Annotated in this window: 51 protein-coding genes and 1 other RNA gene; 26 read left to right on the forward strand and 26 right to left on the reverse strand. The window is 68.1% G+C overall.

What is annotated here, in order from left to right:
- Positions 1-55: 55 nt before the first annotated feature.
- Entirely contained in the window at positions 56-1,033 is a 978-nt protein-coding gene (locus DK254_RS19260; protein ID WP_109935053.1) for an NADPH:quinone oxidoreductase family protein, read from the reverse strand.
- Positions 1,034-1,192: 159 nt separating this feature from the next.
- Between DK254_RS19260 and DK254_RS19265 the strand changes: the two genes are divergently transcribed.
- From DK254_RS19265 to DK254_RS19280, 4 genes are all read left to right on the forward strand, one after another.
- Positions 1,193-1,600 carry a flagellar basal body-associated protein FliL gene (locus DK254_RS19265; protein ID WP_089391018.1) on the forward strand — a complete coding sequence of 136 codons (408 nt, stop codon included), beginning with the start codon at positions 1,193-1,195 and terminating at the stop codon, positions 1,598-1,600.
- 128 nt (positions 1,601-1,728) lie between these two features.
- On the forward strand, positions 1,729-2,802 hold the full coding sequence (locus DK254_RS19270; protein ID WP_109935054.1) for an HlyD family secretion protein: 1,074 nt from the start codon (positions 1,729-1,731) through the stop codon (positions 2,800-2,802).
- A complete protein-coding gene (gene rbbA / locus DK254_RS19275) occupies positions 2,799-5,537 on the forward strand; it encodes a ribosome-associated ATPase/putative transporter RbbA (protein WP_109935055.1) in 2,739 nt (912 codons plus the stop codon). The genes DK254_RS19270 and rbbA overlap by 4 nt, the downstream gene beginning before the upstream one ends.
- A gap of 1 nt (position 5,538) precedes the next feature.
- Complete coding sequence (locus DK254_RS19280; RefSeq protein ID WP_109935056.1) at positions 5,539-6,663, forward strand: ABC transporter permease; 1,125 nt, start codon at positions 5,539-5,541, stop codon at positions 6,661-6,663.
- Positions 6,664-6,988: 325 nt separating this feature from the next.
- Here the strand turns inward: DK254_RS19280 and DK254_RS19285 are convergent, their stop codons facing one another.
- Entirely contained in the window at positions 6,989-7,444 is a 456-nt protein-coding gene (locus tag DK254_RS19285) for an EVE domain-containing protein (RefSeq protein ID WP_109935057.1), read from the reverse strand.
- A gap of 187 nt (positions 7,445-7,631) precedes the next feature.
- Here DK254_RS19285 and DK254_RS34845 point away from each other — a divergent pair, with 187 nt between their 5' ends.
- On the forward strand, positions 7,632-7,763 hold the full coding sequence (locus tag DK254_RS34845) for a hypothetical protein (RefSeq protein ID WP_009615095.1): 132 nt from the start codon (positions 7,632-7,634) through the stop codon (positions 7,761-7,763).
- 1 nt (position 7,764) lies between these two features.
- On the opposite strand, the gene DK254_RS19290 is transcribed toward DK254_RS34845, so the two are convergent.
- The 4 genes from DK254_RS19290 to DK254_RS19305 all read right to left on the reverse strand — a co-directional run bounded on the left by DK254_RS19290 (position 7,765) and on the right by DK254_RS19305 (position 9,147).
- Complete coding sequence (locus DK254_RS19290; RefSeq protein WP_109935058.1) at positions 7,765-8,406, reverse strand: 5-formyltetrahydrofolate cyclo-ligase; 642 nt, start codon at positions 8,404-8,406, stop codon at positions 7,765-7,767.
- Positions 8,407-8,416: 10 nt separating this feature from the next.
- Positions 8,417-8,595, reverse strand: a non-coding RNA gene (gene ssrS, locus DK254_RS19295) — 6S RNA.
- Between the two features lie 31 nt (positions 8,596-8,626).
- Complete coding sequence (locus DK254_RS19300; protein WP_009615099.1) at positions 8,627-8,941, reverse strand: cell division protein ZapA; 315 nt, start codon at positions 8,939-8,941, stop codon at positions 8,627-8,629.
- Positions 8,938-9,147: a TIGR02449 family protein gene (locus tag DK254_RS19305; protein WP_009615100.1), complete on the reverse strand. Its 210-nt coding sequence runs from the start codon at positions 9,145-9,147 to the stop codon at positions 8,938-8,940. Before DK254_RS19305 ends, DK254_RS19300 begins: the two co-directional genes overlap by 4 nt.
- A gap of 172 nt (positions 9,148-9,319) precedes the next feature.
- Between DK254_RS19305 and DK254_RS19310 the strand changes: the two genes are divergently transcribed.
- From DK254_RS19310 to gcvP, 10 genes are all read left to right on the forward strand, one after another.
- Complete coding sequence (locus DK254_RS19310) at positions 9,320-9,874, forward strand: UPF0149 family protein (RefSeq protein ID WP_109935059.1); 555 nt, start codon at positions 9,320-9,322, stop codon at positions 9,872-9,874.
- 9 nt (positions 9,875-9,883) lie between these two features.
- Positions 9,884-11,218: a Xaa-Pro aminopeptidase gene (gene pepP, locus DK254_RS19315; RefSeq protein WP_109935060.1), complete on the forward strand. Its 1,335-nt coding sequence runs from the start codon at positions 9,884-9,886 to the stop codon at positions 11,216-11,218.
- A 1-nt stretch (position 11,219) separates the two neighbouring features.
- Complete coding sequence (gene ubiH / locus DK254_RS19320; RefSeq protein WP_109935061.1) at positions 11,220-12,404, forward strand: 2-octaprenyl-6-methoxyphenyl hydroxylase; 1,185 nt, start codon at positions 11,220-11,222, stop codon at positions 12,402-12,404.
- Between the two features lie 9 nt (positions 12,405-12,413).
- Positions 12,414-12,896 carry a DUF4442 domain-containing protein gene (locus tag DK254_RS19325; RefSeq protein ID WP_089391009.1) on the forward strand — a complete coding sequence of 161 codons (483 nt, stop codon included), beginning with the start codon at positions 12,414-12,416 and terminating at the stop codon, positions 12,894-12,896.
- Positions 12,897-12,918: 22 nt separating this feature from the next.
- The gene (locus DK254_RS19330; RefSeq protein WP_109935790.1) at positions 12,919-14,136 is read left to right on the forward strand and encodes a 2-octaprenyl-3-methyl-6-methoxy-1,4-benzoquinol hydroxylase; all 1,218 of its coding nucleotides are present in this window, start codon (positions 12,919-12,921) and stop codon (positions 14,134-14,136) included.
- A 117-nt stretch (positions 14,137-14,253) separates the two neighbouring features.
- Positions 14,254-15,255: an extracellular solute-binding protein gene (locus DK254_RS19335; RefSeq protein WP_109935062.1), complete on the forward strand. Its 1,002-nt coding sequence runs from the start codon at positions 14,254-14,256 to the stop codon at positions 15,253-15,255.
- 193 nt (positions 15,256-15,448) lie between these two features.
- On the forward strand, positions 15,449-17,095 hold the full coding sequence (locus tag DK254_RS19340) for an iron ABC transporter permease (RefSeq protein ID WP_109935063.1): 1,647 nt from the start codon (positions 15,449-15,451) through the stop codon (positions 17,093-17,095).
- Between the two features lie 73 nt (positions 17,096-17,168).
- Positions 17,169-18,251 carry a glycine cleavage system aminomethyltransferase GcvT gene (gcvT, locus tag DK254_RS19345; protein WP_109935064.1) on the forward strand — a complete coding sequence of 361 codons (1,083 nt, stop codon included), beginning with the start codon at positions 17,169-17,171 and terminating at the stop codon, positions 18,249-18,251.
- A 51-nt stretch (positions 18,252-18,302) separates the two neighbouring features.
- Positions 18,303-18,692: a glycine cleavage system protein GcvH gene (gcvH, locus tag DK254_RS19350; RefSeq protein WP_009615120.1), complete on the forward strand. Its 390-nt coding sequence runs from the start codon at positions 18,303-18,305 to the stop codon at positions 18,690-18,692.
- A 101-nt stretch (positions 18,693-18,793) separates the two neighbouring features.
- On the forward strand, positions 18,794-21,670 hold the full coding sequence (gene gcvP / locus DK254_RS19355) for an aminomethyl-transferring glycine dehydrogenase (protein ID WP_109935065.1): 2,877 nt from the start codon (positions 18,794-18,796) through the stop codon (positions 21,668-21,670).
- A gap of 198 nt (positions 21,671-21,868) precedes the next feature.
- Here gcvP and DK254_RS19360 read toward each other — a convergent pair whose 3' ends face one another.
- The 6 genes from DK254_RS19360 to DK254_RS19385 all read right to left on the reverse strand — a co-directional run bounded on the left by DK254_RS19360 (position 21,869) and on the right by DK254_RS19385 (position 28,598).
- On the reverse strand, positions 21,869-22,195 hold the full coding sequence (locus DK254_RS19360) for a DUF2388 domain-containing protein (protein WP_109935066.1): 327 nt from the start codon (positions 22,193-22,195) through the stop codon (positions 21,869-21,871).
- A 118-nt stretch (positions 22,196-22,313) separates the two neighbouring features.
- Positions 22,314-22,637 (reverse strand): DUF2388 domain-containing protein, encoded by a 324-nt coding sequence (locus tag DK254_RS19365; protein WP_109935067.1) that lies wholly within the window; start codon positions 22,635-22,637, stop codon positions 22,314-22,316.
- Positions 22,638-22,737: 100 nt separating this feature from the next.
- Entirely contained in the window at positions 22,738-25,107 is a 2,370-nt protein-coding gene (locus tag DK254_RS19370; protein ID WP_109935068.1) for a tetratricopeptide repeat protein, read from the reverse strand.
- A gap of 121 nt (positions 25,108-25,228) precedes the next feature.
- Positions 25,229-26,509, reverse strand: coding sequence for a cytochrome c (locus tag DK254_RS19375; protein ID WP_109935069.1), 1,281 nt, complete (start codon positions 26,507-26,509; stop codon positions 25,229-25,231).
- A gap of 2 nt (positions 26,510-26,511) precedes the next feature.
- Positions 26,512-28,095, reverse strand: coding sequence for a GMC family oxidoreductase (locus tag DK254_RS19380; RefSeq protein WP_109935070.1), 1,584 nt, complete (start codon positions 28,093-28,095; stop codon positions 26,512-26,514).
- 2 nt (positions 28,096-28,097) lie between these two features.
- Positions 28,098-28,598: a sugar dehydrogenase complex small subunit gene (locus tag DK254_RS19385; RefSeq protein WP_109935071.1), complete on the reverse strand. Its 501-nt coding sequence runs from the start codon at positions 28,596-28,598 to the stop codon at positions 28,098-28,100.
- 230 nt (positions 28,599-28,828) lie between these two features.
- Between DK254_RS19385 and DK254_RS19390 the strand changes: the two genes are divergently transcribed.
- Positions 28,829-29,623: a thymidylate synthase gene (locus DK254_RS19390; protein ID WP_109935072.1), complete on the forward strand. Its 795-nt coding sequence runs from the start codon at positions 28,829-28,831 to the stop codon at positions 29,621-29,623.
- 64 nt (positions 29,624-29,687) lie between these two features.
- Here the strand turns inward: DK254_RS19390 and DK254_RS19395 are convergent, their stop codons facing one another.
- The 3 genes from DK254_RS19395 to DK254_RS19405 are packed head-to-tail and all read right to left on the reverse strand — an operon-like array spanning position 29,688 to position 32,172.
- Positions 29,688-30,509, reverse strand: a complete 822-nt coding sequence (locus DK254_RS19395; RefSeq protein WP_109935073.1) for a class I SAM-dependent methyltransferase — start codon at positions 30,507-30,509, stop codon at positions 29,688-29,690.
- Between the two features lie 5 nt (positions 30,510-30,514).
- Positions 30,515-30,913 (reverse strand): CARDB domain-containing protein, encoded by a 399-nt coding sequence (locus DK254_RS35235; protein WP_109935074.1) that lies wholly within the window; start codon positions 30,911-30,913, stop codon positions 30,515-30,517.
- Entirely contained in the window at positions 30,886-32,172 is a 1,287-nt protein-coding gene (locus tag DK254_RS19405; protein WP_109935075.1) for a CARDB domain-containing protein, read from the reverse strand. The genes DK254_RS35235 and DK254_RS19405 overlap by 28 nt, the downstream gene beginning before the upstream one ends.
- A gap of 302 nt (positions 32,173-32,474) precedes the next feature.
- Between DK254_RS19405 and DK254_RS19410 the strand changes: the two genes are divergently transcribed.
- Positions 32,475-33,638 carry an iron-containing alcohol dehydrogenase gene (locus tag DK254_RS19410; protein WP_109935076.1) on the forward strand — a complete coding sequence of 388 codons (1,164 nt, stop codon included), beginning with the start codon at positions 32,475-32,477 and terminating at the stop codon, positions 33,636-33,638.
- Positions 33,639-33,645: 7 nt separating this feature from the next.
- The gene (locus DK254_RS19415; protein ID WP_109935077.1) at positions 33,646-34,077 is read left to right on the forward strand and encodes a thioesterase family protein; all 432 of its coding nucleotides are present in this window, start codon (positions 33,646-33,648) and stop codon (positions 34,075-34,077) included.
- 381 nt (positions 34,078-34,458) lie between these two features.
- Here DK254_RS19415 and DK254_RS19420 read toward each other — a convergent pair whose 3' ends face one another.
- The 4 genes from DK254_RS19420 to fdhD all read right to left on the reverse strand — a co-directional run bounded on the left by DK254_RS19420 (position 34,459) and on the right by fdhD (position 38,972).
- Positions 34,459-34,878: a glycine zipper domain-containing protein gene (locus DK254_RS19420; RefSeq protein WP_109935078.1), complete on the reverse strand. Its 420-nt coding sequence runs from the start codon at positions 34,876-34,878 to the stop codon at positions 34,459-34,461.
- Positions 34,879-34,988: 110 nt separating this feature from the next.
- Positions 34,989-35,477, reverse strand: coding sequence for a hypothetical protein (locus DK254_RS19425; protein ID WP_109935079.1), 489 nt, complete (start codon positions 35,475-35,477; stop codon positions 34,989-34,991).
- Between the two features lie 334 nt (positions 35,478-35,811).
- Positions 35,812-38,133 carry an FdhF/YdeP family oxidoreductase gene (locus DK254_RS19430; protein ID WP_109935080.1) on the reverse strand — a complete coding sequence of 774 codons (2,322 nt, stop codon included), beginning with the start codon at positions 38,131-38,133 and terminating at the stop codon, positions 35,812-35,814.
- Between the two features lie 14 nt (positions 38,134-38,147).
- Complete coding sequence (fdhD, locus tag DK254_RS19435) at positions 38,148-38,972, reverse strand: formate dehydrogenase accessory sulfurtransferase FdhD (RefSeq protein ID WP_109935081.1); 825 nt, start codon at positions 38,970-38,972, stop codon at positions 38,148-38,150.
- A 251-nt stretch (positions 38,973-39,223) separates the two neighbouring features.
- Here fdhD and lysM point away from each other — a divergent pair, with 251 nt between their 5' ends.
- On the forward strand, positions 39,224-39,661 hold the full coding sequence (lysM, locus tag DK254_RS19440; protein WP_109935082.1) for a peptidoglycan-binding protein LysM: 438 nt from the start codon (positions 39,224-39,226) through the stop codon (positions 39,659-39,661).
- Between the two features lie 96 nt (positions 39,662-39,757).
- Here lysM and yrfG read toward each other — a convergent pair whose 3' ends face one another.
- On the reverse strand, positions 39,758-40,420 hold the full coding sequence (gene yrfG, locus DK254_RS19445) for a GMP/IMP nucleotidase (protein ID WP_109935083.1): 663 nt from the start codon (positions 40,418-40,420) through the stop codon (positions 39,758-39,760).
- Between the two features lie 114 nt (positions 40,421-40,534).
- Between yrfG and nudE the strand changes: the two genes are divergently transcribed.
- The 6 genes from nudE (at position 40,535) to DK254_RS19475 (ending at position 45,999) form a co-directional block, all read left to right on the forward strand.
- On the forward strand, positions 40,535-41,101 hold the full coding sequence (nudE, locus tag DK254_RS19450) for an ADP compounds hydrolase NudE (RefSeq protein ID WP_089390989.1): 567 nt from the start codon (positions 40,535-40,537) through the stop codon (positions 41,099-41,101).
- The gene (gene cysQ, locus DK254_RS19455; RefSeq protein WP_109935084.1) at positions 41,101-41,919 is read left to right on the forward strand and encodes a 3'(2'),5'-bisphosphate nucleotidase CysQ; all 819 of its coding nucleotides are present in this window, start codon (positions 41,101-41,103) and stop codon (positions 41,917-41,919) included. The genes nudE and cysQ overlap by 1 nt, the downstream gene beginning before the upstream one ends.
- 238 nt (positions 41,920-42,157) lie before the next feature.
- The gene (mutM, locus tag DK254_RS19460; protein ID WP_109935085.1) at positions 42,158-42,970 is read left to right on the forward strand and encodes a bifunctional DNA-formamidopyrimidine glycosylase/DNA-(apurinic or apyrimidinic site) lyase; all 813 of its coding nucleotides are present in this window, start codon (positions 42,158-42,160) and stop codon (positions 42,968-42,970) included.
- Positions 42,971-43,083: 113 nt separating this feature from the next.
- Positions 43,084-43,662: a lysophospholipid acyltransferase family protein gene (locus DK254_RS19465; RefSeq protein ID WP_109935086.1), complete on the forward strand. Its 579-nt coding sequence runs from the start codon at positions 43,084-43,086 to the stop codon at positions 43,660-43,662.
- A gap of 85 nt (positions 43,663-43,747) precedes the next feature.
- Entirely contained in the window at positions 43,748-44,089 is a 342-nt protein-coding gene (locus DK254_RS19470) for a multidrug transporter (protein WP_089390985.1), read from the forward strand.
- Positions 44,090-44,133: 44 nt separating this feature from the next.
- Entirely contained in the window at positions 44,134-45,999 is a 1,866-nt protein-coding gene (locus DK254_RS19475) for a Na/Pi cotransporter family protein (protein WP_109935087.1), read from the forward strand.
- Position 46,000: 1 nt separating this feature from the next.
- Here DK254_RS19475 and ggt read toward each other — a convergent pair whose 3' ends face one another.
- The 6 genes from ggt to DK254_RS19505 all read right to left on the reverse strand — a co-directional run bounded on the left by ggt (position 46,001) and on the right by DK254_RS19505 (position 52,544).
- Entirely contained in the window at positions 46,001-47,704 is a 1,704-nt protein-coding gene (ggt, locus tag DK254_RS19480; RefSeq protein ID WP_109935088.1) for a gamma-glutamyltransferase, read from the reverse strand.
- Positions 47,705-47,848: 144 nt separating this feature from the next.
- On the reverse strand, positions 47,849-48,100 hold the full coding sequence (locus DK254_RS19485; protein ID WP_089390982.1) for a YfhL family 4Fe-4S dicluster ferredoxin: 252 nt from the start codon (positions 48,098-48,100) through the stop codon (positions 47,849-47,851).
- 131 nt (positions 48,101-48,231) lie between these two features.
- Positions 48,232-48,711, reverse strand: a complete 480-nt coding sequence (coaD, locus tag DK254_RS19490; RefSeq protein WP_109935089.1) for a pantetheine-phosphate adenylyltransferase — start codon at positions 48,709-48,711, stop codon at positions 48,232-48,234.
- A gap of 185 nt (positions 48,712-48,896) precedes the next feature.
- The gene (locus tag DK254_RS19495) at positions 48,897-50,492 is read right to left on the reverse strand and encodes a GMC family oxidoreductase (protein WP_109935090.1); all 1,596 of its coding nucleotides are present in this window, start codon (positions 50,490-50,492) and stop codon (positions 48,897-48,899) included.
- A 42-nt stretch (positions 50,493-50,534) separates the two neighbouring features.
- Complete coding sequence (locus DK254_RS19500; protein WP_109935091.1) at positions 50,535-51,080, reverse strand: twin-arginine translocation pathway signal protein; 546 nt, start codon at positions 51,078-51,080, stop codon at positions 50,535-50,537.
- A 33-nt stretch (positions 51,081-51,113) separates the two neighbouring features.
- Positions 51,114-52,544 carry a coniferyl aldehyde dehydrogenase gene (locus DK254_RS19505; protein WP_109935092.1) on the reverse strand — a complete coding sequence of 477 codons (1,431 nt, stop codon included), beginning with the start codon at positions 52,542-52,544 and terminating at the stop codon, positions 51,114-51,116.
- Between the two features lie 243 nt (positions 52,545-52,787).
- On the opposite strand from DK254_RS19505, the gene DK254_RS19510 reads away from it, so the two are divergent.
- On the forward strand, positions 52,788-53,459 hold the full coding sequence (locus tag DK254_RS19510; RefSeq protein WP_109935093.1) for a TetR/AcrR family transcriptional regulator: 672 nt from the start codon (positions 52,788-52,790) through the stop codon (positions 53,457-53,459).
- Positions 53,460-53,890 lie beyond the last annotated feature (431 nt).

A 53,890-nucleotide genomic window follows, 5' to 3' on the forward strand; every position in this document is an offset into this window, starting at 1 on the left:
TTAGGGAGAGGGAACGAGGCCCATCCCCCACACCGCTACATCAGGCCGAACACCCTCAACGCACCTGCACCACCACCTTCCCGACAGCCCTCCGCTGCCCCAGGTGATCGATCGCTTCCCCAGCCCTCTCCAACGGATAGGTCTGCGAAACCAACGGCTTCAACTTGCCCTCCGCGAACCACTGGAACAGCTGCTGGAAGTTCGCCGCGTTGTCCTGCGGCTGGCGCTGGGCGAAGGCGCCCCAGAACACGCCGACCAGGGAAGCGCCCTTGAGCAGCGGCAGGTTGGCCGGCAGCGAGGGGATGGTCCCGCTGGCGAAGCCGACCACCAGCAGGCGGCCGTTCCAGGCGATGCTGCGGAAGGCTTCCTCGAACAGCTCGCCGCCCACCGGGTCGTAGATCACGTCCACGCCCTGGCCGCCGGTGATTTCCTTGAGCTTGTCCTTCAGGCTGCCCTCGCTGTAGTTGACCAGCACGTCGGCTCCCGCTGCCTTGGCCACTTCCAGCTTGGCGTCGCTGCTGGCCGCGGCGATGACCCTGGCGCCCATCGCCTTGCCGATCTCCACCGCCGCCAGGCCCACGCCGCCGGAGGCGCCGAGCACCAGCAGGGTCTCGCCCGGCTGCAGGTTGCCGCGCTGCTTGAGCGCGTGCATCGAGGTGCCGTAGGTCATGCCGAAGGCGGCCGCGGTGGTGAAGTCCATGCCCGCCGGGATCGGCAGCACGTTGTAGGCGCCCACCGCCACCTGCTCGGCGAAACTGCCCCAGCCGGTCAGGGCGATGACGCGGTCGCCGGGCCTGACGTGGGAAACCTTCTCGCCCACCGCGGCGACCACGCCGGCGGCCTCGCCGCCCGGGGCGAAGGGGAAGGGCGGCTTGAACTGGTACTTGCCCTCGATGATCAGGGTGTCGGGGAAGTTCACCCCGGCGGCGTGGACGTCCAGCAGCACCTCGTTCTTCGCAGGCGTCGGGCTGGCGATTTCTTCCAGCACCAGGGTTTCGGCGGGGCCGAAGGCTTTGCACAGCACGGCTTTCATCGGGGGTGTACTCCTTTCGTGTAATGCCCGGCAGTGTAGGAGTGGTAGGGCGGGGGGCAAATCAGTATGGTCCCGGCTTATGCCGCTGCATAACCGCCGGGCTTGGGCCGCGCGCCCGGTATGGCTATGCTTGCCGGCATCGTGCATGGAGAAGTCGCCTTGAAAGCCCTGATCGCCCTGACCCTGATGCTGTTCCTCGCCCCCGTGATGGCCTCGGAGGAGGAAGCCAAGCCGGAAGACGCCAACAAGCCGTTGTTCGTCGACCTCACCCCGGCCCTGGTCGGCAACTACGGCAGCGGGCCGAAGCTGAAGTACTACAAGGCCGACATCGCCCTGAAGGTCACCGGCAAGGAGGCCGAGGAGAAGGTCGAGCACCACGAGCCGCTGATCCGCAACCAGTTGATCATGCTGTTCGCCCAGCAGACCGACGAGACCCTCGGCAGCGTCGAGGCCAAGGAGAAACTGCGCCAGGAGGCGCTCAAGCAGGTACAGACGGTCCTCAAAGAAGAGGAAGGGAAGCCACTGGTGGACGATCTGCTGTTCAACAACCTGATCGTGCAGCCCTGAGACGGAGCAGGTTTCGCCCGTTATCCAGGTCTTTTCGGGCGGCTCTGACCTGTATCAAGGCCTTTTCCCCTCCCTTCGCTGAAGATCCCTACAAGATCGCTCGGAATGAGCGTTGATCAGGGGGTACGATGAAGGGTAATTCGAAACGCTGGCTGTTCCGTGGCGGCGTGCTCGCCGCCTGCGCGGTGGTCGCCGCCCTGGCCTGGCAGACGCTGAAGCCGAACGGGCTGGGCGAGGGCTTCGCCAGTGGCAACGGGCGCATCGAGGCCACGGAGGTGGACGTGGCCACCAAGCTGCCCGGCCGCGTGGCCGAGATCAAGGTGGACGAGGGCGACTTCGTCAAGACCGGCGAAGTGGTCGCGCGCATGGACACCCAGGTGCTGCAAGCGCAGCTGGCCCAGGCCCAGGCCGAGGTGCGCCAGGCGCAGAACGCCAAGCTCACCGCCGAATCCGTGGTGACCCAGCGCAACAGCGAGAAGAGCACCGCCGAGGCGGTGGTGGCGCAGCGCCAGGCCGAGTTCACCGCCGCGCAGAAACGCTTCACCCGCACCGAGCAGTTGGTCAAACGCAACGCCCTGCCGCAGCAGCAACTGGACGACGACCGCGCCGTGCTGCAGAGCGCCCAGGCCGCGCTGTCCGCCGCGCGTTCCCAGGTGATCTCGGCCCAGGCCGCCATCGAGGCCGGGCGTTCCCAGGTGATCGAGGCGCAGTCGGCCATCGAGGCCGCCACCGCCAGCGTCGCCCGGCTGCAGGCCGACATCGACGACAGCCTGCTGCGCGCCCCCCGCGACGGCCGCGTGCAGTACCGCGTGGCGCAGCCCGGCGAGGTGCTGGCCGCCGGCGGCAAGCTGCTCAACATGGTCGACCTGACCGACGTCTACATGACCTTCTTCCTGCCCTCCGCCCAGGCCGGCCGCGTGGAGCTGGGCCAGGAGGTGCGCCTGGTGATAGACGCGGTGCCGCAGTACGTGATCCCGGCCAAGGTCTCCTACGTCGCCAGCGTCGCCCAGTTCACCCCCAAGACCGTGGAGACCGCCAACGAGCGCGAGAAGCTGATGTTCCGCGTCAAGGCGCGGCTGGACCCGGCGCTGCTGGAGAAATACATCACCTACGTGAAGACCGGCGTGCCGGGCATGGCCTACCTGCGCCTGGACCCTGAGGCGCAGTGGCCGGAGCACCTGCAGATCAAGGTCCCGCAATGAGCGCCCGGCACGGCGCGGTGGCCAGCCTGGCCGGCGTCTCGCTGCGCTACGGGCAGACCCGCGCGGTGGACGACGTCAGCCTGGACATCCCGGCCAACCGCATGGTCGGCCTGATCGGCCCGGACGGCGTCGGCAAGTCCAGCCTGCTGGCGCTGATCGCCGGCGCGCGCAAGCTGCAGGACGGCCAGGTGCACGTCCTCGGCGGCGACATGCGCGACGCCCGCCACCGCCGCGCGGTGTGCCCGCGCATCGCCTACATGCCCCAGGGCCTGGGCAAGAACCTCTACCCGACGCTCTCGGTGTTCGAGAACGTCGACTTCTTCGGCCGCCTGTTCGGCCACGACAAGGCCGAGCGCGAGCGGCGCATCGCCGACCTGCTGCACAGCACCGGCCTTGCGCCCTTCGCCGAGCGCCCGGCGGGCAAGCTCTCCGGCGGCATGAAGCAGAAGCTCGGGCTGTGCTGCGCGCTGATCCACGACCCCGACCTGCTGATCCTCGACGAGCCCACCACCGGCGTCGACCCGCTGTCGCGCAACCAGTTCTGGGAACTGATCGGGCGCATCCGCGCCGGCCGCGAGGGCATGAGCGTGCTGGTGGCCACCGCCTACATGGAGGAGGCCGAGCGCTTCGACACCCTGGTGGCGATGGACGAGGGCAAGGTGCTGGCCACCGGCACCCCCGCCGAGCTGCGCGAGCGGACCGGCACCCACAACCTGGAGGCGGCCTTCGTCGCCCTGCTGCCCGAGCGCAAGCGCGCCGGCCACCACGCCCTGGTGATCCCGCCGCGCCAGCACAGCGAAGGCGCGCCGCAGATCGCCATCGAGGCCGAGGGCCTGACCTGCCGCTTCGGCGACTTCGTCGCGGTGGACCACGTCAGCTTCCGCATCGAACGCGGGGAAATCTTCGGCTTCCTCGGCTCCAACGGCTGCGGCAAGTCCACCACCATGAAGATGCTCACCGGCCTGCTGCCGGCCAGCGAGGGTAGCTGCGCACTGTTCGGCCAGCCGGTGAACGCCAAGGACATGGACACTCGCCGCCGCGTCGGCTACATGTCCCAGGCCTTCTCGCTGTATGCCGAGCTGACGGTGCTGCAGAACCTGGAACTGCACGCCAGGCTGTTCCACCTGCCGGCCGAGGCGATAGGCCCGCGGGTGGAGGAGATGCTCGCGCGCTTCGACCTCGGCAAGGTCCGCGACGAGTTGCCCGACAGCCTGCCGCTGGGCATCCGCCAGCGCCTGTCGCTGGCCGTGGCGGTTATCCACAAGCCGGAGATCCTCATCCTCGACGAGCCCACCTCGGGCGTCGACCCAGTGGCCCGCGACGGCTTCTGGCAGCTGATGGTCGAGCTGTCGCGGCGCGACGGGGTGACCATCTTCATCTCCACCCACTTCATGAACGAGGCCCAGCGCTGCGACCGCATCTCGCTGATGCACGCCGGCAAGGTGCTCGACAGCGACACCCCGCAGGGCCTGATGGACAAGCGCGGGCTGCCGACCCTGGAGGCGACCTTCATCGCCTACCTGGAAGAGGCCGCCGGCAGCGCCGCGCCGCCGCCCGAGCCGCCGGCGCCGGCCAGCGTCGGGCAGGCGCCGCACAAGCCGCAGCGCCAGCGCTTCAGCCCGCTGCGCCTGTTCAGCTATGCGCGGCGCGAATCCATGGAGCTGCGCCGCGACCCCATCCGCCTGACCCTGGCGCTGCTGGGCACGGCGCTGCTGATGTTCATCATCGGCTACGGCATCAACATGGACGTCGAGGACCTCTCCTACGCCGTGCTCGACCGCGACCAGACCACCACCAGCCAGGCCTACGCGCTGAACATCGCCGGCTCGCGCTACTTCATCGAGCACCCGGCGATCCGCGACCCCGACGACCTCGACCGGCGCCTGCGCAGCGGCGAGCTGAGCCTGGCGGTGGAAATCCCGCCGCACTTCGGCCGCGACCTCAAGCGCGGCGACGACCCGGCCATCGGCGTGTGGATCGACGGCGCCATGCCCACCCGCGCCAATACCGTGCAGGGCTACGTGCAGGGCCTGCACAGCAGCTACCTGGCCGACCTGGCCCGGCAGAGCGGCAACGCCGAGGCCAGCGCGGCGGCCAGCACCGAGGTGCGCTACCGCTACAACCCCGACGTGGAGAGCCTCAAGGCCATGGTCCCGGCGGTGATCCCGCTGCTGCTGATCATGATCCCGGCGATGCTCACCGCCCTGGGCGTGGTGCGCGAGAAGGAACTGGGCTCGATCACCAACCTCTACGTCACCCCGGTGACGCGCCTGGAGTTCCTGCTCGGCAAGCAACTGCCGTACATCGGCATGGGCATGGTCAACTTCGTGCTGATGCTGGCCATGGCGGTGCTGCTGTTCCGCGTGCCGCTCAAGGGCAGCCTGCTGGCGCTGAGCCTCGGCGCGCTGCTGTACGTGATCACCAGCACCGGCCTCGGCCTGCTGCTGTCGACCTTCATGAAGAGCCAGATCGCCGCGGTGTTCGGCACCGCCATCGCCACCATGATCCCGGCCATCCAGTTCGCCGGGCTGATCCACCCGGTGTCCTCGCTGGAGGGCGCGGCGGCGCTGATCGGCAGGCTCTACCCGACCAGCCACTTCCTGGTCATCAGCCGCGGCGCCTTCTCCAAGGCCCTGGGCCTGGCCGACCTGTGGCCGTACTACCTGCCGCTGCTGGCGGCCATCGGCGTGCTGACGCTGTTCAGCGTGCTCCTGTTGAAGAAGCAGGAGGACTGAGATGCGCAAGCTGGCCAACATCTTCAACCTGGGCATCAAGGAGTTCCGCAGCCTCGGCCGCGACTACGCGATGCTGATCCTGATCGCCTGGGCCTTCACCCTGGGCGTCTACAGCTCCGCCACCGGCGTGCCGGAGACGCTGCACCACGCGCCCATCGCGGTGGTCGACGAGGACCAGTCGCAGCTCTCCTCGCGCATCGTCAACGCCTTCCAGCCCCCGTACTTCCGCCCGCCGGAAATGATCGGCCACGCGCAGATGGACCGCGGCATGGACACCGGCCTGTACACCTTCACCCTGGACATCCCGCCGGACTTCCAGCGCGACGTGCTGGCCGGCCGGCAGCCGGCGATCCAGGTCAACGTCGACGCCACCCAGACCGCCCAGGCCTTCTCCGGCGCCGGCTACATCCAGAACATCGTCGCCACCGAGGTGCGCGAGTTCGTCAGCCGCTACCGCGCCGAGCCGAGCATGCCGGCGGAGCTGGCGGTGCGCATGGAGTTCAACCCGAACCTGACCCAGGCCTGGTTCGGCGCGGTGATGGAGGTGATCAACCAGATCACCATGCTGTCGATCATCCTCACCGGCGCGGCGCTGATCCGCGAGCGCGAGCACGGCACCGTCGAGCACCTGCTGGTGATGCCGCTGACCGCCTTCGAGATCATGCTGGCCAAGGTCTGGTCCATGGGCGTGGTGGTGCTGGCGGCGGCCGCGCTGTCGCTGCAGCTGGTGGTGCGCGGCTGGCTGGACGTGCCGATCAGCGGCTCGGTGGCGCTGTTCCTGCTGGGCGCGGCGCTGCACCTGTTCGCCACCACCTCCATGGGCATCTTCCTCGGCACGGTGGCGCGCTCGATGCCGCAGCTGGGCCTGCTGGTGATCCTCACCCTGATGCCGCTGCAGATCCTCTCCGGCGGCACCACGCCGCGCGAGAGCATGCCGGAGCTGGTGCAGAACATCATGCTGTTCGCCCCGACCACCCACTTCGTCAGCCTGGCCCAGGCCATCCTGTTCCGCGGCGCCGGGCTGGCCATCGTCTGGCCGCAGTTCCTGGCGATCATCGGCATAGGCGCGGCATTTTTCTGTGGGGCGTTGTGGCGGTTCCGCAGGACTATTTCGCAGATGGCGTAGGGGGCAGGTGCCCCGGGGGCGAACCCGGAGCGCGCCGGCAGTGAAGGTCAGGCGGCGTATAACGCGGAGCGTTATACGCCCTACGCCCGGCCTGTCTTCGTAGGAGCGGACGATTGCCCCGACCCCCGCAGCGGCACGGAAACCGTAGGGCGCATAACGCCTACGGCGTTATCCGCCAATGGTCCTGGACACCGCTGTTCGGCCGGCGGCGGATAACCGCGAACGGTTATTCGCCCTACGGTCGAGCACGGACGTAGGAGCGGACTCCGTCCGCGATTTGCCGATCGCCGGCCGGTGGCCAGGAGGATTCACAGCCGAGCGCGCTTCAGCGCTTGGCCAACCCAAGAATGATCTTCCACTGCTCCTCGCTCACCGGCATCACCGACAAACGGCTGCCGCGCTGCACCAGGGCCAGTTCCTCCAGCCCGGCGGCGGCCCGGAGGGTGGCCAGCGGCAGCACTTCCCTGAACGCTTCGACGAAACTCACGTCCCGCGCGCTCCAGGGGTTCTTCTCGGTGCTGGCCTTGGCGTCGTGGTAGGGGCTCTGCGGGTCCAGCGCGGTGGGGTCGGGGTAGGCCTCGCCCTCGATCCGGCCGATGCCGGCCACGCCCGGCTGCGGGCAGCTGGAGTGGTAGAAGAAGAACAGCTCGCCGGGCTGCATGCTGCGCACGAAGTTGCGCGCCTGGTAGTTGCGCACGCCATCCCAGCGCGCCTTGCCCAGGCGCTGCAGGTCGTGGATCGACAGTTCGTCGGGTTCGGATTTCATCAACCAGTGCGGCATGATCCTTGCTCCAGTTTCGCCGTTTTTGTGGGAAGTGGCTGACTCCGACGACTGGACCAGGCATGGAATTGCGAGACGCTTTCCATTGTCGGAGAATGCCGCCGTTTTTCAGCTTGGCACGCGCCGGACGGACCAAAAACCACCGCCGGCCATCGTTGACAGTTTGCCTGGAAGGGGGAGGCAATCGATGAAGCGTAAGCCCGATCTGTTGTGGGTGCTGGTGATCCTGTTCGGCCTGGGTGTCGTCACCACCGGTTACACCCAGAGCCTGTGGGACCGCCAGGGCGAGGTTCCGGTCCAGGTGACCAAACAGCCCTGATTCACCCCGCCGGGCGCCGCAGGGAACGCGGCGCCTGTGCGAGCGCGCCGTACCAGCCGGCGTCGCTGACGATGCCCTGCAGCGGCACATCCCAGCTGGCCAGGTCCAGCCTGTCCACCTTCTGGCATTCGTGCGCCAGGCCCAAAAGTGTCGGTTTGCGCCAGATTTTGCGCCTGCCCAGGTACGCCAGGGTGCGGTCGTAGAACCCCTTGCCCATCCCCAGGCGCCCACCCCGTTCGTCGAAACCCACCAGCGGCAGCAGCACCAGGTCCAGCGCCCAGGGCTCGCGCTGGCGGCCACGGTCCGGCAGCGGCTCGGCGATGCCGTAGCGGTTGTTCCGCCAACGCTCGCCGTTGCCGACGCGCTGGAAGGTCATGTGGGTGTGCGGCCAGCGGCTGAGCACCGGCAGGTAGGTGGCCTTGCCGCGTTTCTGCGCGGCCTTGAGCAGCGGGCGCGGGTCGATCTCGCCGTCGGCGGGCAGGTACAGGGCGATGTGGCGGGCGCGGCGAAACAGCGGGTGTTGCGCCATGCGGCGCTGCAGGTCGCGGGCGGCCTGGCGTTGCTGTTGCGCGCTGAGCTGGCGGCGGGCCTGGCGCAGCAGGCGGCGCAGGGCGGCGCGGGAAAGGTCTTGGGCGTGGATCATGGCAGGAGGAAAGCTCCCCGGACATGCCGCTGTCGGGTTAGCCCTTGAACCCGAAAGTTCAAGGTGGCGGTTGCAGTAGGCTTTAAGGCTTTCCGTCGTGCGGACATGCACACCAGCCCAACTGGCAACCTCCGTTGTTGCGATTATCGGCTCAGGGACATCACCGACTGGCCAACACACCAGGGAGCGTGGCCAGTATACCCCAGGGTTTTCTCCGGGGTCAGTCTTCCCGCCCGGGCTGATCGGTGGTAAGGGCGCGGTCCACGCGTTCGAGCAACTCGCGCACGCGTTCGCGGGTGCTGCTGTGCTCGTTGTCCATGCGCTCTTGCTTGTGCAGCAGGTCGTGGGTGATGTTCAGCGCGGCCATCACGGCGACGCGGTCGGCGCCGATGACCTTCCCGCTCGAGCGGATCTCGCGCATCTTGCTGTCCAGGTAGCGCGCGGCGCTTTCCAGGTTGACGCGCTCCTCGGCGGGGCACGTGATGCAGTATTCCTTGTCGAGAATCTGCACGTTCAGGGTGTTCGTCTGGCTCATGAGTCCTGCTCCAGGGCTTTCAGGCGCAAAATCATCGCTTCGACCTTGTGGCGCGCCAATTCGTTCTTCTCGATCAGATGAGCGCGCTCCTCGCGCCAGCTCTTCTCGTTGGCCCGCAGCAGCCGGTTCTCCGCCTTGAGCTGTTCCAGGCGCTGGAGCAGGAGGTCGAATTTGGCGATCAGCGTTTGCAGGTCGGCGTCTTCCATGGGCTCTCGCTTGGGCAAGGGGATGACCGGAAACTATACAGGGTGCGGCAGCGCACCGGGCTGCCCGACACGCCGTCGCATGGTCTGAGCGCGCCCGGCGGTGCTAGGATAGCCACTCTCATTCTATGCATAGCGCCTGGTGGCGCCTAGCGTCGATATTCAGGTCCCGCGCATGTCCACAGTAAATTCCGCCTACACCGCTTTCGCCAACCTGCTCGCCGAGGCGGCCCTGCCGATCTCGCCCGCGGAACTGCACGGCCACCTGCTCGGGCGCGTCTGCGCCGGCGCCGGCTTCGACCAGGGCGAGTGGCTGCAGGCCGCCGCCGAACTGCTCGGCGGCGAACTCAGCGAACGCCTGCAGGCAGCCCTGGGCGGCCTGCTGGGCATGGTCCAGCAGGACCTGAGCGCCGGCGAGATGGCCGTGGTGCTGATGCTGCCCAACGACGACGCCCCGCTGGCCGAGCGCGCCCAGGCCCTGGGCCAGTGGTGCCAGGGCTTCCTCGCCGGTTTCGGCCTGGCGCTGCGCCAGGCCAGCCTGTCCGACGAGGCCGACGAAGTGCTCCAGGACATCGCCGCCATCGCCCAGGTCCAGGGCCAGCTGGAAGAGTCCGAGGACGGCGAGACGGACTACATGGAAGTCCAGGAATACCTGCGGGTCGCCCCGCTGCTGCTGTTCTCCGAATTCGGCAAGGTGCCGGCGCCGGCCGACAAACCCTCCCTGCACTGAGGTAGCTGCATGATCCGTATCGCCAAACCGGAATACGCCCGTCGGCGCAAGGCGCTGATGGCGCAGATGGAGCCCAACAGCATCGCCATCCTGCCGGCGGCGCCGATGTACATCCGCAACCGCGACGTCGAGCACGTCTACCGCCAGGACAGCGACTTCCAGTACCTCACCGGCTTCCCCGAGCCGGAAGCGGTGATGGTGCTGATCCCCGGCCGCGAGCATGGCGAATACGTGCTGTTCTGCCGCGAGCGCGACCCCGAGCGCGAACTCTGGGACGGCCTGCGCGCCGGCCAGGACGGCGCGGTCAGGGACTTCGGCGCCGACGACGCCTTCCCCATCGGCGACATCGACGACATCCTCCCCGGCCTGATCGAGGGCCGCGACCGCGTCTACTACGCGCTGGGCGCCAACCCCGAGTTCGACCGCCGGCTGATGGACTGGATCAACGTGATCCGCTCCAAGGCCCGCCAGGGCGCGCAGCCGCCGAACGAGTTCGTCGCCCTCGACCACCTGCTGCACGACCTGCGCCTGTACAAGAGCGCCGGCGAAGTGAAGGTGATGCGCTACGCTGCCGAGGTTTCCTGCGGCGCCCACATCCGCGCCATGCAGGCCTGTCGGCCGGGGCTCTACGAATACCACCTGGAGGCCGAGCTGGAATACGCCTTCCGCCTGGGCGGGGCGAAGATGCCGGCCTACGGCTCGATCGTCGCCACTGGGCGCAACGCCTGCATCCTGCACTACCGGGAGAACGACGCGCAGATCAGGGACGGCGACCTGATCCTGATCGACGCCGGCTGCGAGATCGACTGCTACGCCAGCGACATCACCCGCACCTTCCCGGCCAACGGCAAGTTCAGCCCCGAGCAGAAGGCCATCTACGAGCTGGTGCTGGAGGCCAACATGGCCGCCTTCGACTACATCGCCCCCGGCCGCCACTGGAACGAGGCCCACGAGGCCACCGTGCGCGTCATCACCGCCGGCCTGGTGAAGCTCGGCCTGCTCAAGGGCGACGTCGACGAACTGATCGCCAGCGAAGCATACAAGGCCTTCTACATGCACCGCGCCGGCCACTGGCTGGGCATGGACGTGCACGACGTCGGCGAGTACCGCGTCGGCGGCGAATGGCGCGTGCTGGAACCGGGCATGGCGATGACCGTCGAGCCAGGCATCTACATTTCCCCGGACAACACCAGCGTGGCCAAGAAATGGCGCGGCATCGGCGTGCGCATCGAGGACGACGTAGTGGTGACCAAGAATGGTTGCGAAGTGCTGACCAACGGCGTGCCCAAGACCGTCGCCGCGATCGAGGCGCTGATGGCCGAAGCCAAGGCCCAGGCGGCCTGAGATGCAACGCGCGAACCTGGCGATCATCGGTGGCGGCCTGGTCGGCGCCAGCCTGGCGCTGATCCTGCAGGCCGGCGCCCGCGAGCGCGGCTGGCGCATCGTGCTGGTCGAGCCCTTCGCCCCCGGCGATGCCTACCAGCCCAGCTATGACGCCCGCTCCTCGGCGCTGTCCTTCGGCAGCCGGCAGATCTACGAGCGCCTGGGGGTGTGGCAACGCATCGCCCAGCGCGGCGCGCCGATCAGCCAGATCCACGTGTCCGACCGCGGGCGCTTCGGCTCCGCGCGCCTCACCGCAATGGAGGAGGGCGTGCCGGCGCTGGGCTACGTGGTGGAGAACGCCTGGCTCGGCCAGTGCCTGTGGCAGGCCCTGGACCACGAGGTGGTGAGCTGGCGCTGCCCGGCCGAAGTGCGCCGCATGGAGGCCCTGGACGACGGCTACCGGCTGACCCTGGACGACGACTCGCTGCTGGACTGCGACCTGGCCGTGCTGGCCGACGGCGGCCGTTCCGGCCTGCGCGAACAGCTGGGCATCGGCGTGCGCGAGGCGCCCTACGGGCAGACCGCGCTGATCGCCAACGTCAGCCCCAGCGAGGAACACCGCGGCCAGGCCTTCGAACGCTTCACCGAACAGGGGCCCATGGCCCTGCTGCCGCTGCCGGACAACCGCTGCGCGCTGGTCTGGACGCGCCCGCCGCGCGACGCCGAGCGCCTGCGCGAGCTGCCCGAGCGGCAGTTCCTCGACGAGCTGCAGGCCACCTTCGGCTACCGCCTGGGCGGCTTCCGCCAGGTCGGCGCGCGCTACTGCTACCCGCTGACCCTGAGCGAGGCCGAGGAACAGGTGCGCCCGCACCTGGTGGTGCTCGGCAACGCCGCGCACAGCCTGCACCCCATCGCCGGCCAGGGCTTCAACCTGTCGCTGCGCGATGCCCAGGCCCTGGCCGACCAGCTGCTAGGCGCGGACGCCGCGCCCGGCGACTTTGCGGTGCTGCAGCGCTACCTGGACGCCCAGCGCCTGGACCAGCAGATGACCGTCGGCTTCTCCGACCGCGTCACCCGCCTGTTCTCCAACGCCCAGCCGGTGCTGGCCACCGGGCGCAACCTGGGCCTGCTCGGCCTCGACCTGCTGCCGCCGGCCAAGCGCTGGTTCGCCCGCCAGGCCATGGGCCTGGGCGCGCGGCCGGTCTAGGGAGCGGCGATGTCCTCAGGCAAGATGGCCCGCCGCGCCCGCCTGCTGCGCTTCGGCCTCAACCTCTACCCGCCGTATATCGGCGCCGGCGTGCGGGTGCGCCACATCAGCCCGGACTTCCGCGAAGTGCGGGTGAAGATGGTGCTGTCCTGGTTCAACCGCAACTACGTCGGCACCCAGTTCGGCGGCAGCCTGTACAGCATGACCGACCCCTTCTTCATGCTCATGCTGATGGAGAACCTGGGGCGCGACTACATCGTCTGGGACAAGGCCGCCAACATCGAATTCATCACCCCGGGCAAGGGGCCGGTGTACGCCGAGTTCCGCATCGACCAGCAACTGCTGGACGAGGCCCGCGAGCGCACCGCCGACGGCGGCAAGTTCCTGCCCAGGCTGCACGCCGAGGTGCGCGACGGCGAGGGCACGCTGGTCGCGCGGGTGCAGAAGACCCTCTACATCAGGCTCAAGCCGCGCCTGCGCAAGGCCGGCTGACGACATGGAAAAAGGAATGCAGATGCACGCGGATCTGGTGATTGTCGGGGCGGGGATGGTCGGCAGCGCGCTGGCCCTGGCGTTGCAGGGCAGCGGCCTGGAAATCCTGCTGCTCGACGGCTCGCCGCTGAGCGTGAAGCCCTTCGACCGCGCGGCGCGTTTCGAGCCGCGCGTCAGCGCCCTGTCCGAGGCCAGCCGGCGCATCCTCCAGCGCCTGCACGCCTGGGACGGCATAGTCGCGCGGCGCGCCGAGCCCTACCGCGAGATGCACGTGTGGGACGGCTCCGGCACCGGCCAGGTGCACTTCAGCGCGGCCAGCGTGCATGCCGAGGTGCTCGGCCACATCGTCGAGAACCGCGTGGTGCAGGACGCCCTGATGGAGCGCCTGCACGACACCACACTCGGCCTGCTGCCCGGCGCGCGCCTGGAGCAGCTGCGCCATTCCGGCGACGACTGGCTGCTGACCCTGGCCGACGGCCGGCAGATCCGCACGCCGCTGGTGGTCGCCGCCGACGGCGCCAACTCCGCCGTGCGCCGCCTGGCCGGCTGCGCCACCCGCGAGTGGGACTACCTGCACCACGCCATCGTCACCAGCGTTCGCTGCGAAAAGCCGCACCAGGCCACCGCCTGGCAGCGCTTCACCGACGACGGCCCGCTGGCCTTCCTGCCGCTGTCCCGCGGGGGCGATACGCACTGGTGCTCGATCGTCTGGTCGACCACCCCGGAGCAGGCCGAACGCCTGATGGCGCTGGACGACGACGGCTTCCGCGCCGCCCTCGGCCAGGCCTTCGAGCATTGCCTGGGCGGCATCGAGCAGGTCGACCCGCGCCTGTGCATCCCGCTGCGCCAGCGCCACGCCAAGCGCTACGTGGAGCCGGGCCTGGCGCTGATCGGCGACGCCGCGCACACCATCCACCCGCTGGCCGGGCAGGGCGTCAACCTGGGCTTCCTCGACGCCGCGGTGCTGGCCGAGGTGCTGATGCACGCCCACGCCCGTGGCGAGCGCATCGCCGACGAGCGCGTGCTGAGCCGCTTCGAGCGCCGGCGCATGCCGCACAACCTGGCGATGATGGCGGCGATGGAAGGCTTCCAGCGCCTGTTCCAGGCCGACCCGCTGGCCGTGCGCTGGCTGCGCAACGCCGGCCTGCGCCTGGTCGACCGCCACCACGAGGCCAAGGGCCTGTTCGTCCGCCAGGCGCTGGGGCTGTCCGGCGACCTGCCGGCGCTCGCTCGCGTCTGAGGCGCCGCGACCCCGTGTCGCGGGGTGGTGAAACACCCGGTCACAAAGGCCGGCTCCGGGGCTAAATGAGGTTCCTTATCATCTGGAACCTCATTCCGCTACCCAGGAGCCGCCAGCATGTCGGTACGCAAAGGCCTTCTCGCTTCCCTCGCCCTCACCGCCCTGGCCGGCACCGCCCAGGCCGCCGACGAGGTGGTGGTCTATTCGTCGCGCATCGACGAGCTGATCAAGCCGGTGTTCGACGCCTACACCCGGAAGACCGGCGTGCAGGTGAAGTTCATCACCGACAAGGAAGCGCCGCTGATGGCGCGGATCAAGGCCGAAGGCGCCAACACCCCGGCCGACCTGCTGCTCACCGTGGACGCCGGCAACCTCTGGCAGGCCGAGAAGATGGGCATCCTGCAGCCGTTCGACTCGCCGGCCCTGGACGCCAACATTCCCCCGCAGTACCGCTCCGGCACCGACAGCTGGACCGGCCTGTCGCTGCGCGCGCGGACCATCGCCTACTCCACCCAGCGGGTGAAGCCGGAGGAACTCTCGACCTACGAGGCCCTGGCCGACAAGCAGTGGGAAGGCCGCCTGTGCCTGCGCACGGCGAAGAAGGTCTACAACCAGTCGCTGACCGCCACCCTGATCGAGACCCACGGCGAGCAGAAGACCGAGCAGATCCTCAAGGGCTGGGTGGGCAACCTGGCCACCGACGTGTTCTCCGACGACACCGCGCTGCTCCAGGCCATCGCCGCCGGCCAGTGCGACGTCGGCCTCGTCAACACCTACTACTACGGGCGCCTGCACAAGCAGAAGCCGGACCTGCCGATCAAGCTGTTCTGGCCGAACCAGGCCGACCGCGGCGTGCACGTCAACCTCTCGGGCATCGGCCTGACCAAACATGCGCCGCACCCCGAGCAGGCAAAGGCCCTGGTGGAATGGATGACCGGCCCCGACGCCCAGGCCCTGTTCGCCTCGCTGAACCAGGAATTCCCGGCCAACCCCAAGGTCGCGCCCTCCGAGGAAGTGGCGGCCTGGGGCAGCTTCAAGGCCGACAGCATCCCGGTGGAAGTCGCCGGCAAGCGCCAGGCGGAAGCCATCAAGCTGATGGATCGGGCAGGGTGGAACTGATGGCTGCAGGCGGCAGGCTACAGGCTGCAGGCCAGAGCGACGGAGCCGTGGCCTGCTTCCCCTGTAGGAGCGAGCTTGCTCGCGAACCCGGGCCGCGTGCCGAGGCGTTCGCGAGCAAGCTCGCTCCTACGAAAAGCCCGCCCCCCGCTCTTTGCCTGCAGCCTGCCGCTTGTAGCCTGCAGCCCGAATAACCATGTCCCGCCGCTGGTATCCCATCACCTTCTCCATCGCCGCCCTGGTGGCGTTGCCGCTCGTCGTGCTGGCGCTGAGCTGGGGCGAGGTCGACACGGAAATCTGGGCGCACCTGTGGGACACCCAGTTGCCTCGCCTGCTGGGCAACAGCCTGGTGCTGGTGCTCGGCGTGGGCGTCGGGGTGACCGTCCTGGGCACCAGCCTGGCCTGGCTCACCGCGCTCTGCGAGTTCCCCGGGCGGCGCTGGCTGGACTGGGCGCTGATGCTGCCCTTCGCCATCCCGGCCTATGTGCTGGCGTTCGTCTTCGTCGGCCTGCTGGATTTCGCCGGGCCCTTGCAGAGCCTGCTGCGCGAGTGGTTCGGCAGCGGCCTGCGGCTGCCGCGGGTGCGTTCCACCGGCGGGGTGATCCTGGTCCTGGTGCTGGTCTTCTACCCCTACGTGTACCTGCTGGCGCGCGGCGCCTTCCTGGCCCAGGGCCGCGGCCTCACCGAGGCGGCGCGGGTGCTCGGGCTGTCGCCCTGGCGGGCCTTCTGGCGCGTGGCGCTGCCCATGGCGCGGCCGGCCATCGGCGCAGGGCTTGCGCTGGCGATCATGGAGACCCTGGCCGACTTCGGCGCCGTCTCGGTGTTCAACTTCGACACCTTCACCACCGCCATCTACAAGACCTGGTACGGCTTCTACAGCCTGTCCAGCGCCACCCAGCTGGCCAGCCTGCTGCTGCTCGGGGTGTTCCTGGTGGTGCTCGGCGAGCGCCACAGCCGTGGCCGCGTCGTGCCCAGCAGCGAGAAGCCGCGCACCGCGCCGCTGTACCGCCTGCGCGGGTTCAAGGCCTTTGCCGCCAGCGCCTGGTGCGGCCTGGTGTTCGCCTGCGCCTTTGCCATTCCCGTGGCACAGTTGCTGGTGTGGTGCTGGCAACGCGGCCGCTTCGACCTTGACGAGCGCTACTGGGGCCTGCTCTGGCACAGCCTCGGCCTGGGCGCCACGGCGGCGGCGCTGTGCGTGGCGGTCGGCCTGCTGCTGGCCTTCGCCCGCCGCCAGGCGCCGGCGAGGCCGGTGCGCGCCGCGGTGGGCCTGGCCAACCTCGGCTACGCGGTGCCCGGCTCGGTGCTGGCGGTGGCGATCATGCTGGCCTTCAGCTGGATGGACAACCACTGGGTGATCCCGCTCTCCAGCGCCCTGGGCGGCGCCGGCAAGCCGCTGCTGCTGGGCAGCCTGGGGGCGCTGCTGCTGGCCTACCTGATCCGCTTCCTGGCGGTGGCCGAGGGCCCGCTGGAAAGCACCCTGGTGCGCATCCGACCGTCCTTCGCCGAGGCTTCGCGCAGCCTCGGCGTGGCGGGGCCGGCGCTGTTCGCCCGCGTCTACCTGCCGCTGCTGGCGCCGGGGCTGATGAGCGCCGCGCTGCTGGTGTTCGTCGATGTATTGAAGGAAATGCCGGCTACCCTGCTGATGCGTCCCTTCGGCTGGGACACCCTGGCCGTGCGCGTGTTCGAGATGACCAGCGAGGGCGAATGGGCCCGGGCCGCGCTGCCGGCGCTGAGCCTGGTACTGGCCGGGCTGCTGCCGGTGGTGCTGCTGATCCGCCGTTCCGCGGCCAGCGCGGCGGGGCGCGACTCGGCCGTCGGCCGAGGTGTCCAGGCTCCCGCCTAGCGGCTACAATGCGCCGGTTTCGTGCGGGCCGCCCTCGCGCTCCGCATCCGCCATTCCCGGAAGGAGAACACCCATGGGACAGCGCACCCCGCTCTACGACCTGCATGTCGCGCTCGGCGCGAAAATCGTCGATTTCGGCGGTTGGGACATGCCTCTCCACTACGGCTCCCAGGTCGAAGAGCACCACCAGGTCCGTCGCGACTGCGGCGTGTTCGACGTCTCCCACATGACCGTGGTCGACGTCACTGGTCCGCAGTCCAAGGAATACCTGCAGCGCCTGCTGGCCAACGACGTCGAACGCCTGCAGGTGCCCGGCAAGGCGCTGTACAGCGGCATGCTCAACGAGCGTGGCGGGGTGGTCGACGACCTCATCGTCTACCTGGGCGTGTACGGCTACCGCGTGGTGGTCAACGCCGCCACCCGCGAGAAGGACCTGGCCTGGATGCAGGCCCACACCGAGGGCTTCGAGGTCCAGCTGCACGCGCGCCCGGACCTGGCCATGCTGGCCGTCCAGGGCCCCAACGCGCGGGACAAGACCGCCGAGTTGGTCAGCTCCTCCCGCGCCACCCTGATCCGCGAACTCAAGCCCTTCCAGGGCAAGGCCGATGGCGACTGGTTCATCGCCCGCACCGGCTATACCGGCGAGGATGGCCTGGAGATCATGCTGCCGGCCGCCGAGGCGCCGGGCTTCCTCAACGAACTGGTGGGCGCCGGCATCGCCCCCGCCGGCCTGGGCGCGCGCGACACCCTGCGCCTGGAAGCCGGGATGAACCTCTACGGCCAGGACATGGACGAGGACATCTCGCCCCTGGCCGCCAACATGGGCTGGACCATCGCCTGGGAGCCGGCCGATCGCGACTTCATCGGCCGCCAGGCCCTGGAGGCCCAGCGCGCCGCCGGCGACCAGCCGAAGCTGGTCGGCCTGGTGCTGGAGGAGCGCGGCGTGCTGCGCGCCCACCAGGTGGTGCGGGTGGCCGGCATCGGCGAAGGCGAGATCACCAGCGGCAGCTTCTCCCCGACCCTCGGCAAGTCCATCGCCCTGGCCCGCCTGCCGGCGGCCACCGGCGACCGCGCCGAGGTGGAAATCCGTGGCAAGTGGTACCCGGTGCGCGTCGTTCAGCCGAATTTCGTGCGTCATGGCAAGGCCCTGATCTAAATTGCATAGGCGACCCATCGTCGCCGTTGCCCCGTCCCCGAGGAAAACAAGATGAGCAATATTCCCGCCGACCTGCGTTACGCCGCCAGCCACGAGTGGGCGCGCCTGGAAGCCGACGGTACCGTCACCGTGGGCATCTCCGACCATGCCCAGGAAGCCCTGGGCGACGTGGTCTTCGTCGAGCTGCCGGAACTCGGCAAGCAACTCAACGCTGGCCAGGAAGCCGGCGTGGTGGAATCGGTCAAGGCCGCTTCGGACATCTACGCCCCGGTCGGTGGCGAGGTGATCGCCATCAACGAGGTCCTGGCCGACACCCCCGAGGAAGTCAACAACGACCCCTACGGCTCCTGGTTCTTCAAGCTCAAGCCGAGCAACCCGGCCGAGCTGGACAAGCTGCTCGACGCCGCCGGCTACCAGGCCGCCTGCGACGCAGACGCCTGATCGCCCTGCCGACCCCCACAAGGCCCCGCTCAGTCGGGGCCTTGTTCTTCCACCCTGGCCTATCCTGTGTTGATCGTGCATTCCCGATCGAGGTCCAGGCCATGTCGAAAAGCCCTTCGCTGTCCCAGCTGAACCAGCCCGATGCCTTCCTGCGCCGCCACCTCGGCCCCGACGAGGCGGAGCGACGGACGATGCTCGAGGCCCTGGGCGTCGCCAGCCTCGACGACCTGATCGTGCAGACGGTGCCCCCGGCCATCCGCCTGAACCGCCCGCTGGAGCTGCCGCCGGCGCTGGACGAGCAGGGCGCCCTGGCCAGGCTGCGCGGCTACGCCCGGCAGAACCAGCTGTGGACCAGCCTGATCGGCACCGGCTACTACGGCACCCTCACGCCCACGGTGATCCTCCGCAACGTGCTGGAGAACCCCGGCTGGTACACCGCCTACACCCCCTACCAGCCGGAGATCGCCCAGGGCCGCCTGGAGGCGCTGCTGAACTTCCAGCAGCTGACCATCGACCTCACCGGCCTGGACCTGGCCAGCGCCTCGCTGCTGGACGAGGCCACCGCCGCCGCCGAGGCCATGGCCCTGGCCAAGCGCGTGGCCAAGGCCAAGAGCAACCTGTTCTTCGTCGACGTGAACTGCCACCCGCAGACGATTTCCGTGGTGCGCACCCGCGCCCAGGCCTTCGGCTTCGACCTGGTGCTGGACGAGCTGGACAACCTGGGCCAGCACGCGGTGTTCGGGGCGCTGCTGCAGTACCCCGACAGCCGCGGCGAGGTCCGCGACCTGCGCCCGCTGATCGACGCCCTGCACGCCCGCCAGGCCATCGCCTGCGTCGCCGCCGACCTGCTCAGCCTGCTGCTGCTCACCCCGCCGGGCGAGCTGGGCGCCGACGTGGTGCTGGGCAGCGCCCAGCGCTTCGGCGTGCCCATGGGCTACGGCGGGCCCCACGCGGCCTTCTTCGCCACCCGCGACGAGTTCAAGCGGGCCATGCCCGGACGGATCATCGGCGTGTCCCGCGATGCCCGCGGCAACACCGCGCTGCGCATGGCGCTGCAGACCCGCGAGCAGCACATCCGCCGCGAGAAGGCCAACTCCAACGTCTGCACCTCGCAGGTGCTGCTGGCCAACATCGCCAGCCTGTACGCCGTCTACCACGGCCCCGAGGGCCTCAGGCGCATCGCCCAGCGCGTGCACCGGCTCACCGCGATCCTCGCCGCCGGGCTGTTCGCCAAGGGCCTCAAGCGCGTCAACGCGCATTTCTTCGACACCCTGACCCTGGAAGTGGGCGCGCAGCAGGCGGCCATCCTCGAACGCGCCCGTGCGGCGCGCTACAACCTGCGCATCGTCGGCGAGGACCGGCTGGGCGTCAGCCTGGATGAAACCTGCCGCGCCGAGACCGTCGCCACCCTGTTCGACATCTTCCTCGGCGCCGGCCACGGCCTGAGCATCGCCGTGCTGGATGCCGGCGATCTCTCCGACGGCATTCCCGGCACCCTGCAGCGCCGTTCCGGCTACCTCGGCCACCCGGTGTTCAACCGCCACCACAGCGAGACCGAGATGCTGCGCTACCTGCGCCAGCTCGAAGGCAAGGACCTGGCGCTGAACCAGGCGATGATCCCGCTGGGCTCCTGCACCATGAAGCTCAACGCCACCAGCGAGATGATCCCCATCACCTGGCCGGAGTTCGCCAACCTGCACCCCTTCGTGCCGCGCGAGCAGGCCGAGGGCTACCGCCTGATGATCGACGAGCTGGAGAGCTGGCTGCGCACCATCACCGGCTTCGACGCCATCTGCATGCAGCCCAACTCCGGGGCCCAGGGCGAGTACGCCGGGCTGCTGGCCATCCGCAGGTACCACGAGAGCCACGGCGAGGGGCACCGCAACGTCTGCCTGATCCCGTCCTCGGCCCACGGCACCAACCCGGCCTCGGCGATCATGGCGAGCATGCGCGTGGTGATAGTCGAGTGCGACAAGGGCGGCAACGTCGACCTGGAGGACCTCAAGCTGAAGGCCGCCGAGGCCGGCGCCCAGCTGGCCTGCCTGATGATCACCTACCCCTCGACCCACGGCGTGTACGAGGAGGGCATCCGCGAGATCTGCGAGGTTATCCACAGCCACGGCGGGCAGGTGTACATGGACGGCGCCAACCTCAACGCCCAGGTCGGCCTGGCGCGGCCGGCGGACATAGGCGCGGACGTCTCGCACATGAACCTGCACAAGACCTTCTGCATCCCCCACGGCGGCGGCGGGCCGGGCATGGGCCCGATCGGCGTGAAGCAGCACCTGGCGCCGTTCGTCGCCAACCACCCGGTGATCCGCATCGAGGGGCCCAACCCGCTGAACGACGCGGTCAGCGCCGCGCCCTGGGGCAGCGCCAGCATCCTGCCGATCAGTTGGATGTACATCGCCATGATGGGCCCGCAGCTGGAGGATGCCACCGAGGTGGCCATCCTCAACGCCAACTACCTGGCCCAGCGCCTGGACGGCGCCTTCCCGGTGCTCTACCGCGGGCGCAACGAGCGCGTGGCCCACGAGTGCATCCTCGACCTGCGGCCGCTCAAGGCGCAGACCGGCATCAGCGAGGAAGACGTGGCCAAGCGCCTGATGGACTATGGCTTCCACGCGCCGACCATGTCCTTCCCGGTGCCCGGCACGCTGATGGTGGAGCCCACCGAGAGCGAGTCGCTGCACGAGCTGGACCGTTTCGTCGAGGCCATGCTGAGCATCCGCGCGGAGATCGCCAAGGTCGAGACCGGCGAATGGCCGGCCGAGGACAACCCGCTCAAGCGCGCCCCCCACACCCTGGCCGACGTCACCGGCCCCTGGGAGCGCCCCTACGGCATAGCCGAGGCGGTGACGCCCAGCGAACACACCCGCGCCTTCAAGTACTGGCCGGCGGTGAACCGGGTGGACAACGTGTTCGGCGACCGCAACCTGTTCTGCGCCTGCGTACCGGTGGACGAGTACCGGGAGTGAAGGCAGCCGCCCGGGATGTGGCGGGGCATTTTCGTAGGGCGGATAACGCCTACGGCGTTATCCGCCGTTACCCTCAAGCTCCGGTGTTCCGGCCGGCGGCGGATAACGCTTCGCGTTATTCGCCCTACGGTTCGGGCGGGTTGCAGCTCCGTAGGATGGCGTTGAGCGCAGCGATACCCATCGCCACGGCACACGGCATTACTGCGCCACACCCTCCTGGCTCATCAGGATGGCATTGGCCAGCTCCATGTCGCTGCGTTGCTGCAGCTCCGGGTGATCGCTGCGCAGGCGCTGCAGCGCGGCTTCCAGGTAGGGGCCGCGGATGGCGCCGTCGCTGGCCACGTAGCTGCCGGCGTCGTCGCGGGCGGCGAGGATCAGCTTGTGGTCGTGCTTGAAGGTCAGGTAGGTCGAGGCGGTGGTGGCCCCGGAGGAGATGATGTCGCGCCAGAAGCCGTCGGCCATGGCCGGGGCCAGGGGCAGCAGGCTGAAGAGGGCGAGGATGCCGGTCAGTTTGAGCATGCGCATGGGAGTTTCTCCTCCGTAGGTCCGCATGCTTCTGTGAGCTGCAACTGCGCCGGGGAGTTCAGGGAAACTGCTCGGCGGTAAGTTCCGGGCCCGCGCCGATGGGCCCGGAGCATCTGATTCAGGGCGCCTCTCGACCGCCAAGGATGGCGCTGGCCAGCTCCAGGTCGCTGCGCTGCTGCAACTGCGGGTAGTCGCTGCGCAGGCGCTGCAGTTCGGCTTCCAGGTAAGGGCCGCGGATGGCGCCGGCGCTGGCGACGAAGCTGCCGGCGTCGTCGGCCAGCGGGCCGACCAGCTTGTGGTCGTCGCGGCTGGTCAGGTAGCTGGAGGCGGTGGTGGCGCCGGTGGACAGCACGCCGCGCCAGAAGCCGGCGTCTTCGGCCTGGGCGCCGGCGAAGGGAAGGGTGGACAGGGCGACGGCCAGGGCCGCTCCGGGGATACGCATGGGTGCTCCTTGGGTGACTGCGTTCGCGTCCCCTCAGAGTGCCTGCCCGCCGGCGAGTTCCGGAGCGCCCGGTGGAATCGGGCGCTTCCGAACGGCGCCGTCATTCGCCCTTGAGCGCCGGGTCGTCGGGGTTCTGCTGCTCCAGCTCGGCCAGTTGCATCTGCACCTTCTCCAGCTGGCCGATCTCGCGCAGGTAGGCGATCAGCGCCAGGCGTGCGTCGCGGTTCGCCGGCTGGCGCTGCAGCAGTTGCTCCAACTGGCGGCAGGCAGCGTCGGCCTGGCCGCTGTCGTGCAGGCCGATGGCCAGGATGTAGCGGAACTGCGCGCTGTCCGGGGCCAGGCGCACCGCCTCCTGCAGTTCCTTGAGCGCTGCGTCGCGCTGGCCCTGGCGGATCAGCGCCAGACCCAGGGCGTGGTGCAGCAGGCCCGACTGCGGGTGGCGCTTGAGCGCGCCGTCCAGCAGCTGGCGGGCTTCGTCGGGGCGCTGGCGGGCTTCCAGCCACTGGTAGAGGCTGACCAGCGCCGGCAGGAAGTCGGGGTCGCGCACCAGGGCCGCGCGCAGCGCCGGCTCCACTTCGGCGTCGCGGCCGGTGACCTGGTAGAGCATGGCGCGGTTGAGGTTGGACTCGGCGCGCTCGGCCAGGCTCAGCTGGACTTCCTCGTACTCCTTCAGGCCCTTGGCCAGCGGCGCCTGCAGCCCGGCGCGCACTTCCGGCGGCAGTTGCGCCAGCTGCCAGGTGGCGGAGAGGCGCACGGCGCGCAGCGGGTCGTCCAGCAGCGGCGCCAGCAGCAGCGCCTGGCGCGGCGGGCCGGCCAGGGCGGCGACCGCGCCTATGGCGGCGTTGCGCACCTGTGGGTCGGCGTCCCGCAGGCCCTGGCTGGCCAGCTCCAGGGAGCGCGAGCTGGGGTAGGCTGGCAGTTCGGCGAGCAGGGTGGCGCGGCGGATCGCCGGCAGTTCGTTGCTGGCCAGCAGCAGGTGCAGCGCCCGCGAGGCGCCGGGCTGGCCGTTGCGGGCCTTCCACAGGGTGTCGTCGTAGCGCGGCACGCTGCCGGGCTGCTTCGCGTCGCTGGCGTACCACAGGCGGAACTGCTCGGCGACCTTCGAGGCGCTGTCGCGGTGGCAGCCCATGCAGGCGTCCGGCGCGCCTATCTTCTGCGCGTGCTGCGGGTCGGGGATGCTGAAGCTGTGGTCATGCCGGTAGTGGTTGACCATGTAGTACTTGCCCGGCATGTGGCAGGCGGTGCACTGCGCGCCCGGAGTGCCGGGTTCGTGGTGATGGTGCTCGGGCGAGTCGTAGTCCTTCGCCAGCAGGCCCTTGCCGTCGATGCCCGGGCGCACCGGCTTGCCGGCCTTGTTGTGGCACTGCAGGCAGAGGCCGTTGCCGGCGATCTTCACCTGGCCGCTGTGGGGGTTGTGGCAGTCGGTGCACTTCACGCCCTTCTCGAACATCTTGCTCTGGGTGAAGGAGCCCCACTCGAAGACCTCGTCCTTGATCTTGCCGTCGATCTGGTACAGCTCGCGGGTCAGCAGGCTGGGCAGGTAGTCGTCCATGAACCGGTGGCGGTGCTGGAAGCCGTCGCCCAGCGGCGCGCGGCGGGCGTGGCAGCGCGCGCAGTTCTCCACCAGCTCGCTGGCGGCGGTGCTGGCGCCCAGCGGCTTGTCGAAGCCGCGGCTGGCGTCGCCGTCGGGCTTCTTCGCCCATTCCAGGTGGCGCGAGGCCGGGCCGTGGCAGGCCTGGCAGCCGACGCCCAGGCTCTGCCAGTGGCTGGCGAAGGCGTTCTTGTCGGCGTCGAAGTTGCGCTTGAAGTCGGTGGTGTGGCACTCGATGCACATGAAGTTGGCGTTCTGCGTCGGGCGCGTCCAGTGCAGTTCGTCCTTGAAGTCGACGTGCTGCCCGGGGTTGAGCTCGAACCAGCGGTGCTTCTGGGTATCCCAGGCCACGCCCAGGGCCTGCAGGCGGCCGCCGGGGTATTCCAGCAGGTACTGCTGCAGCGGGGCCACGCCGAAGGTGTAGGCCACCTTGAAGTCCGCCGGCTTGCCGTCGGCGCCGGGCGTGTTGACCCAGAATTCCCCGCCCTTGCGGAAGAAGCGGGTGCTTTCGGCCTCGCCCTTGAACTTCGCGTCGGCGAAGTCGCCCAGCACGTTGGCCTCGCTGGCCACCTGCATCGCCTTGTGGTGGTGCGAGCCCTGCCAGTCCTGGAACTGGCCCTGGTGGCAGCCCTGGCATTGCTGCTCGTCGACGAAGCCGGCTTTCGGTGCCTCGGCCACCACGGGCTTCGCCGGGGGCGCGGGCGGGGCCGCGATGGGCAGCGACGGGGCGCTGTGTTCCACGTACCACCAGGCGGCGGCGCTGGCCAGCAACAGCACGGCGACCAGCGCGGTGGCCAGGTTCCGCGCCAGGCGCGGGGTGGAGGGGGTGTGGGCCGGTGCGGCCCCTTTCCGGTCTTTCTTCTTGGCAGGCTTCTGCATGCGGACGTCCGTTGTTCGGGCAGGCATGTATCACGGTGGCAGCAGCTTCAGTGACAGCCGGGGGGATGTCAAACCCCCGGCCGGGGGGTGGCCGGCTTCACCCTTGAGTGTGAGGCCAGGTTCAGGGCTGGCGGATGGCAGCGACCCGGGCGCTGTCCACCTTCACCGCCGGGTTGCCGAACTGCGTCGTGAGGTAGTTGACCAGGGTGGCGATCTGCTGGTCGTCGAGGGCGCCGGCGAAGCCGGGCATGAACACCTCCTGCCCGGCGCTTTCGCGGTGTACGCCGGTGAGCACGACTTGCACCAGGTTGTCCGGCTGCCGTGCGCCCACCGTGGTGTTGCGGCTGAGCATGGGGTAGTAGGCGTCCTTCGTGCCCTGGCCGCTCCAGCCGTGGCAACTGGCGCAGTTGCCGAGGAACAGCCGGGCGCCGTCGTCGCGGGCCTGGGCGTCGAAGTCCTCGCCGCGCAGCGCCACCAGGTCGTCGGCGGGCTCGCCCCAGGCGAAGCGCGGCTTGCGCTCGCCGTCGCCGACCGCCCTGACGCTGCGCAGGTAGCCGGCGATCGCCTGCAGGTCGTCGGGCCGCAGGTACTGGAAGCTGTGTTCCACGGCTTCGGCCATGGGCCCGGCGGCCTGGGCCTTGCCGGGCAGGCGGCCGCTGCGCAGGTACTGCGCCAGCTCGGCATCGCTCCAGCCGCCGATGCCGCTGTGGGTGTCGCTGGTGATGTTGTAGGCGTACCAGCCGCCCAGGGCGGCGCCGGAGAGGTAGCCGGCGGCCTTCTCGTCCAGCGCCTTCTCCTGGAAGGCCAGGCCGCGCGGGGTGTGGCAGGTGCCGCAGTGGGCCAGGCCCTGCACCAGGTAGGCGCCGCGGTTCCAGGCCTCGCTCTGCTTCGGGTTGGGCTGGAAGGGGCGGTCGTCGTGGAACAGCGCGTTCCAGAGGGCCAGCGGCCAGCGCATGTTCAGCGGCCAGGGGATGTCGCTGTCGCGGTTGGCCTGGGCCACGGCCTCGACGCCGCCGCGCAGGAAGTAGGCGTAGAGGGCCTGCATGTCCGCATCGTCGATCTTGGCGTAGGCGGTGTAGGGCATCGCCGGGTAGAGGTGCAGGCCGCCCTTGGCCACGCCTTCGCGCAGGGCGCGGGCGAAGTCCTCGTAGCTGTAGGCGCCGATGCCGGTACGCGGGTCGGGGGTGATGTTGGTGGAATGCACCGCGCCCAGCGGGGTGGTCAGCGGCAGGCCGCCAGCGAAGGGCTGGCCGCCGGGGGCGGTGTGGCAGGCCGCGCAGTCGCCGGCGCGGGCCAGATATTCGCCGCGCTGCAGCAGCTCGGCCGGCGCCGGGTCAAGGGCCGGGGCGGCCCGGGCCAGGCAGGGCAGCAGGAGCAGGGCGGCCAGCAGGCGGGCGGACATGCTCAGGCCTCCCCTTTCAGGCGCTCGGCCAGGCGCAGGGCGAGGGCGGCGAGGGTCAGTGTGCAGTTCACCGAGCCCACCGTGGGCATCACCGCGCTGCCGGCGAGGAACAGGTTGGGGTGGTCGTGGCTGCGGCAGTCGCGGTCCACCACCGAGTCGCCGGGGTCGTCGCCCATCAGCGCGGTGCCGGCGATGTGGTTGTTGTTGGCGAAGCTGTCTTCGAACTGCACCTCGCTGCCGCCGAGCAGCCGGGCGGCATGGGCGTAGACCTCGCGGGTGTGCGCCGCGCTGCGGCGCACGTAGTCGTCCATGGCGTAGGTGAACTCCGGCTTGGGGATGCCCAGGGCGTCGCGCTCGCTGGCGCTGGGCAGGATGCGGTTCTCCGGGCGCGGCAGGATCTCGTGGAAGCTGTCGAAGCGCACGAAGCGCGCGGCGCGCTCGCGGATCTGCGCCTCCAGCTCGCGGCCCGGCAGCAGCGGGCCCTGGCGGATCAGCTCGGCGGTCACCTGGTCGACCCGCGAGAGGTTGGACAGGTGGATCTTCTTCGCCGCGTACTGGCTGCGGAAGGCGCCGTCGCGGAAGCCGACCATCGAGGTCATCTCTTGCGGCCCGCGTCCGGGCCAGAGCTTCTCGCTGGCGTAGAAGCGCACCGCGGTGCCGGGGTGGTCCATGAGGTTGCGGCCGACCATGCCCGAAGCGTTGCCGACCTCGGACATCAGCATCAGCTTGGGCGTCTCCACGCCGTTGGCGGCGAGCACGAAGACCTTGCCCTCCACCCGCGTCTCGTTGCCCTGCGGGTCCTTGCAGAGGGCCGCGACCAGGCGCCCGCCATCGCCCTTTTCCAGCTGGAACACCACGCTGTTGTCCATCAGCCGGGCGCCGGCGGCCTCGGCCTTCTCGACGTGGACGATGCCGTTGTACATGGCGCCGATCGGGCAGATCGGCATGCAGTTGTTGTTGCCGCAGCAGGTCGGCCGCTGGTCGTAGGGGCGGCTGTTGCGCGCCACCGGTTCGGTGACCACGCGGTAGCCGTTGGCGTTGAGCACGTCCTTCACCCGCTGCTCGTTCCACGACAGCGGCAGCGGCACCATGGGGTAGGGCTGGCTGCGCGGCGAGCCCAGGTCCTCGTCGGCCGGGCCCCAGACGCCGAGGGCCTGTTCGGCGCGCTGGTACCAGGGCTCCAGCTCGGCATATTCGATAGGCCAGTCGCGGCCCACGCCGTACAGGCTGCGCAGCCTGAAGTCGGCCGGCAGGAAGCGCCAGGCCGAGGCCGCCCAGTGCCAGGTGGTGCCGCCGACCACGCGCAGGTACTGCACGTCGTAGGGGTGCTCGCCTTTTTGCACCAGGTAGTGGTTGTCCGGGTGGTACTGCGGGTGCGGCGCGTGGGCCATGGACGGGTAGGGCGCCTGGTTGTCGGACTTGTCGGCCTGGTTGCGGAAGCGCTCGACGATCTCCCAGCGCGACAGCCGCGGGCCGGCCTCGAGGATCAGCACGTCCTTGCCGGCCAGGGCCAACTGGTGGGCGACCAAGGCGCCGGCGACGCCGGAGCCGACCACCACGTAGTCGGCGCTTTGCGTGTCGGCCATGCTCAGGCCCCCCGCTCGACCGGTTGCGCGGCCCAGAAGCCCGGCTGGTTGCTGCAGTAGCTGCGCGGCAGCAGCACGTCGTCCACGGCGCGGAACATCAGGGCGCCCTCGTAGGTGACCAGGCTGGGGCGCTCGTCCTCGCCGACGTAGCCCAGGTACCAGGCGGCGAGGATCTGCCGGGCCAGCCACTGCTGGCGTTCGCCCCAGCGCTGCGGGCCGTCGCCCAGGCGCGCCTGCAGCTCGCCCAGGCTCTGGGCGAGGGCGGTGTCGCGCTGCGCCAGGGCCAGGTACAGGCGCTGGCCGATGCGCTCGTCGAGGTTGCTGCGGCCGGTCAGGCGCTGCGACAGCGTCATGAAGGTCGCCAGCTCCGCTTCGGCCTGGGGCGTCAGCGCGGCCCAGGCCAGGGCCGCAGGGCCCAGCAGCAGGCCGCCGGCCACGGCGCCGCCGCAGGCCATGGCCAGCAGGCGCCGGCGGGACAGGGAAAAGCGTGGCTGGTCTGGCATGCGGACCTCTCGTTCAACAGGCAGCGGCGGCCCGGGGCCGCGGAGGGATCACGGTGTCGCGGGCCGGGTCGTGCCCGGCCTTCTGGCTTATCGTCGGCGCGCTCCAACCAAGGGTGGCGATACGCGGGCCTGCCCCTTAGTATTGCGGCATCTCGCGATTCTGCAGGGCGAATGCGCCCGCGCCGAACCTTCGGCGTGCCTCGCGGACCTCTCTACGACACGGGTTTTCCATGAAACAGTACCTCGACCTGATGCGCCACGTGCGCGAGCACGGCACCTTCAAGAGCGACCGTACCGGCACCGGCACCTACAGCGTGTTCGGCCATCAGATGCGCTTCGACCTGGGCGAAGGCTTCCCCCTGGTGACCACCAAGAAGTGCCACCTGAAATCGATCGTCCACGAGCTGCTGTGGTTCCTCAAGGGTTCGACCAACATCGCCTACCTGAAGGAAAACGGCGTCTCCATCTGGGACGAATGGGCCGACGAGAACGGCGAGCTGGGCCCGGTCTACGGCTACCAGTGGCGCTCCTGGCCGGCGCCGGACGGCCGCCACATCGACCAGATCGCCAACCTGATGACGATGCTGAAGAACAACCCGGACTCGCGCCGGCTGATCGTCTCGGCCTGGAACCCCGCGCTGATCGACGAGATGGCCCTGCCGCCGTGCCACGCGCTGTTCCAGTTCTACGTCGCCGACGGCAAGCTCAGCTGCCAGCTGTACCAGCGCTCGGCGGACATCTTCCTCGGCGTGCCCTTCAACATCGCCAGCTACGCCCTGCTGACGCTGATGGTGGCGCAGGTCGCCGGCCTGCAGCCGGGCGACTTCATCTGGACCGGCGGCGACTGCCACCTGTACGCCAACCACCTGGAGCAGGCCGACCTGCAGCTGACCCGCGAGCCGCTGCCGCTGCCGACCATGAAGCTCAACCCGGCGGTGAAGGGCCTGTTCGACTTCCGCTTCGAGGACTTCGAACTGGTTGGCTACGAAGCCCATCCGCACATCAAGGCGCCCGTGGCGGTCTAGAAGGACGCTCCGCAGGCTACCTGGTCCGTAGCCTGTGGACTTGCTGCCGGAGCCCCTTGCGGGGCTAGGTCGTTCTGAGCCAGAACGCTGCCCCATGCTTCTCTACGCCTTTCATTCTCTCGTCGGCCCAGAGGTCGTTCAGTAACTGCATGCTCTCGGTGCAGTAGTAGAGGTAAACCAGAGGTAGTTCGATCTCCAGCCTGTTCATCCCGCCCAGCAAGTAACAGCACAGTAGATACTGTTCGTTGTAGAAGCGGTCCGCCCATTCGTTGGGGTAGTCGAATGGGAGGTAGATGTCGTGTATGCCAATGGTTATGCCGGCACGCAGGGTGGGAAGTATCTCTGTGAAGAAGACCGTCACATCGGAATTCTGGAATGACCGATGGCTGTTGTCGATAAAGAAGACATCCCCCTCCTGAAGCATCGAAAAGAAGCCTGTATCCAGCTCCTCCAGCGGAGCCCTGACGACTTCATCGCAAATGACATCTATCTCGGCACGGGGACATGGGTCTATCGAAATGATCCTGGTTTGCAGGTCATGGTCCTTGATGGCCTGGCGGACGAACTTCGTCGAGTTGCCCGAACCGACCTCGACGTAGTGGCGGGGGTTCCCGAGGGCCGCATAGCCGTAGAGCGAAAGGGCGTCGGCGCCAGGCAACCAGCCATTTATCCAGTTGGGCGCCTGCGGCCTGTCCTTGTTGAAATCCCTGCTTATTTCACAAAGCTGCTCCTTGAGTGATATAAATCTATTTAGTTTGTTTTCTATTTTTGTTTTGTTTTCAAGGTAGTGCTTGTCTAGTAAGTATCTTACTGGAGAGTTTTCCAGGCTGTCTCTTCTTTTGGGGGAATATGTAGAGTAGTCGTTGATTATGATTTTGCTTTTCATAATGCCTATTTTGGTTTGACTGTTATGGACCTTGTTATGATGTTGTTGTCTTCGTTTGATTCTTTTATTAGATTTTGGTCATCGATCAATGCTCCTATTTGATGCGTTCCTAGCGTAGAGTTCCATAAGCTCTCATTGGTGCCGATTATTATTTTTTCACCAGGTTCTAAGCTTGTTTTTACACCGCCCCATTGGCAGTGCATTGCTTCGGGACATATGCCGTTGATGGTGTATAGAACGCCTATCCAATCATTTGGTGTGGTAATATTCCCTATGTTTTCAACTTCCACGGAGAGAGCTAGGGGGCTTCCCACAACTGGCGATGATGGGCTCCAATGTAGGCTGGTAGGAGTGAGGTCTGGCTTGTTTTGAATGTTTATTTTTCTTGAAATAGTGTTATTGATTTTTTTGCTTCAACTGCATATTTTTGGTCATCGACCAATGCTGTGATCTTGTGTGTGCCTGCTTCTGCTCGCCAAGAGCCATTGCCGTTAATTGAAATTTTTTTTGTTTCTCCAATCGCTAAAGAGCTCGTTGTTCCTCCCCACATGCAGCCTGAGGCTGGGCATTTGCCATCAATTAAAAGCAAGACTCCAATCCATTGGTTTGGTAGCTCTCTGCCTCCTATGTTTTTTATCTCTGCGGAAAATTCAACAGGCTCGCCTGGGAGGAAGTCTTTAGGGGTATTTGATAGCTTTGTTATAATGAGGTCGGGTAGATTTTTTAGGTGTTCTATTGTTGATTCTGCTATTTCCCTGCAGTTGTCTGTCGAGTATTTGAAGTCTGGTTTGTTTTCTGGCCAATAGGCAAAGTATGAAACCCCTAGGCTGGGTGTGGATGTGTTTCCAAAGGTGCTTTTTATCGCCTGATACAAGGCGGGTTGAAATTGCTCGTTAAAATAAGGGGATGCGCATGCTTCTGTATTGTAGGCAGGAAAGGTGTATATATATTTGTTTTTGTGTAAATTATTTCTTTTTAGTTTTTCAAATGTGTCTATGAGCGCTCGAATATCTCCATCATATATCTCTAGGAATGTTGCATCTTGAATGTTGGTGCTCATCGTTTCTTTGATGTTGTCGTCACTCAAACTCCAGAAGGTGTTGGAAACTAGTACTGGTCTTTTTTCTTTGTTTGTATCTAGGCTTCTGATTTGCTTGTAGATTAGCTCTTGGAATTCTTTGCAGATTCCTTTCTTTCCTGTCTGGGAGATAGTAATTGCCGGTTCGTCGAATGTGTAGTAGCCGGAGATAGTGTCGTTGGATAAGCCCAAGGATGTTATTGATTTAAGTATGTCCTTTGTTTCGTCTGGTAAATACTCACTCCCTTTCGCACATACGCTGGGTGACCTTAGACTCCACGTGTCGTGGAGTATCCCAGATATATCTATTATTAGTTCGAATCTGGATAAGGTAGGGTCTGAGCGAAAATTGACTATTTTGGTTTGTATCTCGTTTATGGAGTATCCTTTCACTGCAATGGTATTTATACCTGCGTCGCGGAGAGAGCTTAAATCTTCACGATACTTCTGAGTGATGGCTTTAGGTATGCTTGCATAGAGCATATTTATTTCTTTTGGCTCTGCAGATTGTGCCTGTGTGGGAAGAAATGCTGCAGTGGTTACGAATACCGAGTTTATTATTTTCTTAACGATATTCCCGGGCATTTTTTTACTCCTTGAAAACTCGGATTTTATAGTCTTTCCATGTAGGATGTTTCTCGTTGTCGTGTGTAATTATTCTTTAGGTTTGAACTAGATATCTTATGCAATTAAGTTTGGGGCTAATTCGAGACTAATGCTGCTTTGGGTCCTACTCCGATCTGCATTCCTATTCACCCAATGAATAAGAGTTTCGCCTGGCGGTATATGGTTTCGCGATTCTGGGCTACATTGCTATGCTGCGAAGGCTGGCCGTCACTGGCGGCCTATGGATTTTCCGCAATACAACGACAAGATCGGGAAACGTCATGCAGCCTTTCAGCTTCGCCACCACCGTGCAGATCCTCTGCGAGAGCGGCTCCGCCGCCCGCCTCGGCGCGCTTTGCCGGGAGCGCGGCGCGGCGCGCGTGCTCATCGTCAGCGACCCCGGCATCACCCGCCTGGGCTTGCTCGACGGGGTGCTGCCGGGGTTCGCCGCCGCCGGGGTGGCGGTGCGGGTGTTCGACCAGGTGCTGGCGGACCCGCCGGAGGCCGTGGTCCTGCAGGCCGCCATGCAGGCGCTGGAGATGGGCGCGCAACTGGTCGTCGGCTTCGGTGGCGGCAGTTCCATGGACGTGGCCAAGCTGGTGGCGCTGCTGGCCCACCCGCAGGCGACCCAGGCCCTGCCGGAGCTGTTCGGCGTGGGCAATGCCCGCGGCCCGCGGCTGCCGCTGATCCAGGTGCCGACCACCGCTGGCACCGGTTCGGAAGTCACCCCCATCGCCATCGTCACCACCGGCGCCACCACCAAGAGCGGCGTGGTCAGCCCGCACCTGCTGCCGGACCTGGCCCTGCTCGATGCCGACCTGACCCTCGGCCTGCCGCCGGCGGTGACCGCCGCCACCGGCATCGACGCTATGGTCCACGCCATCGAGGCCTATACCAGCAAGCTGAAGAAGAACCCGCTGTCCGACCTGCTGGCCCGCGAGGCCCTGCGCCTGCTGGCGCAGAACCTCGATGCGGTGGTGCACCACGGCGCCAACCGCGAGGCGCGCCAGGCCATGCTGCTGGGCGCCTGCCTGGCCGGCCAGGCTTTCGCCAACGCGCCGGTGGCGGCGGTGCACGCCCTGGCCTACCCGCTGGGCGGGCACTTCCACATTCCCCACGGCCTGTCCAATGCCCTGGTGCTGCCGGAGGTGATGCGCTTCAATGCGCCGGCCGCCGCTGCGCTGTACGCGGAGCTGGCGCCGTTGCTGCTCGGCGAGCGTCTGCGCGCCGGCGACCGCGACGGCCTGGTCGAGCAGTTCATCGACGAACTGGCGGCCCTCAGCCCCCGCTGCGGCCTGCCTTCGCGGCTGCGCGATGCCGGCGTGCCGGAGCACACGCTGGTCGTGCTGGCCAGCGACGCCATGCAGCAGCAACGCCTGCTGGTCAACAACCCGCGCGAGGTCGGCGAGGCCGATGCCCTGGCGATCTACCGCGCCGCCTACTGAGGACGACATGAGCGAACACCCCAGCCGCGCCGACTACCGGCACTTCCAGCCGATCACCACGCGCTGGCACGACAACGACGTCTATGGCCATGTGAACAACGTGACCTACTACGGCTTCTTCGACACCGCGGTGAACACCTACCTGATCGAACGGGGCGGGCTGGACATCCACGATGGCGAGGTGGTCGGCTTCGTGGTCAGCTCCAGTTGCGACTACTTCGCCCCGGTGGCCTTCCCCGAACGCATCGAGGTCGGCCTGCGCGTCGGCAAGCTGGGCAGCAGTTCGGTGCAGTACGAGCTGGCGGTGTTCCGCGAGGGCGAGGAGCTGGCCTGCGCCGCCGGGCGCTTCGTGCACGTCTTCGTCGAACGCGCGAGCAACCGCCCGGTGCCGATTCCCGCCGGCCTGCGCGAGGCTATGCAGGCGTTGCTAGTCGGCTGAGGCCAGGTCTCGTCATATTCCTGCAGGAGCGCGCAGCGGCAGGCACGGCCTCTCGTAGGAGCGAGCTTGCTCGCGAATGAGCCCCCGCTGCGGAACCTGTTCGCGAGCAAGCTCGCTCCTACGAAGAGCAGCCCGGCGACGGTTCAAACACGGCGCCCCGTAGGATGGGTTGAGCGAAGCGATACCCATCGCCATGGCCGCATGGGTTTCGCCAAGGCTCAACCCATCCTACGAAGAGCACCCCGGCGCGGCCATCGGTGCCGGCCTGGGCGGCGTAGCCGGCACAGATCCGCTACGGTCAGGGGCGCCAGGCACCATGAAAAACGCCGTTTCCCCCTATGGAGGAAATGGCGTTTTTGTCTTGCCCGAGCGACCGCTGGCTCAGTCGCGGTGCTTATGCTTGCGCTTGTGTTTGTGCTTGTGGCCGCCGTCGTGGTGGTCGTCGTCATCGGCCAGCGAGCTGCCCACCGCGCCGCCGGCTGCGCCGCCCAGGCCGGCGCCGATGGCTGCGCCGGTGGAGCCGCCGACCTTGTTGCCCAGCACCGAGCCGCCGGCCGCGCCCAGGCCGCCGCCGATGGCGGCCTCGGTCTTCTTGCCGTCCTTGGCGCCCACGGCGCCGCCAGCCGCACCGCCGACGCCGGCGCCGATGGCCGCGCCGGTGCTGCCGCCCAGGGCGCCGCCGACGACATTGCCCAGGGCACCGCCCAGGCCGCTACCGACCGCCGCGTTGGTGTTGTCGCCGGCCAGGGCGTACTGGCTGGCGACCAGGCCGAGGGCCAGGGCCGAGAGAGTCTTGCGCATGTTCTAACCTTTCAGAGGGGGAGCGTCGGAAGCATTGTTCCGAACGCAAAACAGCCGGACAAGGGTGTCCGGCTGAGCTGCAGGGTTTATCGCGGGGCGCCTGCCCTGGGTCAATCCCAGTGCTTGTGGCGACGATGGTGCTTGTACCAGCCGCGATGACGGCCATTGTCATGCCAGTGGCGACGGTCGTCGTAGCGGGCGCGGCGGTAGCCGCGGTAGTCGTCGTCATCGTCGTGGCGGTTGCTGTCGGCATAGTGGTTGCCCAGCGCGCCACCGCCGCCGCCGCCCAGGGCCGCGCCGATCAGGCCGCCGGTGCTGCCGCCGATCTTGTTGCCGATGACCTGGCCGCCGGCTGCTCCGAGGCCACCGCCGATGGCCGCTTCGGTCTTGTTGCCATGGCGGGCGCCGACCGCACCGCCGGCCGCGCCACCGACACCGGCGCCAATGGCTGCGCCGGTGCTGCCGCCGACCGCCTGGCCGACGACGGTACCCAATACCCCGCCCAGGGCGCCACCGACGCCGGCACGGGTGTCGCCGTCCGCGAAGGCGGAACCACCGACCAGCGCAAGAGACAACAGGAGCATCGAGGAGTACTTCATAGAGAGGTTCTCTGTGTGGATGTTGGCGCCGATGCTGCTGTTGCGTGACAAGGCTTACAAGCCTCTGCCGACGAGTGACGCGACTTTCATCAAAAAATGCAAGTATTTGATTTAAGGACAGAACTTTTTCTATTTCGGGCTGTCTGAATGACATTCCGAGGGTACGAATTTCGCGTGTTATTCACACAAAGTGCTGTTGCAATGATGGCATTTCACGCGATGAGGGCGCACTCGAAAACCTCAGGCCGGCCTCGGACCTTCCCATCGAATTTTCCGGACGAACGCGCAGGGCGGATGAGCCTTCGTGGCCATCCGCCCATGGCTTGCCCCCGCCTCAGAGGATGCGGCCGTCGTCCCGGGCGTTTTCCAGGCGTACCGCGACGAACTTCGAGGTCGGGGTGAAGCTGCCCTCGCCGTGGCTCTGCAGCGGCACCAGCGGGTTGGTCTCCGGGTAGTAGGCGGCCGCCTGGCCCGCGGGGATGTCGAAGGCCAGCAGGGTGAAGCCGCTGACCCGCCGTTCCACGCCATCGTCCCACAGCGAAACCATGTCCACCTTCTGCCCGGGCTCGAAGCCCAGCCGGCGGATGTCCGCCTCGTTGGCGAAGACCACCTCGCGCTGGCCGCGCACGCCGCGGTAGCGGTCGTCCAGGCCGTAGATGGTGGTGTTGTACTGGTCGTGGGAGCGCAGTGTCTGGAGGATCAGGTGGGGGCGCTCGCCGGTGCGGCGCACCTGTTCCGGCAGCAGGTCCTCGGGTAGCGGCGCGGCACTGAAGTTGGCCAGGCCGCTGGCGGTGTTCCAGCGCCGCTCCCTGGCCGCGTTGCCCAGGTAGAAGCCGCCGGGGTGCTTCAGCCGCTGGTTGAAGTCGGCGAAGCCGGGGATGGTGTCGGCGATCAGCTCGCGGATGCGGTCGTAGTCGGCGATCAGCGCGTCCCAGTCCACCGGGTGGTCGCCCAGGGTGGCCTTGGCCATGCCGGCGATGATCGCCGGTTCCGAGCGCATCTGCGCCGACAGAGGCTCCAGCTGGCCGTAGGAGGCGTGGAGCATGCTGAAGGAGTCTTCCACGGTCACCGCCTGCGGGCCGCCGGCCTGGCGGTCGATGTCGGTGCGGCCCAGGCAGGGCAGGATCAGCGCGTCCTCGCCGCAGGTCAGGTGGCTGCGGTTGAGCTTGGTGCTGATGTGCACGGTCAGCGCGCAGCGCTGCAGGGCGCTGTGGGTGCGCGGGCTGTCCGGCGTGGCCTGGGCGAAGTTGCCGCCCAGGCCGATGAAGACCCTGGCCTGGCCTTCGAGCATGGCGTTGATGGCCTCTACGGTGTTGTGGCCATTGTGCCGCGGCACCTTGAAGGCGAAGCGCTTCTCCAGGGCGTCGAGCAGCGCCGCCGGCGGCCGGTCGTTGATGCCCATGGTGCGGTCGCCCTGCACGTTGCTGTGGCCGCGCACCGGGCACAGGCCGGCGCCGGGCCGGCCGATGTTGCCGCGTAGCAGTTGCAGGTTGACCACTTCCTGGAGGGTCGGCACCGAATGGCGGTGCTGTGTCAGGCCCATGGCCCAGCACATGATGACGCGCTCGGCGCGGCGGTACATGGCCGCCGCCGCCTCGATCTCGGCCAGGCTCAGGCCCGACTGGCGCTCGATGGCGTCCCAGGCGGTGGCATCCAGTTCGGCCAGGTAGGCCTCGACGCCGTGGGTGTGTTCGGCGATGAAGGCGTGGTCGAACACCGCCGGCTCGCCCTTGGCCTGGGCCTCGCGCTCCCACTGCAGGAGGAACTTGGCCATGCCGCGCACGGCGGCCATGTCGCCGCCCAGGGCGGGGCGGAAGAACGCGGTGTTCAGCGGTTCGGAACCGTTGGTCAGCATCTCCAGGGCGTGTTGCGGATGCTGGAAGCGTTCCAGGCCGCGCTCCTTGAGCGGGTTGAAGGCCACCACCTGGGCGCCGCGCTTCACCGCCTCGCGCAGTGGTTCGAGCATGCGCGGGTGGTTGGTGCCGGGGTTCTGGCCGAACACGAAGATGGCGTCGGCGTGCTCGAAATCGTCGAAGGTGACGGTGCCCTTGCCGACCCCGACGCTCTGCCCCAGGGCCACGCCGCTGGCCTCGTGGCACATGTTCGAGCAGTCCGGGAAGTTGTTGGTGCCGAAGGCGCGGACGAACAGCTGGTAGAGGAAGGCCGCCTCGTTGCTGGCCCGGCCGGAGGTGTAGAACTCGGCCTGGTCGGGGCTTTCCAGGCTGTGCAGGTGTTTCGCCACCAGGGCGAAGGCCTCGTCCCAGCCGACCGGCACGTAGCGGTCGCTGGCGCGGTCATAGCGCATCGGCTCGGTCAGCCGGCCCTGGTACTCCAGCCAGTAGTCGCTCTGCTGGCGCAGTGCGCTGACGCTGTGGCGGGCGAAGAAGGCGGCGTCCACGCGGCGCTTGGTGGCTTCCCAGTTCACTGCCTTGGCGCCGTTCTCGCAGAACTTCACCCGGCCGTCCTCGGGGGAGTCGCCCCAGGCGCAGCCGGGGCAGTCGAAGCCGCCGTTCTGGTTGGTCTTGAGCAGCGCGCGCAGGTTCTTGAACGGCTGCTTGCTGTCCAGCCAGAAGCGCGTGACGCTGATCAGCGCGCCCCAGCCGGCGGCCGGGCCCTTGTAGGGTTGGTAACGGGGGTTGATCGGTTGCAGGCTCATCGGGATGTCGGGCGTCAGTGGGAGGCCGGCGCCGGGCTGTAGACCCGCGGCGCGTTGTGATGGGGGAGGTGGATCAGGTTCAGCCGGTGCCGGCGCGCCCACTCGACGGTGAGCGCGGTGGGCGCGGACAGGCTGACCAGGGTGGCTATGCCGGCGCGCACGGCCTTGTGGATAAGCTCCAGGCTGCAGCGGCTGGTGACCACGGCGAAGCCGTCGCGGCAGTCCAGGCGCCGCCGCTTGAGCGCGCCGATCAGCTTGTCGAGGGCGTTGTGCCGGCCGATGTCCTCGCGGCAGAGGGCGACCTGGCCGGCGCCGTCGACATGGAGCGCCGCATGCAGCGCGCCGCTGCGCCGCGCCAGCTTCTGCACCTGGTCGATGCGCTGGCGCAGGCCCAGCAGGTGGGCCGCCGGCGGCAGCGGCGCCGGCTCCAGCGGACGCAGTTCGGGCAGTGCCTGCTCGAGCGCCTCCACGCCGCACAGGCCGCAGCCGCTGGTGCCGGCCTGGCGCCGGCGTTGCTGCTTGAGCGCCCAGAAGGCCCGGCTCGATATCTGCACCTCGGCGCTGACGGCCTCGGCGAAGCGGTTCAGGCGGATGTCATAGATGTCGTCGATGGACTCGACCAGGCCGGCGCTCAGGCTGAAGCCGCGGATGAAGTCCTCGATGTCCTCGGGGGAGGTCATCATCACGGCCTGGCTCAGGCCGTTGTAGGCGATCGCCAGGGCCACCTCCTCGGCCAGCTCGGCGCGGTCGGAAGCGGGCTCGGCGCCCAGTTCGGCGTAGGCATAGGCGCCGCGGGCCGTGGCATCCGCGGGCGCCGGGCATTGGGGCTGGCAAGGCATGGGCTGGGGCCCTGTATTGGAATAGTGACGCCAGCCTAGGGCCCCGCCGCGGGAGCGTCTAATCGGTAGTGCCAATGCCTTGATCGACGCCATCTATCACGGCGCCGCGGTGTCCGTCGCGGGCTTTTCGTCGGCGGCCGGCGGCTTTCGGACGGCTCCTATCGTTGCCCCCGGCGCTGGCGTCTAGACTTCCTGGCGGCGCGGTCAGCCCTGAGCCGGCCGCAGGAACTCTAATCGCAAGGAGAAAGGACATGGGCATTCTGTCATTCGTTAAGGAAGCCGGCGAGAAGCTGCTGGGCGGCCTGCTGGGCGACAAGGCGCAGGCCGCCGAGTCGCTGAAGGAGCACGTGGCCAAGGTCGGCCTGGGCAACCCGAACATCCAGGTCAGCGTCGAGGGCGACAAGGTGATCGTCAGCGGCGAGGCGGCCAGCCAGGAAGAGAAGGAGAAGATCCTCCTGGCGCTGGGCAACGTCGAGGGCGTGGCCGGCGTGGAGGACAGCATCACCGTGGCCCAGGCGGCGCCGGAGGCGCGCTTCGTGACGGTGAAGAAGGGCGACACCCTGAGCGCCATCGCCAAGGCCGAGTACGGCAACGCCAACGCCTACATGAAGATCTTCGAGGCCAACAAACCGATGCTCAGCCACCCGGACAAGATCTACCCGGGGCAGGTGCTGCGGATTCCGGAATAAAAGCGGCGGCAGGCTTCAGGCGGCAGGCTGCAGGCTGCAGGCGAGAGCGGGCTGGGCTTTTGCCTGCAGCCTGCGGCCTGTAGCCTGTAGCCGCTCTTAAAGCCCCTCGATCAGGTTGCGATAGTCGTCCACCGCCGCGAATTCCGCGGTGTCCTTTGCGCCCTGGCGGCTGTCCGGCTGGCGTACCGCCAGCAGGTGGGCGATGCCGAAGGTGCGGGCGCTGCGCAGGATCGGCAGGCTGTCGTCGATGAACAGGCTGCGCGCCGGCTCGAAGCCGAAGTCGGCGTGCAGGGCCTGCCAGAACTGCTGGTCTTCCTTGGGGAAGCCGTAGTCGTGGGAGCTGATCAGGCGGTCGAACCAGGGCGCCAGCTCCACCCGTTCCAGCTTCAGCGACAGCGAATCGCGGTGCGCGTTGGTGATCAGCGCCACGCGCTTGCCGGCGCCGCGCAATGCGGCGAGGAAGGTGTCGGCGTCCGGGCGCAGGGCGATCAGGTGCGCCACCTCGCGCTTGAGGTCGCGGACCGACAGCCTCAGTTCGCGGCTCCAGAAGTCCAGGCAATACCAGTTGAGCTGCCCGGCGTTGTCGCGGAACAGCGGCAGCAGCTCGGCGTCGGCCTGCTCGCGGCTGATGCCGTGGTGCTCGGCGTAGCGCTGCGGCAGGTGCTGCAGCCAGAAATGGTTGTCGAAGTGCAGGTCGAGAAGGGTGCCGTCCATGTCCAGCAATACGCTGTCGATCCCGGCCCAGTCCAGGCGTGGCATGCTCTGCCCTGTCGCGAAGTGCCGCCCTGTCGCCGCCGGGGCGCAAGGTTCGGCACGGATTATCGGAAAAGGCGGGTATCATAGCCCACCCGGACCCGCCCCAGGAGTCGTCCCATGCGTCAGAAACCCGAGGTGCTCGCCCGCGAGATCGTCGCCAAGAGCCGCCTGTTCGCAGTCGAAGAGCTGCAATTGCGCTTCGCCAACGGCGTCGAGCGGACCTACGAGCGCCTGGTGGGCAAGGGCCAGGGCTACGGCGCGGTGATGGTGGTGGCGCTGCTGGACGCCGAGCACGCGGTGCTGGTGGAGGAATACTGCGCCGGCGTCGACGAGTACCAGCTGTCGCTGCCCAAGGGGCTGGTGGAGCCGGGCGAGGACGTGCTGGCCGCGGCCAACCGCGAGCTGAAGGAAGAAGCCGGCTACGGCGCCGGGCGGCTGGAGCACATCACCGAGCTGTCGCTGTCGCCGGGCTACATGAGCCAGCGCATCCAGGTGGTGCTGGCCCGCGACCTCTACCCCGAAAGCCTGCCGGGCGACGAGCCTGAGCCGCTGCGGGTGGACCGCATCAACCTGCGCGAGCTGTCGAGCCTGGCGCAGAACGCCGCCTTCAGCGAAGGCCGCGCCCTGGCCGCGCTCTACCTGGTGCGCGATATCCTGACCCAGCGTGGGGAGCTGCAGCTCTGATGCAAGACCTGATTCCATCCGTCGTGGCGCTGGTACAGCGCGCCGGCGACGTCATCCTGCCGTTCTGGCGCAGCGAACTGAAAGTCGACGTGAAGGCCGATGCCTCGCCGGTGACCGCCGCCGACCTGGCCGCCCACCGTGTGCTGGAAGAGGGCCTGCGGGCGCTGGCGCCGGAAGTGCCGGTGCTGTCCGAGGAGGACTGCGCCATCGCCCTGGCCGAGCGCCGCCAGTGGTCGCGCTGGTGGCTGGTCGATCCGCTGGACGGCACCAAGGAGTTCATCGCCGGCAGCGAGGAATTCACCGTCAACGTCGCCCTCATCGAGCACGGCAAGGTGCTGTTCGGCGTGGTGGGCGTGCCGGCCACCGGCCGCTGCTACCACGGCGGCGCCAGTCTGGGCGCCTGGCGCCAGGACGCGGGCGGCGCGCCGGAACCGATCAGCGTGCGCAACGCGCCCGCCGAAGCCTTCACCGTGGTGGCCAGCAAGCGCCACTCCAGCCCGGCCCAGGAGCGCCTGCTGGCCGGCCTGGGCGAGCGCTTCGGCGACCTGACGCTGGCCAACATCGGCAGCTCGTTGAAGTTCTGCCTGCTCGCCGAGGGCGCGGCCGACTGCTACCCGCGCCTGGCGCCCACCTCGCAGTGGGACACCGCCGCGGCCCAGGGCGTACTGGAAGGCGCCGGCGGCGAAGTGCTGGACCTGCGCGGCGAGGCCTTCACCTACGAGGCCCGCGAGGATTACCTGAACGGCTCCTTCCTGGCCCTGCCGAAGGCGGCCGCCTGGCGCGACGAGCTGATCCAGCTGGCCCGCGCGCTGGATTGATTTCACGCGCCCTGCGCGCGAAATCGCTTCCCGTAGGAGCGGACCTTGTCCGCGATAGCCGGACACACCGGCGCGATTCGCGGATAAGATCCGCTCCTACGCCACGCCTCCGCGCCATTCCCCTGTAGGAGCGCGCCCTGCGCGCGATTTCGCGGGCAGGGCCAGCTCCTACTGGCAAGCGAAGCGGTTCGCGAGCAAGCTTGCGCCTACAGACCGATCATCATCGCCGTGACTTTCCATGCCTGAATTACCCGAAGTCGAAACCACCCGCCGGGGCATCGCGCCCTATCTCGAAGGCCAGCGCGTCAGCCGTGTGGTCGTCCGCGACCGGCGCCTGCGCTGGCCGGTGCCCGAGGACCTGGACGTGCGCCTGTCCGGGCAGCGCATCCTGAGCGTGGGGCGGCGGGCCAAGTACCTGCTGCTGGAGGCCGAGGCGGGCACGCTGATCAGCCACCTGGGCATGTCCGGCAGCCTGCGCCTGGTGGAATGCGGGCTGGCGGCGGCCAAGCACGAGCACGTGGACATCGAGCTGGAGTCGGGCCTGGCGCTGCGCTACACCGACCCGCGGCGCTTCGGCGCGCTGCTCTGGAGCCAGGCGCCGCTGGAGCACGAGTTGCTGCGCCACCTGGGCCCGGAGCCGCTGACCGACGCCTTCGAGGGCGAGCGCCTGTTCCAGCTGTCCCGCGGCCGCAGCATGGCGGTCAAGCCGTTCATCATGGACAACGCCGTGGTGGTCGGGGTGGGCAACATCTACGCCACCGAGGCGCTGTTCGCCGCCGGCATCGACCCGCGCCGCGAGGCCGGGAGCATCTCGCGGGCGCGCTACCTGAAGCTGGCCGAGGAGATCAAGCGCATCCTGGCCATCGCCATCGAGCGCGGCGGCACCACCCTGCGCGACTTCGTCGGCGGCGACGGCCAGCCGGGCTACTTCCAGCAGGAGCTGTTCGTCTACGGCCGCGGCGGGGAGTTCTGCAAGGTCTGCGGCGGCACCCTGCGCGAGGTGCGCCTGGGCCAGCGCGCCAGCGTCTACTGTCCGCGCTGCCAACGCTGAGCGGGCGCTTTTCCGCTATTGCTATTGGGCGGTTCGCGAAGAGCGGCCGTCTGTAGGAGCGAGCTTGCTCGCGAACCATGCCCCTGCACCCATAACAACAAGAAGGTCCATCGATGTCCGGCAACTACCTGCCCCCCAACCCCTTCGCCGAGTGGCTCGGCCGCAGCATGCTGAAAGCCGCCGGCTGGCGCATCGAAGGCGCGCTGCCGGCCCTGGACAAGTTCGTGGTGATAGGCGCGCACCACACCTCCAACTGGGATTTCATGCTGTTCCTGGCGGCCAAGTTCGTGCTGCGCCTGAACGCCCGCTGGTTCGCCAAGCACACCCTGTTCCGCCGGCCGTTCGGCGGCCTGTTGCGGCGCTGGGGCGGCATCCCGATCCGGCGCCACCTCAAGCTGAACACCGTGGACCAGGCGGTGCAGGCCTTCCGCGACAGCCGCGAGATGATGTTGATCATCTCCCCCGAGGGCACGCGCAAGAAGGTCGAGCGCTGGAAGATGGGCTTCTACCACATCGCCCGCGGCGCCGGGGTTCCGGTGGTGTTGGCCGCGCTGGACTACGGCAACCGGCGCATCGTCATCGGCGAGCCGTTCTGGCCCAGCGGCGACGAAGCGGCCGACCTGGGGCGGATGCTGGCCTTCTACCGCCCCTTCGTACCGCGCAAGCCGGCATACGCCTTCCTCGGCGGTTGATGGCCATCACGCTGACAAGCCCTGTCGCGCTGATATAGTTAATGGCAGTCTGCCTGCCAACCCAGCATGAAAAAGGATTTACGCCATGAACCTGTTCCGCGCCCTGGCCGTCGTTCTGGCCCTGACCCTCGGCCTGTCGGCCGTTCCCGCCCAGGCCTCCGACGCGATCAGCAACACCTCCAGCGGGGACCCGATCTACAGCACCAACTCGCCGCCGTTCTACAAGATGCTCGGCGACCTGATCATCGCCCGCCCGCTGCTGCTGGGCGCCACCGTGATCGGCACCGCGGCCTTCATCGTCAGCCTGCCGTTCACCGCCCTGGGCGGCAACGTCAAGGAAGCCGGCCAGGCCCTGGTGGTGGACCCGGGCAAGGCCACCTTCGTGCGCTGCCTGGGCTGCACCGAAAGCGGCTACAAGCAGGACTGACCCTGCCGCGCCGGTGATGCCGGCGCGCCCTTCCCGAGGGGGTCATGGCCCGTAGCGAATTGAAGAAGCACCTGCGCCCGCTGCTCCTGCTGCTGGCGGCGGGCGTGCTCGGCTACGCCTTCTGGTCCAGCGCCGGGCTGCTGCAGCTGGGCGCCGGCCTGGCGCTGTTCCTGTTCGGCATGCAGTGCCTGGAGGAGGGCCTGCGCGACCTGGCCGGCAGCCAGTTGGAGCTGTGGCTCGAACGCAGCACCTCGACACCGTCCAAGAGCCTGCTGTTCGGCCTGTGCGGCACCTTCGTGCTGCAGTCCAGCACCCTGGTCTCGCTGCTCACCATCGCCTTCATCAGCACCGGGCTGATCCAGCTGGCCAGCGGCATCGCCATCCTCTTCGGCGCCAACCTCGGCGCCACCAGCGGCATCTGGCTGCTGGCCCTGGCCGGGCAGAACCTGAGCCTCAGCCCCCTGGCCCTGCCGCTGCTGGTGTTCGGCGTGCTGGCCGGCTTCAACGGGCCGAAGAGCAAGGCCGCCGGGCGCATCCTCATGGGCATCGCCTTCATCTTCCTGGGCATCGACCAGATCAAGGACGGCTTCTCCAGCTTTGGCGACGCCCTGGACATGACCGGCCTGCAGGCCGAAGGCGTGCTGGGGGCCTTGCTGTTCGTCGGCATCGGCACGCTGATCACCGTGGTGCTGCAGTCCAGCCATGCCACCCTGATGCTGACCCTGGCGGCCCTGGCCGGCGGCCAGCTGGAGCTGGGCCAGAGCCTGGCCATCGCCATCGGCTCCAACGTCGGCAGCAGCGTCACCACCGCCTTCGTCGGCTCCCTGGGCGGCAACCGCAACGGCCAGCGCCTGGCCCTGGCCCACGTGCTGTTCAACCTGGTCAGCGGGGTACTCGCCTTCACCCTGCTGGCGCCGCTGACCTGGCTGGTGCGCTGGCTGACCGCCCAGGTCGGCCTGGGCGACAACCTGCTGATCCAGCTGGCGCTGTTCCACACCCTGTTCAACGGCATGGGCGTGCTGCTGTTCTGGCCGCTGCAGACGCGCCTGGCGCAGTGGCTGATCCGCTGGCTGCCGGACGTCGAGGAGCCTTCGGTGCTGATCACCGACCTGGCCCCGGCGACGGCGGCGCCACTGCCGGAGCGCACCCATGCGCGCTACCTCAGCGAGCGCGCCCTGGACTCGGCGGACGCCGCCGCCAGCGCGGTGACCCAGGAGCTGCAGCACCTGGGGCGCCTGAGCATCGAGGTGATCTGCCACGCGCTCTACCTGCCGGTGGACCTGCTCAACCAGCCGAAGGTGGACGAGGCCGCCCTGCAGGCGGGGCCGGAGCGCTTCGCCATGGACGCCCAGGCGCTCTACCAGCAGCACATCAAGGGCGTGTACGGCGACCTGCTGAGCTTCATGGGGCGCCTGGAGACGCCGCTGGACGAGGCCCACCAGCATTTCTGGATGGCCTGCCAGGTGGCGGCGCTGCAACTGGTGGACGCGGTGAAGGACGCCAAGCACCTGCAGAAGAACCTGGGCGCGGCCCTGCAGGGCGAGCCTTCGGTGGCGCGGGACTGCTACCTGGAACTGCGCCGCCACCTGCTGGGCGCGCTGCGCGAGGTACGCGCCATCGGCGCCCTGGACCCCCGCCAGCTACCGGAAGGCGCCTGGGCCGCGCGCCTGGCGCTGTTCGACGAGCAGGCCGCGCAGTTCGACGGCGCCTTCCGCAACCACCTGTTCGCCGCGGTGCGCCGCCATGAACTGGACGGCGCCCAGACCAGCTCGCTGATGAACGACCTGGGTTACGCCAGCCGTATCGTGCAGAGCCTGCGCAACGTGCTGCAGCTGCGCGTCGAGCAGGGCCTGGACGGCGCCCTGCCCGAGCGCGCCGCCGACGAGGCGTCGCCGCTGCTGGTGCCCTGACTCAGTAGTGCACCGTGGTCCCGGCGGCCAGGCCGATGCCGCGCGGGTCGCTGGCGGCGTCCACGTTCCCGGTCTTCTTGCGCCACAGCAGCACCTGCTGGTTGCCGTAGGACGGCGCGACTTCCTTGAGGCTGTAGCCACGGCCGGCCAGCTCGGCCTTCTGCGCATCGGTGAAGGTGCGCGGCTCGTGCTCCAGCACGTCGGGCAGGTACTGGTTGTGGTAGCGCGGCGCGCCCACCCAGTTCTGCACCGAGCGGCCGTCCAGGTACTGCAGCATGGCCAGCAGCACCATGCTGGGGATGCGGCTGCCGCCCGGGGTGCCGAAGGCCGCCAGTTCCCCGGGGCTCTCGATGAAGCTCGGGCTCATGCTCGACAGCGGGCGCTTGCCGGGGGCGATGGCATTGGCCGCGCTGCCGGCCAGGCCATAGGCGTTGCTGCCCTGGATGTCGGCGGCGAAGTCGTCCATTTCGTCATTGAGCAGCACGCCGGTGCCGGGCGCGGTGAAGGCGGCGCCGAACGGCAGGTTGACCGAGAGGGTGGCGGCCACCGCGTTGCCCTGTTCGTCGATCACCACGAAGTGCGTGGTGTGGTCGCCTTCGCGCCAGCTCGGCGCCGGCGGCAGGGCGGCGCTGGGGGTGGCGCGGCGCGGGTCGATGCCGGCGGCCAGGCGCTTGAGGTAGTCGGGGGCCAGCAGTTGCTGCACCGGGTTGGCGATGCGGTCCGGGTCGCCGAGCATGCTGCGGTCGTGGTAGGCGCGGCGCAGGACTTCGGCCACGTAGTGCACGCGCTGGATCGGCTCGGCCTTCTGCCAGGGCAGCTGGGTCAGCATGCCCAGGCTCTGGGCGATGGCCACGCCGCCGGCCGAGGGCGGCGGCGCGCTGACCAGCTCGCGGCCTTCGCCCAGCGGGTAGCGCAGCGGCTGGCGCTCCACCACCTGGTAGCTGCGCAGGTCTTCCAGGCTCCAGATGCCGCCGGCGGCGCGCACGCCCTGCACCAGCTTGTCCGCCGTCTCGCCTTCGTAGAAGCCGCTGCGGCCGTAGCGCGCCAGGCGCGACAGGGTGTTGGCCAGCTCCGGCTGGCGCAGCAGGTCCCATTCCTCGGGCAGGTTGCCCTGCTGCAGGAAGATGCGCGAGGTCTCGCGGTCCTTGCGCATGGCCTCCAGGCGGCCGGCGGCGCGGGTGATGTAGATGCGGTCGACGGAGACGCCGTCGGTGGCCAGGCGGATCGCCGGCACCAGGTTGTCGGCCAGCGGCTTGCGGCCGAAGCGGCTGGTGATTTCCACCAGGGCCGCGGGCAGGCCGGGGATGGCGGCGGCCAGGGGGCCGTTCAGCGACAGCTCCGGCTGCACCTTGCCGTTGCGTACGTACATCTGCGCGCTGGCGGCCAGCGGCGCGCGTTCGCGGGCGTCGATGAAGCGGTAGCTGGGCGTCGGCCCGGCCTGGCGCAGCAGGAAGAAACCACCGCCGCCCAGGCCCGAACTGTAGGGCTCCGCCACCGCCAGCGCGGCGGCGATGGCCACCGCGGCGTCGAAGGCGTTGCCGCCGCCGGCGAGGGTTTCCAGGCCGGCCACGGTGGCCGCCGGGTGGGCGCTGGCCACGGTGGCCTGGGCCACCGGCTGGCTGGCGGCGTGGACGCTGGCGGCGCCGAGCAGCAGCAGGCCGCAGGAGAGGGCGAGGGAATGGAAACAGCGGTTCAGCAGGGACATGGCATCTCACGAATCGTCGGGCGGCCCCGGACCGGCGTCCGGGAAAAACCACGGGAGCGAATTGGGAGGATAGACAATCCCGCTGCTTCGCGGTTGCCGAGTGCGCTGTGGGAAGCCGGCGATCGGCCTGTCAAGCCGCCGGGGTCAGGCCTTGCCGGTGAGCTTGAGGTACTTCTGCATCAGTTCGTCCTTGCTCTCGACATGGGCGTCGTCGAGGGGGATGCAGTCCACCGGGCAGACCTGCTGGCACTGCGGCTCGTCGTAGTGGCCGACGCACTCGGTGCACAGGTTGGGGTCGATCACGTAGATCTCCTCGCCCTGGGAGATGGCGCCGTTCGGGCACTCGGGTTCGCAGACGTCGCAGTTGATGCAGTCGTCGGTGATTTTCAGGGACATCGAAAAACTCCGGCCTTGGCGCGTGGCCAGGCTGTCAGCAAGGGAATTGCTGCAATTTTGCCGCATTGGCGTGCGCGTTGCACGCCGGCCGGATCAATTGCCGCCTTCCCTGGCGGCGCGCAGGCGCTGGATCAGCGCTTGAAGCGCTCGGCCAGGGCGGCGGATACCGCCGGGTGCACGAATTTGGTGATGTCGCCGCCCAGGGCGGCTATTTCGCGGACCAGGGTCGAGGAGATGTACGAGTACTTCTCCGAGGGGGTGAGGAACATGCTCTCCACGTCCGGGGCGAGCTGGCGGTTCATGTTGGCCAGCTGGAACTCGTATTCGAAGTCCGACACCGCGCGCAGGCCGCGCAGCAGGATGTTGGCGTTCTGCTCCTTGACGAAGTGCGCGAGCAGGGTGGAGAAGCCGACGACTTCGACGTTGGGCAGGTGCGAGGTGACCTGGCGCGCCAGTTCGACCCGTTGTTCCAGGGGGAACAGGGGGTTCTTCTTGGGGCTGGCGGCGACGGCGATGATCACCTGGTCGAACAGGCGCGAGGCCCGCTCGACCAGGTCGGCATGGCCTTTGGTGATGGGGTCGAAGGTACCCGGGTACAGCACTCGGTTCATCGCAGCGTCCTGGTGGTTCAAGGGGCAGGCGTGGGCATTGGCGGGGCTGGATGGTAACGCAGCAGCCCGGATGGGCCAAGCGACCTTGGTAGTGCCCGCCGGCGCGGACTACCTGATTTTTCCCGGCGAATGCCGCCGGCCGGCGCGCAAGGCCCGTGGCAGAGCCTTCGCGCCGGGAGCGGGGCTCAGGCCTTGCCGAGGCGTTCGGCGAGGCCGCTGGCCAGTTGCGCGGTGAGGCCGTAGACCGACAGCTGCGGGTTGGCGCCGATGCTGGTGGGGAACAGCGAGCCGTCGTGGATCGACAGGTTCTCCAACTGGTGGTGGCGGCCGAGGCTGTCGCACACCGACTGCTTCGGGTCCTCGCCCATGGCGCAGCCGCCCATCACGTGGGCGCTGCCCAGGCGGGTGCGGTACAGCTCCAGGCTCAGGCCGTCGATCAGCGCGCGGGCCTCGGCCGGGGTCTTCACGTAGCCGGCGTCGGTGTGCAGCGGCAGCACTTCGCGGGCGCCGGCGGCGAACTGCACCTCGGCCATGGTGTGGAAGGCGCGGCGGATGCCGTCCCAGGTGTAGTCGGTCATGTGGTAGTCGAGCACCGGGGTGTCGTCGCCGCGCAGGCTCACGCTGCCCACTGCGCTGTCCGGGTGGAAGCCGTCGCGCATCAGGGCGAGGATCATGTTGGTGTGCGGCAGTTGCTCCATGCGCAGGGCGTTCTCCACGCCGAAGCTGCCCAGCAGGGTGGCGGCCAGCGCCGGTTGCAGCGGCGGCACTTCGAGCTTGTAGGACATGCGCCCGGTGGCGCCGTCGTCCCACTGGAAGTGGTCGGAGTAGATCGACTGCGGCGCGCCGTAGAAGGGGTTGACCACCTGCTCGAACAGCGCGGCGCTGAAGTTCACCACGTGCAGGAAGGTGCGCTGGCCGACGCGGCCGTTGGGGTCCGGGGCCTTGGAGCGCAGCAGCACCGCCGGGCTGTTGATGCCGCCGCCGGCGAGCACGTAGTGGCGCGCCTTGACGGTGACCTTGCGGCCGGTGGGCGCCACGCAGCGGGCGTCCATGGCCAGGCATTCCAGGCCGCTGACCTTGTCGCCGTCCAGCAGCAGGCGGTTGGCGCGGGCCAGGAACAGCAGTTCGCCGCCCCTGTCGAGGGTGGCCGGGATGGTGGTGACCAGCATCGACTGCTTGGCGTTGGTCGGGCAGCCCATCCCGCAGTAGCCGAGGTTCCAGCAGCCGCGCACGTTGCGCGGGATGACCTTCCAGTGGTAGCCGAGCTTCTCGCAGCCCAGGCGGATCACGTCGTTGTTGAAGTTCGGCGGCATGATCCAGGGCGCCACGCCCAGGCGCTCTTCCATCCTGGCGAACCAGGGGGCCATTTCCGCCGGGCTGTGGCCCTTCACGCCGTGTTCCCTGGCCCAGTGCTCCAGGGTGGCGTCCGGGGTGCGGAAGCTGGAGGTCCAGTTGACCAGGGTGGTGCCGCCCACGGCGCGGCCCTGGAGGATGGTGATGGCGCCGTCCTTGCTCATCCGCCCGATGCCTTCCTGGTACAGGCTGGAGTAGGCCTCCGGCTCCTGCAGCTTGAAGTCGGAGCTGGTCTTGAGCGGGCCTTCCTCCACCAGCAGCACCTTGTAGCCGGCGCCGCTGAGGATTTCCGCGGTGGTGCCGCCGCCGGCGCCGGAGCCGATGACGACCACGTCGGTTTCCAGGGTCAGGTCGTTGTCCAGGCGCGAGCCGTCGTGGACTTTCCAGCCGCGGGCCAGGCCTTCGGCGAACAGATCGGGTACGGGCATCAGGGGTACTCTCGGGAATTCTTGTTATGGGAGTGGCGGGGCTCAGACCTTCGGCGGCCCGGGGTAGCCGCAGTGCGCCCAGGATTCCGGGCGCCCGTACCAGGCCATCATCACCAGCTGCAGCAGCGAGCTGTGGCCCATCTTCAGCAGGCCGATAGAGCTGTTCTGCCAGCGCTCCAGGAAGTGCCGCACGTCGTCCGCGCTGGCCTTCTCCCAGCTGCCCCAGACGCCGGTGAGCGGGCCGCGGGTGACCGGCAGGGCCAGCACGTCGAACAGCTGCACGGTGAGCTTGAGCATCTCCTGCGAGAGGTGGTCGAGGGTGTGGTCCAGGCCCGCGAGGGTGCCCTGCACCGCCTCGGCCATGCGCTCGGCCGGCACGGCGCCAGCCAGCATCACCGGGATCAGGGCGCGCAGGAAGGGCAGGTCGGATTCACGGATGACCTTCATGCCGCTGGCCGGAACGCTCGCCGAGCAGCCGCTGAGGGTGGCGGTGACGCCGGCCGTGGCCAGGAAGGCGCCGCCGAGCAGGCCGATCTTGAGCACGCCGCGCCGGGAGAGTCCCGGCGCGCTCAGGGAGGTGTCTGTCATTCTTGTTGTTTCACCTGGGTGGAGTACGCGGTCTCAGCGGATGAACAGCTTGTAGACCAGTTTCTGCAGCGACTTGCCGTAGGGCGGGTAGATCACCCGGGCGGCGTTGAAGCGCGGCTTGCTGAACACCGCCTTGGCCTTGCTGAAGGTGAGGAAGCCTTCGTGGCCGTGGTAGTGGCCCATGCCCGAGGGGCCGACGCCGCCGAAGGGCATGTCGTCCTGGGCGACGTGCAGCAGGGTGTCGTTCAGGCATACGCCGCCGGAGTGGGTCTGCGCCAGCACGTGGTCCTGCTCGCGCTTGTCGTAACCGAAGTAGTACAGCGCCAGCGGCCGCGGCCGGTCGTTGATGTAGGCCAGGGCCTCGTCCAGGCGCTGGTAGGGGATGATCGGCAGCAGCGGGCCGAAGATTTCGTCCTGCATCACCTTCATGTCGTCGTCGACGTTCAGCAGCAGCGCCTGGGGCAGGCGTCGCCCGCTGGCTTCCGGCAGCAGGCGGATGACCTGCGCGCCCTTGGCCTCGGCGTCGCTCAGGTAGCCGTTGAGACGGGCCAGCTGGCGTTCGTTGATGATGGCAGTGTAGTCCGGGTTGTTCTCCACGCTGGGGAAGAAGCCCTGCACCACCTCGCGGTAGGCGCTGACGAATTCCTCGACGCGCTGCTGCGGCACCAGCACGTAGTCCGGCGCCACGCAGGTCTGCCCGGCGTTGAGCGACTTGCCGAAGGCGATGCGCTCGGCGGCGTCCTTGATCGGCACGTTCTCCGAGACCAGCGCCGGCGACTTGCCGCCCAGCTCCAGGGTGACCGGGGTGAGGTTCTCCGCCGCGGCGCGCATCACGTGCTTGCCGACGCTGGTGGCGCCGGTGAACAGCAGGTGGTCGAAGGGCAGCTTGGAAAAGGCCACGCCGACGTCCACTTCGCCCTGGACCACGGCCACCAGGTCCTCGGGGAAGACCTTGGCCAGCAGTTCCTTGAGCACCTGGGCGGTGGCCGGGGTGGACTCGCTCATCTTGATCATCACCCGGTTGCCGGCGGCCAGGGCCGCGGTCAGCGGGCCGATGGCGAGGAACAGCGGGTAGTTCCACGGCACTATCACCCCGGCCACGCCCAGCGGCTGGTATTCCACGCGGGCCGAGGCCGGCATGAACTGCATGCCGACGCTGCGCCGCGAGGGCTTCATCCAGCGCGCCACGCGTTTGCGCGCGTAGTGCACGCCGTGCAGGCTGGGCATGATCTCGGCCAGGCGGGTCTCGTCGGCGGAGCGGTTGCTGAAGTCGCGGGAAATGGCGTCGATGATCGGCTGCTGCTCGCGCACCAGCAGGTCGGCCAGGCTCCTGAGCCATTGCTGGCGCTGGCCGGCGCTGGGCAGCGGGTTGGCGCGGTAGGCCTGGCGCTGGCGCTCGAACAGGCTCTGAAGCTGGTTGATGTCCTGCTGCGTCTGCTGCAGGTAGGCGATGTCGGCGACCATGGCGGGCTCCTCGGCGGACCGGCTGGGGGAAGCGCTCCGGGTGGGGGGACGCTTCGCGTTGTGCTTGTCGCTGGATTTTTAGAGCAATTACTCTAAAGTGTCAAATAGCATGCCGCGCCAACGCCGCGCGGCCCACCCAACGAAAAGCTGGGCGAGCGCCCGGAGTGTTACGCCGGCTGCACCGCACGTAGCAATCCGTGTACCTTTGCCCCTTGCCGTAGAAAAGTGATTCCGAGTCCGCGCATGGCCCCACGCATCAAGACCCGCGACCGCATCGTCCAGGAGAGCCTGGCGCTGTTCAACGCCCAGGGCGAGCGCAGCGTCACCACCAACCACATCGCCGCGCACCTGGGGATTTCCCCGGGCAACCTGTACTACCACTTCCGCAACAAGCAGGCGATCATCGCCGAGCTGTTCGCCGAGTACGAGGCGCGGGTGGACGACTTCCTGCGCCTGCCCGACGGCCGCGCGCTGACCATCGAGGACAAGACCTTCTACCTGGAGGCGCTGCTGGCGGCCATGTGGCGCTACCGCTTCCTGCACCGGGACCTGGAGCACCTGCTGGAAAGCGACGCGGAGCTGGCCGCGGCCTACCGCGCCTTCGCCCGGCGCGCGCTGGTGAACGCCAAGGCGATCTACCGCGGCTTCGTCGAGGCCGGCATCCTGCGGATGGACGAGATCCAGCTGGAGGCCCTGACCCTCAATGCCTGGATCATCCTCACCTCCTGGGTGCGCTTCCTCTGCACCACCCACCAGGTCACCGGCGACCTCAGCGAGGAGCTGCTGCGGCGCGGCATCTACCAGGTGCTGGCGCTGGAGAGCGGGCACATCGCCGAAGCCTCGCAGGCGGCGGTGGAGCGCATTGCCGACAGGCTGTACGTGCCGTTGGCGGAAAGTCCTTCGCAGGGCGTGTGAGTTATCCACAGGGATGATCGCGGACTGCGTCCTACGTTTGGCTTTTCGTAGGAGCGAGCTTGCTCGCGAACGGGCGTCTGCCGGTGAGTGTTTGGTGTTCACCCAAGAGCGCCCTCTCCCTAACCCTCTCCCTGAAGGGAGAGGGGACCGTTCGGTGTGCTCGGTTGCTTCGGCGTTAGCCGGTTATCACTAAGGCATCCAGCGAGCGACGTCCTTCCCGTTGGCACGGACAAGCCCCCTCTCCCTTCAGGGAGAGGGCTGGGGAGAGGGCTGGGGAGAGGGAAAGGAACTCAGCTTCGCACCGAAGCAACCGGCAGACGCCCGTTCGCGAGCTGTGGTGGTTCAATTTCCTCGGACACCTCGATAGGTGGAAAATCCACTGAATAGAGGGGTCATTCATGAGCCGTAAACGCAGAACATTCGATGCCAGT

The sequence above is a fragment of the Pseudomonas sp. RW407 genome (genome assembly GCF_003176655.1).
Lineage (GTDB): Bacteria > Pseudomonadota > Gammaproteobacteria > Pseudomonadales > Pseudomonadaceae > Pseudomonas > Pseudomonas delhiensis.

What these genes read in the sequence shown, in the direction of transcription:
- DK254_RS19260 (WP_109935053.1), bottom strand. Translation starts at nt 1,033, where the DNA reads ATGAAAGCCGTGCTGTGCAAAGCCTTCGGCCCCGCCGAAACCCTGGTG.
- DK254_RS19270 (WP_109935054.1), top strand. Translation starts at nt 1,729, where the DNA reads ATGAAGGGTAATTCGAAACGCTGGCTGTTCCGTGGCGGCGTGCTCGCC.
- rbbA (WP_109935055.1), top strand. Translation starts at nt 2,799, where the DNA reads ATGAGCGCCCGGCACGGCGCGGTGGCCAGCCTGGCCGGCGTCTCGCTG.
- DK254_RS19280 (WP_109935056.1), top strand. Translation starts at nt 5,539, where the DNA reads ATGCGCAAGCTGGCCAACATCTTCAACCTGGGCATCAAGGAGTTCCGC.
- DK254_RS19285 (WP_109935057.1), bottom strand. Translation starts at nt 7,444, where the DNA reads ATGCCGCACTGGTTGATGAAATCCGAACCCGACGAACTGTCGATCCAC.
- DK254_RS34845 (WP_009615095.1), top strand. Translation starts at nt 7,632, where the DNA reads ATGAAGCGTAAGCCCGATCTGTTGTGGGTGCTGGTGATCCTGTTCGGC.
- DK254_RS19290 (WP_109935058.1), bottom strand. Translation starts at nt 8,406, where the DNA reads ATGATCCACGCCCAAGACCTTTCCCGCGCCGCCCTGCGCCGCCTGCTG.
- DK254_RS19300 (WP_009615099.1), bottom strand. Translation starts at nt 8,941, where the DNA reads ATGAGCCAGACGAACACCCTGAACGTGCAGATTCTCGACAAGGAATAC.
- DK254_RS19305 (WP_009615100.1), bottom strand. Translation starts at nt 9,147, where the DNA reads ATGGAAGACGCCGACCTGCAAACGCTGATCGCCAAATTCGACCTCCTG.
- DK254_RS19310 (WP_109935059.1), top strand. Translation starts at nt 9,320, where the DNA reads ATGTCCACAGTAAATTCCGCCTACACCGCTTTCGCCAACCTGCTCGCC.
- pepP (WP_109935060.1), top strand. Translation starts at nt 9,884, where the DNA reads ATGATCCGTATCGCCAAACCGGAATACGCCCGTCGGCGCAAGGCGCTG.
- ubiH (WP_109935061.1), top strand. Translation starts at nt 11,220, where the DNA reads ATGCAACGCGCGAACCTGGCGATCATCGGTGGCGGCCTGGTCGGCGCC.
- DK254_RS19325 (WP_089391009.1), top strand. Translation starts at nt 12,414, where the DNA reads ATGTCCTCAGGCAAGATGGCCCGCCGCGCCCGCCTGCTGCGCTTCGGC.
- DK254_RS19330 (WP_109935790.1), top strand. Translation starts at nt 12,919, where the DNA reads ATGCACGCGGATCTGGTGATTGTCGGGGCGGGGATGGTCGGCAGCGCG.
- DK254_RS19335 (WP_109935062.1), top strand. Translation starts at nt 14,254, where the DNA reads ATGTCGGTACGCAAAGGCCTTCTCGCTTCCCTCGCCCTCACCGCCCTG.
- DK254_RS19340 (WP_109935063.1), top strand. Translation starts at nt 15,449, where the DNA reads ATGTCCCGCCGCTGGTATCCCATCACCTTCTCCATCGCCGCCCTGGTG.
- gcvT (WP_109935064.1), top strand. Translation starts at nt 17,169, where the DNA reads ATGGGACAGCGCACCCCGCTCTACGACCTGCATGTCGCGCTCGGCGCG.
- gcvH (WP_009615120.1), top strand. Translation starts at nt 18,303, where the DNA reads ATGAGCAATATTCCCGCCGACCTGCGTTACGCCGCCAGCCACGAGTGG.
- gcvP (WP_109935065.1), top strand. Translation starts at nt 18,794, where the DNA reads ATGTCGAAAAGCCCTTCGCTGTCCCAGCTGAACCAGCCCGATGCCTTC.
- DK254_RS19360 (WP_109935066.1), bottom strand. Translation starts at nt 22,195, where the DNA reads ATGCGCATGCTCAAACTGACCGGCATCCTCGCCCTCTTCAGCCTGCTG.
- DK254_RS19365 (WP_109935067.1), bottom strand. Translation starts at nt 22,637, where the DNA reads ATGCGTATCCCCGGAGCGGCCCTGGCCGTCGCCCTGTCCACCCTTCCC.
- DK254_RS19370 (WP_109935068.1), bottom strand. Translation starts at nt 25,107, where the DNA reads ATGCAGAAGCCTGCCAAGAAGAAAGACCGGAAAGGGGCCGCACCGGCC.
- DK254_RS19375 (WP_109935069.1), bottom strand. Translation starts at nt 26,509, where the DNA reads ATGTCCGCCCGCCTGCTGGCCGCCCTGCTCCTGCTGCCCTGCCTGGCC.
- DK254_RS19380 (WP_109935070.1), bottom strand. Translation starts at nt 28,095, where the DNA reads ATGGCCGACACGCAAAGCGCCGACTACGTGGTGGTCGGCTCCGGCGTC.
- DK254_RS19385 (WP_109935071.1), bottom strand. Translation starts at nt 28,598, where the DNA reads ATGCCAGACCAGCCACGCTTTTCCCTGTCCCGCCGGCGCCTGCTGGCC.
- DK254_RS19390 (WP_109935072.1), top strand. Translation starts at nt 28,829, where the DNA reads ATGAAACAGTACCTCGACCTGATGCGCCACGTGCGCGAGCACGGCACC.
- DK254_RS19395 (WP_109935073.1), bottom strand. Translation starts at nt 30,509, where the DNA reads ATGAAAAGCAAAATCATAATCAACGACTACTCTACATATTCCCCCAAA.
- DK254_RS19405 (WP_109935075.1), bottom strand. Translation starts at nt 32,172, where the DNA reads ATGCCCGGGAATATCGTTAAGAAAATAATAAACTCGGTATTCGTAACC.
- DK254_RS19410 (WP_109935076.1), top strand. Translation starts at nt 32,475, where the DNA reads ATGCAGCCTTTCAGCTTCGCCACCACCGTGCAGATCCTCTGCGAGAGC.
- DK254_RS19415 (WP_109935077.1), top strand. Translation starts at nt 33,646, where the DNA reads ATGAGCGAACACCCCAGCCGCGCCGACTACCGGCACTTCCAGCCGATC.
- DK254_RS19420 (WP_109935078.1), bottom strand. Translation starts at nt 34,878, where the DNA reads ATGCGCAAGACTCTCTCGGCCCTGGCCCTCGGCCTGGTCGCCAGCCAG.
- DK254_RS19425 (WP_109935079.1), bottom strand. Translation starts at nt 35,477, where the DNA reads ATGAAGTACTCCTCGATGCTCCTGTTGTCTCTTGCGCTGGTCGGTGGT.
- DK254_RS19430 (WP_109935080.1), bottom strand. Translation starts at nt 38,133, where the DNA reads ATGAGCCTGCAACCGATCAACCCCCGTTACCAACCCTACAAGGGCCCG.
- fdhD (WP_109935081.1), bottom strand. Translation starts at nt 38,972, where the DNA reads ATGCCTTGCCAGCCCCAATGCCCGGCGCCCGCGGATGCCACGGCCCGC.
- lysM (WP_109935082.1), top strand. Translation starts at nt 39,224, where the DNA reads ATGGGCATTCTGTCATTCGTTAAGGAAGCCGGCGAGAAGCTGCTGGGC.
- yrfG (WP_109935083.1), bottom strand. Translation starts at nt 40,420, where the DNA reads ATGCCACGCCTGGACTGGGCCGGGATCGACAGCGTATTGCTGGACATG.
- nudE (WP_089390989.1), top strand. Translation starts at nt 40,535, where the DNA reads ATGCGTCAGAAACCCGAGGTGCTCGCCCGCGAGATCGTCGCCAAGAGC.
- cysQ (WP_109935084.1), top strand. Translation starts at nt 41,101, where the DNA reads ATGCAAGACCTGATTCCATCCGTCGTGGCGCTGGTACAGCGCGCCGGC.
- mutM (WP_109935085.1), top strand. Translation starts at nt 42,158, where the DNA reads ATGCCTGAATTACCCGAAGTCGAAACCACCCGCCGGGGCATCGCGCCC.
- DK254_RS19465 (WP_109935086.1), top strand. Translation starts at nt 43,084, where the DNA reads ATGTCCGGCAACTACCTGCCCCCCAACCCCTTCGCCGAGTGGCTCGGC.
- DK254_RS19470 (WP_089390985.1), top strand. Translation starts at nt 43,748, where the DNA reads ATGAACCTGTTCCGCGCCCTGGCCGTCGTTCTGGCCCTGACCCTCGGC.
- DK254_RS19475 (WP_109935087.1), top strand. Translation starts at nt 44,134, where the DNA reads ATGGCCCGTAGCGAATTGAAGAAGCACCTGCGCCCGCTGCTCCTGCTG.
- ggt (WP_109935088.1), bottom strand. Translation starts at nt 47,704, where the DNA reads ATGTCCCTGCTGAACCGCTGTTTCCATTCCCTCGCCCTCTCCTGCGGC.
- DK254_RS19485 (WP_089390982.1), bottom strand. Translation starts at nt 48,100, where the DNA reads ATGTCCCTGAAAATCACCGACGACTGCATCAACTGCGACGTCTGCGAA.
- coaD (WP_109935089.1), bottom strand. Translation starts at nt 48,711, where the DNA reads ATGAACCGAGTGCTGTACCCGGGTACCTTCGACCCCATCACCAAAGGC.
- DK254_RS19495 (WP_109935090.1), bottom strand. Translation starts at nt 50,492, where the DNA reads ATGCCCGTACCCGATCTGTTCGCCGAAGGCCTGGCCCGCGGCTGGAAA.
- DK254_RS19500 (WP_109935091.1), bottom strand. Translation starts at nt 51,080, where the DNA reads ATGACAGACACCTCCCTGAGCGCGCCGGGACTCTCCCGGCGCGGCGTG.
- DK254_RS19505 (WP_109935092.1), bottom strand. Translation starts at nt 52,544, where the DNA reads ATGGTCGCCGACATCGCCTACCTGCAGCAGACGCAGCAGGACATCAAC.
- DK254_RS19510 (WP_109935093.1), top strand. Translation starts at nt 52,788, where the DNA reads ATGGCCCCACGCATCAAGACCCGCGACCGCATCGTCCAGGAGAGCCTG.